The sequence below is a fragment of the Pseudomonas sp. HMSC08G10 genome (assembly GCF_001808425.1).
In the GTDB taxonomy this organism is placed as follows: domain Bacteria; phylum Pseudomonadota; class Gammaproteobacteria; order Pseudomonadales; family Pseudomonadaceae; genus Aquipseudomonas; species Aquipseudomonas guariconensis.
Map to the genome: position 1 here is coordinate 168,458 of NZ_KV793311.1, position 56,861 is coordinate 225,318.

Consider the following 56,861-nt stretch of genomic DNA (forward strand, 5'->3'; position numbering starts at 1 on the left):
ACCATCGGCCACGTCCACGCCGGCGCCCTCGGTTGGGTCGCGATGATCTCCATCGGTGCCGTGTATCACATGATCCCGCGCCTCTACGGTCGCCAGCAGATGCACAGCGTCGGCCTGATCAACGCCCACTTCTGGCTGGCGACCATCGGCACCGTGCTGTACATCGCCTCGATGTGGGTCAACGGCATCACTCAGGGCCTGATGTGGCGCGCCATCAACGACGACGGCACCCTAACCTATTCCTTCGTCGAAGCCCTCCAGGCCAGCCATCCGGGCTACATCGTCCGCGCCCTGGGCGGTGCGTTCTTCGCCTCCGGCATGCTGCTGATGGCCTACAACGTCTACCGCACTGTCCGCGCCGCGAAGCCGGCCGAGGCTGAGGAAGCCGCCAAGATCGTCGTCGTGGGAGCTCACTGATGAAGCACGAAGCAGTCGAGAAGAATATCGGCCTATTGGCCTTCTTCATGGTCATCGCCGTCAGCATCGGCGGCCTGACCCAGATCGTCCCGCTGTTCTTCCAGGACGTCACCAACAAGCCGGTCGAGGGCATGAAGCCGCGTACCGCGCTGGAGCTCGAGGGTCGCGACATCTATATCCGCGAAGGCTGCGTTGGCTGCCACTCGCAGATGATCCGTCCGTTCCGCGCCGAGACAGAGCGCTACGGCCATTACTCGGTGGCCGGCGAAAGTGTCTGGGACCACCCGTTCCTGTGGGGCTCCAAGCGCACCGGACCGGACCTGGCACGTGTGGGCGGGCGCTACTCCGATGACTGGCACCGCGCGCACCTGTACAACCCGCGCAACGTCGTGCCCGAGTCGAAGATGCCCTCCTACCCCTGGCTGGTGGAAAACAAGCTCGATGGCAAGGACACGCCGAAGAAAATGGAAGTCCTGCGCACCCTGGGCGTGCCCTACACCGACGAAGACATCGCCGGTGCCCGCGACGCGGTCAAGGGCAAGACCGAGATGGACGCCCTCGTGGCGTACCTGCAAGGCCTCGGCACCATCATCAAGAGCAAGCGGTGACACTGATGGATATCGGGATGATTCGTGGCCTGGGCACCGTCGTGGTGATGGTCGCCTTCGTAGGCTTGGCGCTGTGGGTGTTCAACCCACGGCGCAAGAAAGAGTTCGACGAGGCAACCCAGTTGCCGTTCGCCGATGATCCCGAAGCCAGCCGGCACGTCGAGCAAGCGCAAGCGAAAGCTTCTAGGAGCAAAGAACAATGACAACCTTCTGGAGTCTGTACGTCACCGTCCTGACCCTGGGCACCATCTTTTCCCTGACCTGGCTGTTGCTCTCCACCCGCAAGGGCCAGCGCGAGGAAATCACCGACGAGACCGTCGGCCATGCCTTCGACGGTATCGAGGAATACGACAACCCGCTGCCCAAGTGGTGGTTCTGGCTGTTCGTCGGCACCATCGTGTTCGCCTTGGGCTATCTGGTGCTGTACCCAGGCCTGGGTAACTGGAAAGGCGTCCTGCCTGGCTACCAGTACCTGGATACCGAAAAGCAGATCGAGTTCTCCAACGGCCAGGCCGGCTGGACCGGCGTGCACGAATGGGAAAAGGAAATGGCCAAGGCCGATGCCCGCTTCGGGCCGATCTTCGCCAAGTTCGCCGCCATGCCAGTCGAGGAAGTCGCCAAGGATCCGCAGGCGCTGAAGATGGGAGGTCGCCTGTTCGCCTCCAACTGCTCGGTGTGCCACGGCTCCGATGCCAAGGGCGCCTACGGCTTCCCCAACCTGACCGACAACGACTGGCGTTGGGGCGGCGAGCCGGAGACCATCAAGACCACCATCATGAACGGTCGTCACGGCGTCATGCCGGCCTGGGCTGAAGTGCTGGGCGAGCAAGGCGTGGCCGATGTCGCAGCCTTCGTCCTCACCAATCTTGACGGCCGCACCTTGCCCGAGGGCGCCAAAGCCGATCCGGCCAATGGCCAGAAGCTCTTCGCCGCTAACTGCGTGGCCTGCCATGGCCCCGAAGGCAAAGGCACCCCAGCGATGGGCGCGCCTAACCTGACCCACCCGCAGGCGTTCATCTACGGCTCGAGCTTCGCTCAGCTGCAACAGACCATCCGCTACGGTCGTCAAGGCCAGATGCCGGCTCAGGCGCAGATGCAGGGCAACGACAAGGTCCACCTGCTGGCGGCCTATGTCTATAGCCTGTCGCATCAAGACGCTGCGCAGCAGAAAGCAGAGTAACCACAGCGAGCGGCCCCGGCGATTACCACCGGGGCCGTTTTTTCTGGGCTGGCAGGATTGATAGGAGGAATCGCTACCGGATTCCGAAGGACAGGACACTAGGAAATTCTCTGGTGGACAGGCATCGAGCCTGACTTACCCAGAGGATTTAAGAAATGGCCTACCCCACCTATCCCGTAGCCCTACCCCCAAAACAGCCTGGCCGCTATGGCAACCGCCCGACACCCAGAGCGTTCGTGTTCGCATCCGATCCACAGTACCCATGGACGCCCGCTTCCGACTATGGCGAATATGAAAGCGACGCTGAACGCAACAAAGAATCGAAAGCCTTGATCAACGAGCAGTACGCCAGCATTGCGAGCTACCGCAACAGCTTGGGTGGCACGGACGTTCCGGTGATGATCAATGGCGACATGACGGCATACGGGCACGGCTGGCAACGCAAAGTCCTCTACCCGATCATCGAGCGCCACCTGCACAAGAACTACTACTTTGGCCTGGGCAATCATGATTACAAGAACAACATCACCGATGAATTCGGAGGCTCATTCAACAACGGCGGGCCTCGGGACAGCGTGATGGATCTGCTCAATCACCACCGAGATGTGGTGGACACGATGGATGTCGCGACCTCGAGCAGCTACAGGCTGACCAGCTACAGCGGCAGCCTGGCGTACAGCATCAGTTTCGGCAGGGTTCGCCTGATCCAGCTGAACAACGAGCCCACCTACCGTGTGGATTTCGACAGTGGCTGGGCATGGCCTTTCGAGCCCCGCGATAAGTTCAGGATCAATGACGCACTGGGCTGGCTGGAGGGGCAATTGAAAGAGGCCTATGAGAACGGCCAGATCGTCCTGCTCAACCTGCATCAGCCAGACGATTGGGACGGCACCGAGGAGGACCTGATGCATTTCAGGGACATGATCAACCACTTCCAGGTCAACGCGGTGTTCGGTGGCCACTATCACACCGAAGCCGGAGGCTGGCATCGCTCCAACCGGCAATATGGCGCGGTCCCGGTTTTCCTGAGTGGTTCGGCCTCCCAGCGCACCTACCTACTGGCCGAACTGGACGACGATGCCCAAGGGTTGGCCATCAAACGCGTAAGGAACAATGACTGGACCCAGGCCGAAACACTAAGGCACCTGAGGCTGTATCGGGCATAGGCACCTGCCTGCGGCGGGCACGCCTTGTCAATTGACCTGCGTCAAGGCGAGCCCCAATACACGATAATCAAATGCAACCCAATGCGACTTAACGCCGCAGCCACACTCCAGGTGCCATGACGGGCGTATCATGCACGGACACCTGATGGGTCACAAACGCGGTCGGCATGCACTGGCCGCAGCGTTTTTCCACTGCCGTGGGACATGATGATGAGCAAGCAAATTCCGGTACATGACGTCACCCCGCCCGCCAAGAAAGGCAAGGAATCCGTCGACCTCTACGCCTCACGGGAAAAAATCTACACCCGGGCCTTCACCGGCGTGTTCCGCAGGCTGCGCATGGTCGGCGGGGCCATCCTGTTCCTGCTCTACTTCGGCACGGTGTGGCTGAACTGGGGCGAGCATCAGGCTGTGTGGTGGAACCTGCCCGAGCGTAAGTTCTACATCTTCGGCGCCACCATCTGGCCGCAGGACTTCATCCTGCTCTCGGGCCTGCTGATCGTGGCGGCCTTCGGCTTGTTCTTCATCACGGTGTTCGCCGGGCGTGTGTGGTGCGGTTATACCTGTCCGCAGAGCGTCTGGACCTGGATTTTCATGTGGTGCGAGAAGGTCACCGAGGGTGACCGCAACCAGCGCATGAAGCTCGACAAGGCGCCAATGAGCGCCAACAAGTTTTTGCGCAAGGCCGCCAAGCACAGCCTGTGGCTGCTGATCGGCTTCGTCACTGGCATGACCTTCGTCGGCTACTTCTCGCCCATTCGCGAACTGGTCACCGAGTTCTTCACCGGCCAAGCCGATGGCTGGGCCTATTTCTGGGTCGCGTTCTTCACCCTCGCCACCTACGGCAATGCCGGCTGGCTGCGTGAGCAGGTGTGCGTGTACATGTGCCCTTACGCCCGCTTCCAGAGCGTAATGTTCGACAAAGACACCCTGATCGTCTCCTATGACCCACGCCGCGGCGAGACCCGAGGCCCACGCAAGAAAGACATCGACTACAAGGCCAAAGGCCTGGGCGACTGCATCGACTGCACCATGTGCGTGCAGGTCTGCCCCACCGGCATCGACATCCGCGACGGTCTGCAGATCGAGTGCATCGGCTGCGCGGCCTGCATCGACGCCTGCGACAACATCATGGAGAAAATGGACTATCCCAAAGGGCTGATCAGCTACACCACCGAGCACAACCTGTCCGGGCAGAAGACCCACATGCTGCGTCCACGCCTGATCGGCTACGCCGTGGTGCTACTGGTGATGATCGGTCTGCTTGCCACCGCCTTCGCCACCCGCTCGCTGGTGGGCTTCGATGTCAGCAAGGACCGAGTGCTGTATCGCGAAAACGCCCAAGGACGGATCGAGAACGTGTACAGCCTCAAGGTCATGAACAAGGACCAGCGCGACCACGTCTACGTGCTCGACGCCACCGGCCTGCCGGGCCTGCAGCTCGAAGGCCATCGCGAGATCCGCGTCGCTGCCGGCGATATCGTCAGCCTGCCGGTGCAGTTGTCGGTCGCGCCCGAGCAATTGCCCTCGACCACCAACGAAATCACCTTCATCCTCAAGGACGCTGATCAAAGCGCCACCCAGGTTGAAGCCAAGAGCCGCTTCATCGGCCCGCAACTACGCTGAGAGAGAATTCGACAATGCCTGCCGCAACCGCCGACAGCCCCTGGTACAAACACCTTTGGCCGTGGATCATCATCGGCATCCTGACCACCTCGGTATGCCTGAGCCTGACCATGGTCAGCATCGCCGTGCGCAACCCCGACAACTTGGTGAACGACAACTACTACGAGGCCGGCAAAGGCATCAATCGCTCCCTGGATCGTGAACTGCTGGCCCAGACCCTCAACCTCAAGGCCAGTGTGCACCTGGACGAACTGACCGGCGAAGTCGATGTACGCCTGACCGGCAACAGCGCCCCTCAGACGCTGGAACTGAATCTGATCTCGCCCACCCAGCCAGACAAGGACCGCAAGGTACAGCTAGCCCGTAGCGAACCCGGTCGTTACCTCGGCCAGCTCGACGACCGGGTCGAAGGCCGGCGCTTCGTCGAACTGCTGGGCAGCGAAGACGGCCACGTCTGGCGTCTGTTCGAGGAGGAGAAAGTTGCCCATGGCGTGACCCTGGCGCTGGGCGACGAGGCCCTGCAGGGCGCCGAGCACCAAGAGTAAACGATTCCCCGTTAGAGCAGGTTTACCGCACGATGGCGCCCGACCTGGCGATGAGACAGGCAGTCCGGCGCCATTGCGCGGTGAACCCGCCCCACAGGGTTGCGCTGCAGCCAGAAGACATCACATGACCCAACCCACCCCCTGCTACCACTGCGCCCTCCCCATCCCCGCCGGCAGTCGTTTCACCGCGGTAGTCCTTGGCGAGCCGCGTCAGTTCTGCTGCCCGGGCTGCCAGGCAGTGGCTGCGTCCATCGTCGCAGGTGGCCTGGAGCACTACTATCAGCATCGCAGCGACACCAGCGCTAACCCCGAAGCCCTGCCTCGCCAATTGCAGGACGAACTGGCGCTCTACGATCGCGCCGATGTGCAGCAGGCGTTCGTACGTCACCAAGGCGAGCTGTCCGAAGCCACACTGATGATCGAAGGCATCAGTTGCGCCGCCTGCGGCTGGCTGATCGAAAAGCATCTGCGTAACGTGGCCGGCGTCGCCGAAGCACGACTGAACCTGTCCAATCACCGCTTGCTGGTGAGCTGGGACGACCGCCAATTGCCCCTTTCCCAGCTGCTGGCCGAACTGCGCCAGATCGGTTACGCCGCCCACCCCTATCAACCGGACCAAGCCGCCGAATGCCTGGCCCAGGAGAACCGCAGTGCCCTGCGCCGCCTGGGCGTGGCAGGCCTGCTGTGGTTCCAGGCGATGATGGCGACCATGGCCACCTGGCCGGAATTCAACATCGACCTGAGCCCGGAACTGCACACTATCCTGCGTTGGGTCGCGCTGTTTCTGACTACCCCAATCGTGTTCTACAGCTGCGCACCGTTCTTCAAAGGTGCCGCCCGCGACGTGCGTACACGCCACCTGACCATGGACGTCTCGGTGTCTCTGGCCATTGCCCTGGCTTATGGCGCCGGCATCTGGACTGCCATCACCGGCAGCGGCGAGCTGTACTTCGACACCGTCGGTATGTTCGCGCTGTTCCTGCTCACCGGCCGTTATCTGGAACGCCGAGCGCGGGAGCGCACAGCAGCGGCCACCGCCCAACTGGTCAACCTACTCCCCGCCTCCTGCCTGCGCCTGGACAGCGTCGGAAACGCTGAGCGCATCCTGCTCGGCGAGCTCAACCAGGGTGATCGGGTCCAGGTGCTGCCTGGCTCGGTGATCCCCGCCGACGGGCGTATTGTCGATGGCCGCTCCAGCGTGGACGAATCGCTGCTCACCGGTGAATACCTGCCTCTGGCACGGCAGGTCGGCGACCGGGTCACCGGCGGCACCCTGAATGTCGAGAGCACGTTGACCGTGGCGGTCGAAGCCATTGGCCAGGACTCGCGCCTCTCAGCCATCGTCCGCCTGCTGGAGCGGGCCCAGTCGGAAAAACCGCGCCTGGCCGAGATTGCCGACCGCGCCTCTCAGTGGTTCCTGCTGTTCACGCTGGTGGCCAGCGCAGCCATTGGCCTGCTGTGGTGGCAACTCGATGCGACGCGAGCCTTCTGGATCGTCCTGGCCATGTTGGTGGCGACCTGTCCCTGCGCACTGTCCCTGGCCACTCCGACCGCCCTCACCGCCGCCACCGGCACCCTGCACAAACTGGGCCTGCTGGTGACGCGAGGCCATGTGTTGGAAGGGCTGAACCAGGTCGATACGGTAATCTTCGACAAGACCGGCACCCTCACCGAAGGGCGCTTGGCGCTACGCAGCATCCTCCCCTTGGGGGCGCTGCCTGCCGATCGTTGCCTGGCGCTGGCCGCCGCCTTGGAGAACCGCTCCGAGCACCCCATCGCTCGCGCCTTCGGTCGTACCGCCGAGCCAGCCGAGGACGTGCAGACCGTGCCCGGGCTGGGGCTGGAGGGGCGCTTCAACGGGCAGCAACTGCGCATCGGCCAGGCCACGTTCGTTTGCGCGTTGAGTGGCGCCCAGATCCCGCCAGTACCAGAGGCCCGTGGCCAATGGTTGCTGCTGGGCGATTGCCGAGGTCCGCTGGCCTGGTTCGGCCTGGATGATCGGCTGCGTGATGACGCACCTGCCCTGCTGGCCGCCTGTAAAGCCCGTGGCTGGCACACCCTGCTGCTATCGGGCGACAACTCGCCGATGGTCGCTGAAGTCGCCACACAGCTGGGCATCGACCAGGCCATTGGCGGCCTGCGCCCGGACGACAAACTGGAACGCCTCAAGGCGCTGCAGGCCGAGGGCCGCAAGGTGCTGATGCTGGGAGACGGGGTCAACGACGTGCCGGTGCTGGCCGCCGCCGACATAAGCATCGCCATGGGCTCGGCCACTGATCTTGCCAAGACCTGCGCCGACGCGGTGCTGTTGTCCAACCGCCTGGACGCTCTGGTGCAGGCCTTCGACCTGGCCCGACGCACTCGCCGCAATATCATCGAGAACCTGCTCTGGGCGACCTTGTATAATGGCCTCATGTTGCCGTTCGCCGCCCTCGGCTGGATCACCCCGGTCTGGGCAGCCATCGGCATGTCGGTCAGTTCGCTGATCGTGGTGCTCAATGCCCTGCGCCTGACCCGGCCGACAGGCGCGAGCCTGCCTGCGAGCCAGACGCCCGCGACCGAAAGGAAACCGCTATGCCCGCCCTCTACGTCATGATCCCCGCGGCTCTGCTGATCGTCGGCGTGGCCGTGTACATCTTCTTCTGGGCAGTGGACAGCGGCCAATACGACGACCTCGACAGCCCTGCCCACAGCATCCTGTTCGACGATCAGGACCCACGCCACCAGGCCGCTGTCAAACCCGACGAAAACCAGCCAGACGACAAGGAACCGCCCACCCGTGCCTGACCTGCTTCCCCTGCTCGGCTCGGCACTGGTCCTGGGCCTGCTTGGCGGTGGGCACTGCCTGGGCATGTGCGGCGGCCTGATGGGCGCCCTGACGCTGGCCATCCCTCCTGAGCAACGCAGCCGTCGCCTGCACCTACTGCTGGCCTATAACTTAGGGCGCGTACTGAGCTATGCCACCGCAGGCCTGTTGCTCGGCCTGGCCGGCGTGGCACTGGCCAGCAGCCCACTGGCCCAAGGCCTGCGCGTGGTCGCTGCACTGCTGTTGATCGCCATGGGCCTGTACCTGGCGGGGTGGTGGAGCGGCCTGACCCGCATCGAAGCACTTGGCCGCGGCTTGTGGCGCCACATCCAGCCCCTGGCCACGCGCCTGCTGCCAGTCTCCAGCCTGCCCCGGGCGCTGCTGCTCGGAGCCCTGTGGGGCTGGCTGCCGTGCGGCTTGGTGTACAGCACGCTGCTATGGGCTGCCAGCCAGGGCAATGCCGCTCATAGCGCGGCCTTGATGCTGGCGTTCGGCATCGGGACCTGGCCGGTGCTGGTTGCCACGGGGCTGGCCGCCGAACGCATCGGCGCCTTGCTGCGCCGGCGCGGCGTACGTATGGCCGGGGGACTGCTGGTGATCCTGTTCGGCCTGTGGACCCTGCCAGGGCCGCACCAGCATTGGTTGATGGGACACTGACAGGGCGTCAGCCCCTGCTACGCGCTCCCATCCAGACCCCGTTGATGCAAATCAAGACGAGCCCCGGCGGGCCGCCCTAGACTCCGGACACTGCCGCTCTCTCCGGGGACCACCATGCTCGACGACCTACGCTGGGACTGCGACCTGATCCGCCGCTACGATCTGGCCGGCCCACGCTACACCTCTTATCCGACCGCCATGCAACTGCACGGCGAAGTGGGTTCGTTCGACCTGCTCCACGCCCTGCGCGAGAGCCGTCGCGCGGTCCGCCCACTGTCGCTTTACGTACACGTGCCGTTCTGCGCCAACATCTGCTACTACTGCGCCTGCAACAAGGTCATCACCAAAGATCGCGCCAGGGCCCAGCCTTATTTGCAACGCCTGGAGCAGGAGATCCAGCTGATCGCCTGCCATCTGGATGCCAAACAGCGGGTCGAGCAACTGCATTTCGGTGGAGGCACGCCCACCTTCCTCAGTCATGTCGAACTGCGCCAGTTGATGGCCACCTTGCGCCAGCACTTCCACCTGCTGGACGACGACTCCGGCGACTACGGTATCGAAATCGACCCACGCGAAGCCGACTGGTCGACCATGGGCCTTTTGCGCGAGCTGGGCTTCAACCGCGTCAGCCTGGGCGTGCAGGATCTCGACCCGGCCGTGCAGCGCGCGATCAACCGCCTGCAAAGCCTGGAGCAGACCCGCACCTTGATCGAGGCCGCACGCACCTTGCAGTTCCGCTCGGTCAACCTCGATCTGATCTATGGCCTGCCCCGCCAGACCCCGGAAGGCTTCGCCCGCACCGTCGAGGAAGTGATCCGCCTGCAGCCGGACCGCCTTTCGGTATTCAACTACGCCCACCTGCCCGAGCGCTTCATGCCCCAGCGACGCATCGACAGCGCTGAGCTGCCAACGCCTTCGGCCAAGCTGGAAATGCTCCAGGGCACCATCGAGCAATTGACGTGCGCCGGCTATCGTTACATCGGCATGGACCACTTCGCCTTGCCCGATGACGAGCTGGCGATCGCCCAAGAAGAGGGCACCCTGCAACGCAACTTCCAGGGCTATACCACCCACGGCCACTGCGACCTGATTGGCCTGGGCGTATCGGCCATCAGCCAGATCGGCGATCTCTACTGTCAGAACAGCAGCGACCTGGCCACCTACCAAGACACCCTTTCCAGCGCCCAGCTGGCCACCCAGCGCGGGCTGCTGTGCAACCCGGATGACCGCCTGCGGCGCGCGGTGATCCAGCAATTGATCTGCCATTTCGAGCTGGACTTCGACAGCATCGAGCAAGCTTTCACCATCGACTTTCGAGGTTACTTCAAGGACCAATGGCCACAATTGCAGGCCATGCAGCGTGATGGCCTGATCAGCCTGGATGCCAAGGGTATTCGGGTACTGCCTGCCGGGCGACTGCTGGTACGTTCGGTGTGCATGGTGTTCGACGCCTATTTGGCCATGCACAACCAGCAACGCTTCTCTCGGGTGATATGAACAAACCGAGTCGATCAACCGCATGGACAGAACGCCTTGTCAGGCACACTATGGACAGTTAACAGGCCTTGGCATACTCCCGCCAAAGCCCTGGCCAGGTCGCACCAAAATAGCGCACGCTGGCCTACTGCCTATGCTGTGAGTTACCCTTACAGCTTATGTGTGCTTTCCCACAAGGATCGATAGAAATGTCCGAGCCAGTCAAACTGCGCCCACACAACCAGGCCCATTGCAAGGACTGCAGCCTGGCCCCCCTGTGCCTGCCCCTGTCACTCAATCTGGAGGACATGGATGCACTGGATGAAATCGTCAAGCGTGGCCGTCCCCTGAAAAAGGGTGAGTTCCTGTTCCGCCAGGGTGACAATTTCGGCTCGGTCTACGCCGTACGTTCCGGCGCCCTGAAAACGTTCAGCCTCAGTGATGGTGGCGAAGAGCAAATCACCGGCTTCCATCTGCCAAGCGAACTGGTCGGGCTGTCCGGGATGGACACCGAGACCTACCCGGTGTCGGCCCAAGCCCAGGAAACCACCTCGGTCTGCGAGATCCCCTTCGAGCGGCTGGATGAGCTGTCGGTCCAGCTGCCCCAGTTGCGTCGCCAGTTGATGCGGGTCATGAGCCGGGAGATTCGCGATGACCAGCAGATGATGCTGCTGCTGTCGAAAAAAACCGCTGACGAACGCATCGCCACCTTCCTGGTAAACCTGTCCGCCCGCTTCCGCGCCCGGGGCTATTCGGCCAACCAGTTCCGCCTGAGCATGTCGCGCAACGAAATCGGCAACTATCTGGGCCTGGCGGTGGAAACCGTGTCCCGGGTGTTTACCCGCTTCCAGCAGAACGGCCTGATCAAGGCCGAGGGCAAGGAAGTTCATATCCTCGACCCGATCCAGCTGTGCGCGCTGGCCGGCGGCGCGATAGAAGCCTGAAGCCGCACCGGCAAGGTATACTGGCGCATCCGTTTTCCAGGAAAGCCACATGCACAGCGATACCTTCGACCTCAAAGCCCTGATCCGCCCGGTCCCGGACTTTCCCAAGCCGGGCGTGATCTTCCGCGACATTACCCCTCTGTTCCAGTCGCCGCGCGGGCTGCGCTATGTGGCCGACCAGTTCATCGAGCGTTATGTCGAAGCCGAGTTCAGTCACATTGGTGCCATGGATGCCCGGGGTTTTCTGATCGGCTCGATCATTGCCCACCAGCTGAACAAGCCACTGATCCTGTTCCGCAAGCAAGGCAAGCTGCCGGCCGACGTGCTGTCGGAGGCTTACCAGACCGAGTACGGCGAAGCGTTTCTCGAAGTGCATGCCGACAGTCTCTGCGAGGGTGATTCGGTACTGATCTTCGACGACCTGATCGCCACCGGCGGTACCCTGCTGGCGGCCGCCAATCTGATCCGTCGCACCGGTGCCGAGGTGTTCGAGGCTGCGGCCATCATCGACCTGCCTGAGCTGGACGGCTCGCGCCGCCTGCAGGCTGCGGGCGTACCCACTTTCTGCCTGACCGAGTTTTCGCTGAGCGAGTTTTGATTTTTGTCAGAGCCCTGCGCCTACAGGCGACTGCAGGCGCGGTTCTGTTCATGATTCAGAGCGAGATCGGCTTACGCCCGGCGAAGGCATGAGCCAAGGTACCGCCATCGACCAGCTCCAGCTCCCCACCCAACGGCACGCCATGGGCGATTCGCGAGGCGATCAGGCCTTTCTCGGTCAGCAACTGGGCGATGTAGTGGGCGGTTGCCTCCCCTTCCACGGTAGGGTTGGTCGCCAGAATCACTTCGGTGAAGCTGCCTTGCTCCTCGATCCGTGCCATCAATTGCGGAATACCGATCGCATCCGGGCCAAGCCCGTCCAACGGTGACAGATGCCCCTTCAGGACGAAGTAGCGGCCTCGGTACCCTGTCTGCTCCACTGCATACACATCCATCGGACCTTCCACCACACAAAGTTGTGTGTCGTCACGGCGCGTGTCGGCGCATTGCGGGCACAATTCCTGCTCGGTCAGGGTCCGGCATTGACGGCAGTGGCCGACGCCTTCCATGGCCTGGCTCAGGGCCTGGGCCAGACGCAGACCGCCACTGCGGTCGCGCTCGAGCAACTGCAGGGCCATACGCTGGGCGGTTTTCTGGCCAACACCGGGCAGCGTGCGCAAGGCGTCGATCAGTTGGCGGATCAGGGGGCTGAAGCTCATGGGAAAGGCCTGACAGATCAATAGGAGGCGGTTTATACCGGCCGGGGTCATATACGTCAAATACACCCCCTTCAAGCGGCCACAAGTAACGATCTCACTTCCCGCCGCCCTTGCTCTTGCTCTTCATGCGCGATAGTCCAGACACCATTAATCGCGTATGAAGAGCAAAAGCTACGGGCATGGGCAGCGAACCGGTTGTCGCTGATGTGCTGGATCAGCATGGCTTTTCACAGCCAAATAAAAAAGCCGCCCCGATCATCGGTAGCGGCTTTTCGATGCGCAGCCAGTCTTTGCCTGGCCAGGCAACAGTCAGAACGGCATCTTGAAGCCCGGTGGCAGCTGCATGCCTGCAGTCATGCTACCCATCTTCTCCTGGCTGTTCTGCTCGACCTTGCGCACTGCATCGTTCACAGCAGCAGCGATCAAGTCTTCCAGCACTTCTTTGTCCTCTTGCATCAGGCTGTCATCGATGCTGATGCGCTTGACGTCATGACGACCGGTCATCACCACGCTGACCAAGCCGGCACCGGATTGGCCAGTCACTTCAGCATTGGCCAGCTCTTCCTGCATCTTGGCCATTTTTTCCTGCATCTGCTGGGCCTGCTTCATCAGGCCGGCCATGCCACCTTTCATCATGGGGGTACACCTCGATTGGGTCATGTGATGCGCCCCGGCTCGCTACCGGGCGCATGGTTATCCGTTCATTCGCCCTGGCTGACCAGGGCTTGCACAGGCTCAATAGTATCCTGTCGTACCGTCGCACCGAACTGCCGGATCATCTGCTGGATGAGTGGGTCCTGCTCGATCGATACCTCAGCCTCACGCTGGCGCTCTGCACGCTTGCGCGCAGCAGCCTGGGCCGGAGTTTCCTGCTCGGGGCGGATCAGTTCGATCTTCAGTCGCAGGGTTCGTCCCAAGTGCTGATTCAGCGCATCGTTCAACCGGCGCTGCTGGGTCGTATTGAACAGCGCGCCCTGCCCCGGGTCCAGATGCAGCAGCCAATCGTCACCATCAGCGGCAATCAGCGTACAGTTTGCGGCGATGTTGCCTGTCATACCGGAGACAGGCAACTGTGGGAATAATTCCAGCCATTGCAGAGCCAAGCCCGTGGCCGGCTTGGCCGCTGGCAGAGGCTCCGGCGCCTTCGCCGGCTCGGCTTCGTGCACATGCTCGGCCAATTCGTCCAGGTAGCTGAAACCTGCCGGATCGCTGTCAGGCGTGTAGTAATCCTCATCGAGCGGCGGCTCGTCGTCGCGGTCCATGCCGGCCGAGCCGTAGGCTGACGGATCGAAAGGCGGCTCGTCATAGCTTGGGCTCTGACTGGACACCGGAACAGGCTGAGCCTGCGGCGCTGGCGAGACGTCGGGCGCAGGTGGCGCGACGGGGTCTTCCCACGGCAGGTCGATGACGTCCTCCACCACCACATCCGGCTCCGGCGCAGCTACCTCGACCTGTCGCTCGGGCTCGGGCGCAGGTACCGGGTCGACAAGCGCTGGCGGTGGTTCGACCGGCGGCACAACCGCTGGCTCAGCTGCAACAGCTGCCTGGGCCGGCGTCTCGGATTGCTCGGGAACACTCGCGACAGGCGGCTCGACGACAGGCGTCGCGGTTGCCACCGGTATTGCCGGATCAGCTGTGGCCTGGCTGATCCCCACCGGCTTTAGTACCGGCTTCGGCGCATCTTCGGCATCCGCCGGGCGGAAAGCCAGCATGCGTAACAGGACCATCTCGAATCCGCCCCGCGGATCCGGCGCCAACGGCAGGTCCCGTCGACCGATCAGGCCCATCTGGTAATAGAACTGCACATCCTCGGCCGGCAATGCCGAGGCCAGGGCCAGCACGCGGTCACGATCGCCCTGGCCGTTGTCCACGGCCTCTGGCAGCGCCTGGGCGATCGCGACCCGGTGAAGCACATTGAGCATCTCGGCCAGCACGCCGTTCCAGTCCGGCCCCTGTTCGGCGAGATTGCGCACGGCCTCCAGTAGCGCCCGCGCATCGCCCTCCAGCAGCGCCTGGAGTACGCCGTACACCTGACCATGGTCGAGGGTTCCGAGCATTGCCCGGACATCGGCGGCCAGCACCTTGCCCTCACCGAAAGCGATGGCCTGGTCGGTCAGGCTCATGGCGTCGCGCATGGAGCCATCAGCCGCACGGCCGAGCAGCCACAGGGCATCCTCCTCGAACGGTACGTTTTCGGCAGCCAGAACATGGCTCAGATGCTCCACCACCCGCTCCGGGCTCATGTTCTTCAACGAGAACTGCAGGCAACGCGACAGGATGGTCGCCGGAAGCTTCTGCGGATCGGTGGTCGCGAGGATGAACTTGACGTAAGGCGGAGGCTCTTCCAGCGTCTTCAACAGGGCGTTGAACGAGTGGGTGGAAAGCATGTGCACTTCGTCGATCAGATAGACCTTGAAACGCCCACGGCTCGGCGCGTACTGCACGTTGTCGAGCAGTTCACGGGTATCCTCGACCTTGGTCCGGCTCGCGGCGTCGATCTCGATCAGGTCGACGAAGCGCCCCTCGTCGATCTCTCGGCAGACCGAACAGGTACCGCAGGGTGTTGAGGTAATACCGGTTTCGCAGTTCAGGCACTTGGCGATGATCCGCGCGATCGTGGTCTTGCCCACGCCGCGCGTACCGGTGAATAGATAGGCATGGTGCAGGCGCTGGTTGTCCAGGGCGTTGATCAAAGCCTTGAGCACATGGGCCTGGCCGACCATTTCGCGGAACGAGCGCGGGCGCCATTTACGTGCAAGAACCTGATAACTCATCAAAAAACCATCGCAACCTGAACAAGCGGAAGATCGCTAATGCTAGCGGAGCGGGGGCAAAATTGCACCCTGCCGAACTCGTCTAAGCTAAGGACAAACGCACGCATTGGCAGCGATCAAGGAGGATTGACGTGCACAAAGCCCTGCTCATCCTCATGCTCTGGGCCGGCAACGCCCTGGCCGAGCAGCCAGTGCTGCGATTCTCCGTCGCCGAAAGCTGGAGCATGCCGCTGATCCGCATCGAACAGGACCAGCCGGTGGAGGGCATTCTGTTCGATCTGATGCAGACACTGGCCCGGGAGACAGGCACACGGGCGGAATATCACGTCATGGCACGCCTGCGGGTGCAACAAGCGATGGACGCGGACGAAGTCGATGTACGCTGCCATGTGACCCCGGCGTGGTTCGACAACCGCTTCGACAAGTTCCTGTGGAGTGTCCCTCTCCTTCACCAGCGTGACCTGCTGGTCGGGAGCCCCGGCCAGTACGCCCCTACCCGCCTTGAACAACTGCCGACTCAGGCCGTCGGCACAGTCCTAGGCTATCGCTACCCCGCACTGGACGCATTATTTGACCAAGGCCGGTTACGTCGCGAAGACAGCCGCAATCAGGTTCTCGTCTTGCAAAAGCTCCAGGCAGGCCGCTACCGCCATGCCGTGAGCAATGAATTCTCACTGCTATGGTTCAATCGCACACTGCCCCCGGCGCAACAATTACAGGCCCTTGCCGTACTGGAGGAGCAGGACTTGCGTTGTATCGTGCGCAATGACCCGACAGTCCCCACCCAGGCGGTGCTCAACGCCCTGGCACACATGAAGCAGTCAGGGCAGATCGAGCGGATTCTGCAGCGCTACAGCACCCCGCCCACACGGCCGGTCAGCGCGCAGACAGTGACATCGTCCCAGATTCTCGATCGCTGACCCTCACCACGGGCCCGCCTGCACCAGCATCGCACTCAAGAACAACCCCACCCCGAACACCATATGCGTCGCGACGCTGCGCAGGCAACTGACCAGCGGCTTGGCCGTACGCGACGCAAAGAAGCCTGCCCCCAAGGCAGGCTGCATGAAACAAAGCGGCGCCACGACCGAGCACAAGCCGAAAGCCAGGGCCGGCCAGAGCGTTGGCGAGCTCAGCCACGCCTCCCCTGCCAAACTCACCAGCAGTGCTGCAAAGGCGAGGCCGGTGGTGTAGTGCATGAGCCAGCCCAGTGCGCGTTCGTGCCTAATGGGCGCGGCCTTGGCGATTGCTTCATGGCGCAGATGCCCATGTACCATATGGCCTACCCAACGTCCGACCATCGCATAGTTCAAGGTGGAAACGCCTATACGCTTGAGCATCAACGTCCACAGGTCCATGACCAGCGTGGCGCCGATACCGATCGACAAAGTACTTAGGAAAGCAGTTGTGGCAGACATACGAACGCCCTCTGGCATTGACGGAAAATTCCATGCCGCGCAGCATAGAAGTTGAAGTCAACTTCAAGTCAAGGGATGCACAAATGGACATCGCCGATGTGGCCAGGCGCACAGGGGTACCGGCCTCGACACTGCGCTACTACGCCAAGAAAGGTCTGATCAGGTCGCTGTCCAGGCAGGGCGAGCGACGACAATTCCCTGCCGATATCGCCCAGCGGCTGGGGTTGATCGCCCTTGGCCAGGCTGCGGGATTTTCACTGGATGAAGTGGGGGCGATGTTGGTGGAGCAGCAAGTGGATCGACAGATGCTGCGAGACAAGGCCGACGAGCTGGATCAACGAATCAAGCGCCTGCAAGCGATGAGCAAAGGCCTGCGCCATGCGGCGGCATGTCCTGAAGAGGATCACCTGAACTGCCCGACGTTTCAGCGACTGCTGAAGCTTGCCGCCGCCAGTACACGAGCGAAAAAGCAGGCCAAGCCTCAGTAACCGTGTGATTCCCGGAACGGTTGGCTCTTATGGTAGGCCACCCATTCCTCTACCTCGTAAGGCAGGTAAAGCTGACGCCGCGCCCGCGAAAGTGCGATGTACACTGCACAGACCCGAGCATCGAACGCATAGGCGTCCTTGAAGGGGTCGGTGCTCATCAGCTCCGGCGTCAACAGCACGCACTCGAACTCCAACCCTCCCGCGTCCTGGGCCAGCATCAACAGAACGCTGCCGGGCTGGCCGGTCACCCGAGCCTTGACCTTGTTCAGCTCAGCGATACGGAAGCCTTCCTGCAGCCTGGCCTCGACCCAGACGAATGCAGCATCGTGCTGATGGATTTCGCGAACCTGCCGCCAATCCGTGGAGTGAGCGAAGGATGGATGCGACTCGTCGCTATCCTGCTCCCCCCTGAACAACCTGATCGCGGTTTCCATGAAGCCCTGCAGGTTCATCTGCTCGGCAAAGGCGATTGCGTAATGCTTGCCGGCCAGTTCCATCGCCCATTTCATCGCGTCCCAGTGGGATGCGGTCAACACCACGCAGCCCTCCGGCGGCACAAAGCCTTCTGGATAGAACTCCACGCCGACCTCGGCGCTACCCGCGCCCTCGAATGCCAGCTTGGACTTTTGCGAATGCACGCTGATCAGCGGGTTGATCAAGCGCTCGACCTGAGGACCGCTACGCACGGAGAAGGCGATATCGCGCTGACGCACCTCGCGCTGCCTGCGCAGTCCCGGCCCCCAAGCGCGCTGGTACTCATCGCCAAGGGTAATAAGGACCTGACGGCCACGCTCGATGATCTGCAATAAGGACGCCGGCACGTCCTGGCTCTCGTCGATGATCACGTGGCTATAGCGGGCCGGCACACTGCAACCGGCAAGGCTTGCACGCTTTATCAGCAACAGTGCCAGGAATCCCGTGTGGCTGTCCCAGGCAGGATTAGCCTGGAGGTAGGTCCACAGCCGGCTTGAGTATTCCAGCAGTACCCGACTGTCGAGGTTGGACAGCGGGTGTTCGAAATAGGGCAGGTGTCGGGCAGTGATGCTGTAGTCCCAGGACTCGCAGTAGTTCTTCAGCAGCTCAAGGCAGATCTCCAGCGTTTTCTCCGGTCCGTACTGGCGAAAACCGAGAATGCCCAGCTCCTCGGCCAAGGCACGTTTGCGCGGAACCCTCACGGCCTTGGCAGGAGCGCGTCGCGAGCCCTGCAACAACTCATGGGCGAATTCGCCAAACGTCTTGCCTCGCTTGCTATCGGCAGCGACACCCAGGCGCCGCCGCAGGGCATGCAATTTGCCCGAGGTACGCGCCAGCGGCAGCACACTCCCCGCTGGCAAGCAGTCCATCAATGCCCCGAGCAAGTAGCTCTTGCCAATCCCCGCATAGCCTTGAACGTGCAGGTCCTCGTCCGGATTGGCCCGCACTATCCTGACCAGCTTGTCCTGCTCGGCGGTGAGCCAGCGCTCCCTGTCGAACCTGGTGATCGCTTGCTGACGAAACGGATTGTTGCGCTGGTGGCGGCGGATCTTGAACTCGAAATCCCACTTGCCATCAGGTAACAGGTACTCGCCGGCCGCCACTTCGTCAGCCACCAGCAAATGCAGCTTCGAGCCTTTGATGAGCTCCAGCCCGAAGTACAGTTTTCGCGCATCGAACAACCGCCGCGCTTCCGACAACAGCCCCATCCCAGGTGAATGGCGAACATCGACCGACCAGGCCAACAGCCTGGCAAGTACCTTTTCGGCTGCAGAGGGATCGAGCACCTGCCCCTTGGCCTCGACAAGATTCTGGATAACCAATACCGCTGCCAACTGCGCATCGCCCAGCGCATCGAGCGCGCTGTGATCCTGGGCATCGAGCAATCCCTGGCAGGTCTCCAGGGAGACCGGCAGGAACACGGGGTTGGTGAAATCGTAATGTTCAGGTTGCATACGCGCTCACGGGAAAATCATTCAACGCGGCAAGGCCCGTCGGCCTCGGCCACTGTCAGGGTGTACTCGTACGTCCCAAGGCTGCCCGACATGCCGCCCGGATAGCTTCGTGCTTCTGGGAGGCCGGCTTCCAGCATGCCGTCGAGTTCATAGATTGCCATTTCCAGCAGCTTGCGTAGGTCCCGGGCGCTACCAGCCGAAACCTTGAGCTCAAAACCCAAAGCCCCTTGAGCGACGACGCCCTGTTCAGTGTTTGCAATGACTTCGGCCTCGCCGAGGATGCGCTCATGCTCCTCTTCCATCTGGTCGAGCACCTTCGACAGCTCCAGAACCCGCTCGGGATGGGCAGCCATCAGGTCCTTGATTTCCAGGCGACGGATTTGCCAATCACGGATCTTGTGGCGGGTCTGGTCATCTAGGTGATCCATGGGCGTACCTCAGGAGGTGAAACAGCGAACGGAATGCCTTGCATGATAAGGCGCTCGCAGGGGCGGGAGAAAGACGCGCGGTATTACCAGACATTGAATACTGGCGCAGGGAGAGAGGTAGGAGAGACAGGTGAGTCGCTTGGCGGACGCCAGAAATGGAGGCGGCCCCACCAGCCACACCCCGGCACACGATGTTCCCGCTATGGCTGCTCCCTTCCGGGCCTGACCAGGTTAACGGGTAATCGTTGCGGGGGGACCGATGGGGCCACCACGACGGCTCGCCATGTGACGAGCCGCGCCATTGTACCGGTCTGGGGCGAAGTTACAACCTCTGCATCGAGAAAAAACCATCATTTCTCAATGACTTGTCCCCTCCGCTGATCAGACGGCGATGCCGTGACCCTCAAGGAAGGCGACAAACGCTTCCTCATCCAGCACCTTGACACCTAGCTCGCTGGCCTTGGCGAGCTTGGAGCCCGCACCGGGCCCGGCGACGACGCAATGGGTCTTGCTGGAAACCGATCCTGCCACCTTGGCACCGAGGCTTTCCAGCTTGTCCTTGGCGATGTCACGGCTCATGCGTTCCAGGGTGCCGGTCAGCACCCAGGTCTGCCCGGCCAGGGGCAGCCCTTGCGCTACCCTCTTCTCGCTGGCCCAGTGCATGCCGAAGTCGAGCAGTTGCGCTTCAATGGCACGGGCCAACTGCTGGTTGGCCTCGACTCTGAAGAACTCCCGCACCGCCTCGGCCTGCTTGGTGTTCAGAGCCTGGCGCAGGTCAATACCATCGGCTTCGATGATCTTGTCCAGGGTACCCAGCTTGTCCACCAGTTTTTCCGCGCCCGTCGGCCCGACCGAGGGGATATCGAGCTTGGCGATCATGCCCGCCAAGGTAGTACTGGCGGCGAACTCGGCCGCCAGTTCGCCCTCATCCTGCAGCTGCATACCACTGTCGAGCAACTGCTGGATGACCTCACGGTTGTGGTCATCCTCGAAGAAGTTATGGATCTCGTAAGCGACTTCCAGGCCAATGTCAGGCAGATAGGTCAGCACCTGCGGCAGCGCCTTTTGCACCCGCGCCAGGCTGCCCAAGGAGCGGGCCAGGACTTTGGCAGTCTCCTCGCCGACATCCGGAATCCCCAAGGCGAAGATGAAGCGCGCAAGGCTGGGCTGCTTGCTGGCCTGGATCGCCTCCAGCAACTTTTTGCTGGACACTTCGGCAAAGCCCTCGAGCTCGACGATTTGCTCGAACTTCAGGTCGTACAGGTCGGCCGGAGAGCGGATCAATCCTTCGTCAACCAATTGCTCGACGCTCTTTTCGCCCAGGCCGTCGATATCCATGGCTCGGCGCGAAACGTAATGGATGATCGCCTGCTTGAGCTGGGCGGCACAGGCTAGGCGCCCTACGCAGCGGTAAACCGCGCCTTCACTGGTGGTCTCCTTGCCTTTGCTGCGCTTGACCAACTGGGTGCGCTCGACTTGCGAGCCACAGACCGGGCACTGACTGGGCACAGCCACCGGCCGGGCGTTGTCGGGACGGCGCTCGGTCACCACCTGCATCACTTGCGGAATGACGTCACCGGCCCGACGGATGATCACGGTATCGCCAATCATCAGACCCAGGCGGGCGATTTCATCCATGTTGTGCAGCGTGGCGTTGGAGACCGTGACACCGGCCACCTTCACCGGCTTGAGCCGCGCCACGGGGGTGACGGCGCCAGTGCGGCCGACCTGGAACTCGACGTCGAGCACTTCGGTGAGTTCTTCCATGGCCGGGAACTTGTGGGCGATGGCCCAACGCGGCTCCCGGGCTCGAAAGCCCAGCTCGCGCTGGGCAGCCAGGCTGTTGACCTTGAACACCACACCGTCGATCTCGTAAGGCAGATCGTTGCGGCGGGCGCCAATGTCGCGGTAGTACGCCAGGCATTGCTCCACGCCTGCGGCATGGCGTAGCTCGCGACTGATGGGCAGGCCCCAGGTCTTGAGCTTCTCCAGGATGCCGATATGGCTGTCGGCGATGGCCTCGGAGACCTGGCCCAGGCCGTAGCAGCAGAATTCCAGGGGGCGGCTGGCGGTAATCTTGGAGTCCAGCTGGCGCAAACTGCCAGCAGCGGCGTTGCGCGGATTGGCGAAGGTCTTGCCGCCGCTCTCGGCCTGGGCGGCGTTCAGGCGCTCGAAGCCGGCCTTGCTCATATACACCTCGCCGCGCACTTCAAGCACCGCCGGCCAGCCTTCGCCGTGCAGCTTGAGCGGGATGTTGCGAACAGTACGCACGTTAGCGCTGATGTCCTCGCCCGTGGTGCCATCCCCCCGTGTGGCGCCCTGCACCAGTTGCCCGTCGCGATACAGCAGGCTGACTGCCAGGCCATCGAGCTTGGGCTCACAGCTGTAGTCGACCGCGGCCTGCTCGGCGAACAGATCGCCGGTCGGCAGGTCCAGCCCCTCCACCACACGCCGATCGAAGTCGCGCAGGTCGTCTTCCTCAAAGGCATTGCCCAGGCTGAGCATGGGAATTTCGTGACGCACCTGGCTAAACGCCGCCAGCGCCGCGCCGCCGACACGCTGGGTTGGCGAATCGGGGGTCACAAGGTGCGGATACTCGGCTTCCAGCGCCTTGAGCTCGTTGAACAGGCGGTCGTATTCGGCGTCCGGCACGCTCGGCTCGTCCAGCACGTAATAGCGGTAGTTGTGCTGTTCGAGTTGGGCACGCAGTTCATGGATACGGTTTTCGGCGTTCATCGTTCATCTTCTCTTGCAACGCAAAAGAGCAGCACAGGGCTGCTCTTTTTGCTCAAATCGGGCGGGCAGGATCAAGGCAGGTCCGCCCGCTAGGGGGCCATCAACGCTTCTGGGTCAGCGCGCGACGCTCGAACTCGACAATGCGCTGGCGGTAGTGTTCGATGGTCTGGGCGGTCAGTACGCTGCGCTGGTCATCCTTGAGCTCGCCGTTGAGTTCATGGGCCAGCTTGCGGGCGGCAGCGACCATCACGTCGAAGGCCTGCTTGGGGTGACGCGGGCCTGGCAGGCCCAGGAAGAAGCTCACCGCGCGAGTGCTGAAATGGTCGATGTCGTCCAGGTCGAACACACCTGGCTTGACTGCGTTGGCCATGGAGAACAGCACTTCGCCGTGACCGGCCATGCTCTCGTGGCGATGGAAGATGTCCATCTCGCCGAAACGCAGGCCGCTTTCGAGGATGTTCTGCAGCAGGGCCGGCCCCTTGAACCCCCCCTCGTCGCGGGAGATCACGCTGATCACCAGTACTTCCTCGGCCGGAGGCAGTTCTTTGACTGTATTGCCCGCGCCTGCACCGTTGTGGCGGCTGTGTTCGGCAGGACGATCATCATCGGCGTCGGCAAACAGGTCCGGCTCACGCGGCTCGGCAGCCAGGTTCAGGTCGCCCTGCTGTGGCTCGCTGGCGCGCTTGCCACGTTTGTTGGTTTTGGCTGGCTTGGGCTCACGCTCACGCGCCGGTGCGCTGACCGAAGGCAGATCGCTTTCGTCCAACTCGGGTTCTTTCTGGGTTTCCAGTACGCGTGCAGGGCCCAGTACCTCGGCGCTGCCCTCGTCGTCCGGCAGATTGGAGTAGCTGCGATCCAGACGGAATTTCAACTTGCCCTTGCCGCCGCGCATGCGGCGCCAGCCGTCGAAAAGAATACCGGCGATGACAATGACGCCGATGACGATCAGCCATTCGCGCAGACCGATTTCCATGTAATCCCGTGCCTCTAAAAAATATGCTTGAAAACAAAGGCTTCAAAGCCCTTTAACACGTGGCGCCAACTCTATGTTCTGACAGGCGTTTTACCCACGCAAAAAATAAGTGACATAAAGCTAGCACGACCAAAGGCAACTTTACACCGTCTGTCGCACATGTCGGGGGGATTTCCCCACGTATCCTGCCTTATCTTCGCTCATCAGGCATCGACCATGGCCAACGCTTCCTCCACATCAACTGCAACAAGACGTGAGCAGCCTGGCTCGTGCATGGTCACCCCCATTAATTGATCGGCCATTTCCATGGCAATCTTGTTATGGGTGATGTAGATGAATTGCACGCTTTCGCTCATTTCCTTCACCAACCTGGCGTAACGTCCGACGTTGGCATCGTCCAGCGGCGCATCGACCTCGTCGAGCATGCAGAACGGTGCCGGGTTCAGCTTGAAGATGGCGAACACCAGTGCGAGGGCGGTCAACGCCTTCTCGCCACCGGACAGCAGATGGATGGTGCTGTTCTTCTTGCCCGGCGGGCGCGCCATGATCGTCACCCCAGTATCGAGTAGATCTTCGCCCGTCAGTTCCAGGTAAGCACTGCCGCCACCGAAAACTTTTGGAAAAAGTGCCTGCAAACCGGCATTTATCTGATCAAAGGTATCCTTGAAGCGATTACGGGTTTCCTTGTCGATCTTGCGGATGACGCTTTCCAGTGTCTCCAGTGCTTCCACCAGATCAGCATCCTGGGCGTCCAGGTAACGCTTGCGTTCGGACTGCTGCTGGTATTCCTCGATAGCCGCCAGGTTGATCGCGCCCAGGCGCTGAATGCGCCCGTCCAGTTGCTCGAGCTCTTGCTCGGTGCCCTGCTCGCTCGCCTCGGGCTCGAGGGTGGCGAGCACACCCTGCAAGTCATAGCCATCGGCCAGCAGTTGCTCCTGCAGCGTCTTGCGACGCACATCCAGGCCCTGGGACTCCAGGCGGGACTGCTCGAGCTGACCGCGCAGCAACTGAGCCTGTTGTTCGGCCTGGGTTCGACGGCGCTCGGCATCGCGCAGTTCACGGTCGGCTTCATCCATATGCAGACGAGCCTGGCGCATTTCCTCATCGACGCTCATTCGCCGCTCCAGCAGCTCTTCGAGCTTCAGGCGCTGTTCTTCCAGCGGCGCTTCGCCCTCCTCCAGATTGAGGCTCAGTTGCTCCTGGCGCTCGCTCAGGCGTGCCGCCTGGAGCTCCAGACGCTCCAGGGCCTGACGGGTAGAGTCGTGCTGGGCTCGCAACGAGCCCAGGCGTACCGCCAACTGGTGAGCATGATCCTTGTGCTGACGGGCCTCCTGACGGATACGATCGAGCCCTTCGCGCAGGGTGTCGCGACGGGCCATCAGTTGCTCGCGCTGCTCGGTGTCCTGAGCCATCCGCTCCAGGGCTTCCTGTAACAGCAGACGGGCCTCGCCCAGTTGCTCATGCTCCATGGCCCGCTGCTCTTGCAGCTCGGCCAATTCTTCTTGCAGCCGGCGGCAGCGCAGCTGCACCTGCTCGGCGCGGGCTCGCCCGGCCGAAAGCCGCGCCTTGAGTTCGCCGAGCTGGCGGTTTTCGTCCTGACTGCGCCGGCGCAGCTGTTCACGCTGCGCTTCCAGGTCGCGCTGTTGTCCGCGCAGGTCCTGAAGGTGTTGCTCCAGTTGCTCCAGACGCGACTGAAGTTCGAGCTGCTCATGCCCCAGGCGTTCGATTTCCTGGCCACGGGCCAGTACCCCGCCTTGGGACTCCCCACCCCGGCTGATCCGCAAAAAGTGCCGACCGATCCAATATCCGTCTCGACTGACCAGGCTCTGACCTTCCATCAGCCCGGCTCGCAAGGCCAAGGCCTGTTCGAGACTCTCCACGGGACGTACCTGACCGAGCCAGGGCGCAAGATCCGTACGGCCCTCGACTTTGTCCAGCAGGCTGCCCGGCAATCGAGCCCCCTGCGTGCTAGCCAGCAGCAGCCGCAGTTCGCCCTGCTCCAGGGCAGTGAAATCCAGTGAGGCGAAGTCTTCAACCAACACTGCTTGCAGATCGGCACCCAGCACGGTCTCGACCGCCAGCTCCCAGCCTGGCTCGACCCGCAGCCCTTCAGCCAGCCGCGGCCTATGTTCCAGCCCTTGGCCGCGCAGCCAGTCACTGGCACCCGCACCGGGCTCCAGGGCCGCCTGCTGCAATGCCTCCAGGGATGCCAGGCGCCCGCCTAAACGTTGCTGTTCGCCTTGGGACTGCTGATGAGTCTCAGTAGCCTGTTGCAACTGCTCGCGTACCGCGTCGAGTTGCTCGACCACCTGTTGCTCGCTCATCTGAAGCGTTTCGAGCTCCAGTTCGCTACCGGCCACTTGCTCGGTCAACTCGAACAACGCGGCGTCTTCGGGTTCGGCCGCGAGCTGCTCGCGCTCTTCCTCCAGCTTGCGTTGACGCTCGGCCAAACGCTCCAGGCCAGCCTCCAACTGCTGCAAACGGGACTGTTGCACTTCGGCCTGGCGCCGCGGCTCGGCGGACTGGGTATTGAAACTGTCCCATTGCTCCTGCCAGGCGTGCATGCCCAGCTCGGCCTCCTCGAGGGTGGCGGTCGCCTCTTCGGCGCTGGCCAAGGTCAGTTCCTGCTCGGGTTCGAGCATCGCCAGCTCTTCACCCAGGGTCGCCAGCAACGTGCGGTCATGCCCTAGGTGCGACTCGGTTTCCAGGCGGGTGCGCTCGGCTTCCTTGAGGTCGTCTTGCAATTGGCGCAAGCGTTGCTGGCCATGCTGGATGCTCTGCTCCACACGGGCGATGTCACCGGCGACGGAATAGAAGCGACCCTGGACCTGATTGAAGCGCTCTGACAGCTCATGATGGCCGTCACGCAGGCGCTCGATACTCGCATCGGCATTGCGCTGCTCGGCCACTAAAGCTTCAAAAGCCACCTCCTGATCGCCGATGACCGCTTCGCGCTGGCGCACGCGCTCATCCAGCTCACGCCAACGCAGGGCTGACAGGCGCGCCTTGAGTTGGCGCTCCTGGGCCTTGTACTCCCGGTATTTCTCGGCGGCCTGGGCCTGGCGGTGCAGGCGTTCAAGCTGGCGTTCGAGCTCCTCGCGAAGGTCGGTCAGGCGCGCCAGGTTCTCCTGGGTACGACGAATGCGGCTCTCGGTTTCGCGGCGACGCTCTTTGTATTTGGAGATGCCTGCGGCTTCTTCGATGAAATTACGCAGCTCCTCTGGCTTGGCCTCGATGAGCTTGGAGATCATCCCTTGCTCGATGATCGAATAGCTGCGCGGCCCGAGGCCGGTGCCGAGGAAGATGTCCGTGATATCACGCCGCCGGCATTTGGTGCCGTTCAGGTAATAGGTGTTTTGCCCGTCGCGGGTGACCTTGCGGCGGATGGAAATCTCGGCGTAGGCGGCGTACTCGCCCAGCAACGTAGTCTCGCTGTTGTCGAATACCAGCTCAATGCTGGCCTGGCTCACCGGCTTGCGGCCGGATGAGCCATTGAAGATCACGTCGGTCATCGACTCGCCGCGCAGGTTCTTGGCCGAGCTTTCGCCCATCACCCAGCGCACCGCATCGATGATATTGGATTTTCCGCAGCCATTGGGGCCTACCACGGCGGCCATGTTGCTGGGGAAATTGACCGTGGTCGGATCGACGAACGACTTGAACCCGGCCAGTCGAATGCACTTCAGGCGCATCGATCAGACCTGCGCCAGGGCCGCCAACACCAGCTCGCAACTACGCTGGCTGTAGGCGACCAAGACCTCGCGGATACGTGCCTGGTCGCGGGCGACCACGGCTTCGAGCAGGCGTGCGAACAGTTCGAGGTAGTCGACCATGTTGGCCTGGCGCTGGTCCAGGGCCAGGTAATAGGCGCGGCTCATGGCCGGCTGCAGGTTTTCGACGGTTTCCTGCAGATAGGGATTGTCGGCGAACGGATAGGCTGCGCGCATCACCGCGAAGCTCTCGGCGACGAAGGTCTCGATGTCCTGGTTGGCATGGGCCCGCTGCAAGCGCTGCTGGATTTCGAGGAACGGCTCCAGATCACGCTCATGGCGCCAGCTGCTGGCCACCGCGTTGCCCAGCAGAATGTAGAACTCGCCCATCAGAGTGCACAGGCTGCGCACGCCACGTTCGTCCAGTTCGGTGACGTGGGCGCCGCGGCGCGCCAGGATCGCCACCAAATGTCGGCGTTCGAGGATCAACAGCGCCTCGCGCACAGAGCCGCGGCTGACGTTGAGCGCCTGGGTGACCTTCAGTTCCTGGATCCGTTCGCCCGGCTTGAGTTCGCCGCGAATGATCCGTTCGGCCAGGTAATGGGCAATCTGCTCGGAGAGGCTGTCCGGCGCCTTGAACGTCATGGTTTTCCTTCAGAATCTTGAACGGGGCACAAGGAGGCGATTGTAGCCTACTTGCCTGGCCGTCGCGCAGGGGTTCGCTGCGCTTTAATTCGACCTGTGGACGTGCTGCGAAACCGGCGCGTTCTATGCTTTGAATATGACGATCTTGTCCCGTCGGGACGTGGCGCACGCAATTTCTTGACCTTTGAGTCAGAAAATTATTGACCAAATGATCAAGCGTGCTTAGAGTCCGACCGAACAACAATAAAACCATTGCGAGGCCTTCCCCGTGATCCAGTTTCTCGTCAACCAGGAGCTGCGTAGTGAGCACGCCCTGGACCCGAACATGACGGTGCTGCAATACCTGCGTGAGCACCTGGGCAAACCCGGCACCAAGGAAGGCTGCGCCAGTGGCGACTGCGGCGCTTGCACGGTGGTGGTCGGCGAGCTGACCCAGGATGACCAGGGCCGTGACACCCTGCGCTACCGCAGTCTCAACTCATGCCTGACGTTCGTCTCGTCGTTGCACGGCAAGCAGCTGATCAGCGTCGAAGGCCTGAAACACCAGGGTGAACTGCACAGCGTGCAGCGAGCCATGGCCGATTGCCATGGTTCCCAGTGCGGCTTCTGCACCCCTGGCTTCGTCATGTCCCTGTTCGCCCTGCAAAAGAACAGCGACGGCCACGATCTGCACCAAGCCCAGGAGGCCCTGGCAGGCAACCTGTGCCGCTGCACCGGCTACCGCCCGATCCTTGCCGCGGCCGAGCAGAGCTGCGCCCAGCCTTGCCGCGACCAGTTCGACGAGCAACAAGCCCAGACCATCGCCCGCCTCAAGGCGATCGCCCCGACCGAAACCGGTGAGCTCAACAGCGGCGACAAGCGCTGCCTGGTGCCACTGACCGTGGCCGACCTTGCCGACCTGTACAGCTCGCACCCAGAGGCGCGTCTGCTGGCCGGCGGCACCGACCTGGCCCTGGAAGTCACCCAGTTCCACAAGTCGCTGCCGGTGATGATCTATGTCGGTCACGTGGCCGAACTCAAGCGCATCGAAAAAACCGAGACCCACCTGGAAATCGGCGCCGCCACCCCGTTGACCGATTGCTACGGCGTACTCAACGAGGAGTACCCCGATTTCGGCGCCCTGCTGCACCGCTTCGCCTCGCTGCAGATCCGCAACCAGGGCACGCTGGGCGGCAACATCGGCAACGCGTCGCCGATCGGTGATTCGCCACCCCTGCTGATCGCCCTCGACGCCCAGGTGGTTCTGCGCCAGGGCGAGACCCAGCGCACCCTGGCGCTGGAAGACTACTTCATCGACTACCGCATCACTGCGCGCCAGGACAGCGAGTTCATCGAGAAGATCATCGTCCCGCGTGCCAGCGCAGACTGGACGTTCCGCGCCTACAAGGTTTCCAAGCGCCTGGACGACGACATCTCGGCGGTGTGCGCGGCGTTCAACCTGCGTATCGAGGACGGTGTGGTGCGCGAGGCGCGGATCGCCTTCGGCGGCATGGCGGCCATTCCCAAGCGCGCCCGCGCCTGCGAGGCCGCACTGGTGGGCAAGGCCTGGGACCAGGCCAGCATCGAGCAGGCCTGCCTAGCCCTGGACGAAGACTTCACCCCACTCTCGGACTTCCGCGCCAGCAAGCAATACCGCCTACTGACCGCACAGAACCTGCTGCGCAAGTACTTCATCGAACTGCAATCGCCGTACATCGAAACCCGGGTGACCGCTTATGTCTAACCATCACGTAGCCAAAAGCCAGGCCGAGATGGCCGAACTGTTCAGCCAGGACCTGACCACCGGGGTCGGCCGCAGCATCAAGCATGACAGCGCCGACAAGCACGTCAGCGGCGAGGCGGTGTACATCGATGACCGCCTGGAATTCCCCAATCAGCTGCATGTCTATGCGCGCACAGCCGACCGCGCCCATGCGCGCATCCTGCGCATCGACACCACGCCGTGCTACGCCTTCGAAGGCGTGCGCATCGCAATCACCCATGAAGACATCCCGGGCCTGAAGGACATCGGCCCAGTGGTCGCCGGCGACCCGCTGCTGGCCATCGACAAGGTCGAGTTCTTCGGTCAGCCAGTGCTTGCTGTCGCCGCCCGAGACCTGGACACCGCACGCCGCGCCGCCATGGCGGCGATCATCGAGTACGAAGACCTGGAGCCGGTGCTGGACGTGGTCGAGGCCCTGCGCAAGAAGCATTTCGTGCTGGACAGCCACACCCACCAGCGCGGCGACTCGGACAGCGCCCTGGCCACCGCCCCCCACCGCCTGCAAGGCACCCTGCACATCGGCGGCCAGGAGCACTTCTACCTGGAAACCCAAATCTCCTCGGTGATGCCCACCGAGGACGGCGGCATGATCGTCTTCTGCTCCACCCAGAACCCCACCGAAGTGCAGAAACTGGTGGCCGAGGTGCTGGACGTGCCGATGAACAAGATCGTCGTCGACATGCGCCGCATGGGTGGCGGCTTTGGCGGCAAGGAGACCCAGGCCGCCAGCCCGGCCTGCCTGTGCGCGGTGATCGCACGTCTGACCGGTCAGCCGACCAAGATGCGCCTGCCGCGCGTCGAAGACATGATGATGACCGGCAAGCGTCACCCGTTCTATGTCGAATACGACGTAGGCTTCGACGACACCGGCCGCCTGCACGGCATCAACCTGGATCTGGCCGGCAACTGCGGTTACTCGCCTGACCTGTCCGGCTCGATCGTCGACCGCGCCATGTTCCACTCCGACAACGCCTACTACCTGGGCGATGCCACCGTGCATGGTCACCGCTGCAAGACCAACACCGCATCCAACACCGCCTATCGCGGCTTCGGCGGCCCACAGGGCATGGTCGCCATCGAACAGGTGATGGACCATATCGCCCGTTACTTGGCGCTCGACCCGCTGGCCGTGCGCAAGGCCAACTACTACGGCAAGACCGAACGCAACGTCACCCACTACTACCAGACCGTTGAGCACAACATGCTCGAGGAGATGACCGCCGAACTCGAGGCCAGTGCCGACTACGCCGAGCGCCGCGAGTCGATCCGTCGCTTCAACGAGCACAGCCCGGTGCTCAAGAAAGGCCTGGCACTGACCCCGGTGAAGTTCGGAATTTCCTTCACCGCGACCTTCCTCAACCAGGCCGGCGCGCTGATCCACATCTACACCGACGGCAGCATCCACCTGAACCACGGCGGCACCGAGATGGGCCAGGGCCTGAACACCAAGGTCGCACAGGTGGTGGCGCAGGTGTTCCAGGTCGATTTCGAACGCATCCAGATCACCGCCACCAACACCGACAAGGTACCCAACACTTCGCCGACCGCCGCCTCCAGTGGCGCGGACCTCAACGGCAAGGCCGCGCAGAACGCCGCTGAAATCCTCAAGAAGCGCCTGACCGAGTTCGCCGCGCGGCATTACAAGGTCACCGAAGAGGATGTGGAGTTCCGCAACGGCCACGTGCGGGTGCGCGACCAGATCGTCAGTTTCGAGCAGTTGGTGCAACAGGCCTACTTCGCCCAAGTATCGCTGTCGAGCACCGGTTTCTATCGCACGCCGAAGATCTACTACGACCGCGACCAGGCCCGCGGCCGCCCGTTCTACTACTTTGCGTTCGGCGCTGCCTGTGTCGAGGTGGTCGTCGATACCCTGACCGGCGAATACAAGATGCTGCGGGCCGACATCCTGCACGACGTTGGCGCCTCGCTGAACCCAGCCATCGACATCGGCCAGGTCGAAGGTGGCTTCATCCAGGGCATGGGCTGGCTGACAACCGAAGAGCTGGTGTGGAACGCCAAGGGCAAGTTGATGACCAACGGCCCGGCGAGCTACAAGATCCCGGCGGTGGCGGACATGCCGCTGGACCTGCGCGTGAAGCTGGTGGAAAACCGTAAGAACCCGGAGGACACGGTGTTCCACTCCAAGGCCGTAGGTGAGCCGCCGTTCATGCTCGGCATCGCCGCCTGGTGCGCCATCAAGGATGCCGTGGCGAGCATCGCCGACTACCGCGTGCAACCGCAGATCGATGCACCGGCGACGCCTGAGCGGGTGCTGTGGGGCTGCGAGCAGATGCGCAAGGCGGTAGCCGCCGAGCAGCCTGCCGAGCAGGAACTGGAAACCGTGACTCACTGACAACGCGAATCCCTGTGGGAGCCGGTTCATCCGCTTCCACAGGGGCCGTGGCGCAACTTAGAGAGGTTGCATCATGCACCAATGGATCAACGCCCTCGCCGACCACCAGGCCCGCGGTGAAGCTTGCGTTCTGGTGACCATCATCGAGGAGCGCGGCTCAACGCCACGCAACGCTGGCTCGAAGATGGTGGTCAGTGCCGCGGGTCTGTTCGACACCATCGGCGGCGGACATCTGGAATACAAGGCGCTACATATCGCCCGGCAGATGCTCGAGGAGCAGCGCACCACCCCGCATCTGGAGCGTTTCAGCCTGGGCGCGAGCCTCGGCCAATGCTGCGGCGGCGTCACGGTGCTGCTGTTCGAACCGATGGCCGCAGTGCAGGCGCAGATCGCAGTGTTCGGCGCGGGCCATGTCGGCCGTGCTCTGGTACCCTTGCTCGCCGCGCTGCCCTGCCGGATACGCTGGATCGATTCGCGCGAGCATGAGTTTCCCGAGGTCATCCCCAATGGCGTGACCAAGGTCGTCAGCGAGGAACCGGTCGACGAAGTCGCCGAGCTGCCAGCAGGCAGCTATTGCATCGTCATGACCCACAATCACCAGCTCGACCTGGAACTGACCGCTGCCATCCTCAAGCGCAATGATTTCACCTGGTTCGGCCTGATCGGCTCGAAGACCAAACGGGTCAAGTTCGAGCACCGCCTGCGCGAACGCGGCTACGACGCCGCCGTCGTGGCGCGGATGCGTTGCCCTATGGGCCTGGCCGAGGTCAAAGGCAAGCTGCCGATCGAGATCGCCGTGTCCATCGCCGCGGAAATCATCGCCACCTACAACGCCTGCTTCGGCCAGCACGACGCTGCCGCCAACTCAGGCCCAATCGCCCAACTGCTGCCGCCCTCCCGGCGCAGCCAAGCCAATTGACGAGACCGTTATGAGCGCAACCCGCAAAGCCTACCGAGCCGCCATTTTGCACAGCATCGCCGACCCGGCCGAGGTGGGCCTCGACGCTTCCCATGAATATTACGAAGACGGCCTGCTGGTGGTCGAAGAAGGCCGCATCAGTGCACTGGGTCACGCCAGCGACTTGCTGCCCAGGCTCGGCAACGACGTCGAAGTGATCCATCACCCGCACGCTCTGATCACTCCAGGCTTCATCGATACCCATATTCATTTCCCACAGACCGGCATGATCGGCTCCTACGGCGAGCAGTTGCTGGACTGGCTGAACACCTACACCTTCCCTTGCGAAAAGCAGTTCGCCGACAAGGCCCATGCCGACCAAGTGGCCAAGATCTTCCTCAAGGAACTGCTGCGCAACGGCACCACCAGCGCCCTGGTGTTCGGCAGCGTCCACCCCGAGTCGGTCGATGCCTTGTTCGAAGAAGCCCAGCGCCTTGACCTGCGCCTGATCGCCGGCAAGGTGATGATGGATCGCAACGCCCCGGACTACCTGACCGACACCGCCGAGTCCAGCTATGCGCAAAGCAAGGCGCTGATCGAGCGTTGGCACGGCAAGGGCCGCCTGCACTATGCGGTGACCCCGCGTTTCGCGCCCACCAGTACCCCCGAACAACTGACCCTGGCCGGCCAGTTGCTCAAGGAATACCCAGGGCTGTACATGCACACCCACCTGTCGGAGAACGTCAAGGAAATCGACTGGGTCAAGGCACTGTTCCCTGAGCGCAAGGGCTACCTGGACGTCTATGACCACTACGAGCTACTGGGCGAACGCTCGGTGTTCGCCCACGGCGTGCACCTGTGCGACGAAGAATGTCAGCGCCTGGCCGACACCGGTTCGGCTGTGGCCTTCTGCCCCACCTCCAACCTGTTCCTGGGCAGCGGACTGTTCAACCTGCCCCAGGCCGAGCGCTTCAAGGTCAATGTGGGCCTGGGCACCGACGTGGGCGCCGGCACCAGCTTCTCGCTGCTCAACACCTTGAACGAGGCCTACAAGGTCATGCAGCTGCAGGGCGCGCGCCTGCACCCGTACAAGTCCCTGTACCTGGCGACCCTCGGCGGTGCCCGCGCCCTGCGCCTGGACGACCGCATCGGTAGCCTGCGCCCAGGCAACGATGCCGACTTCGTGGTGCTTGACTACAAGGCCACCCCACTTCTGGACTACCGCATCCAACAGTCCAACAGCATCGAAGAAACCCTGTTCGTGCTCACCACCTTGGGCGACGACCGCACCGTGCGTGAAACCTACGCTGCCGGTCGCTGCGTGCACCAGCGCTAAGGCTCCCGCCCCAGCGCCCGGTAAAGCGCGCCGCCGATCGCCGCACCGATCAGCGGCGCGACCCAGAACAACCACAACTGCTGCAACGCCCAGCCCCCGACGAACAGAGCTGGGCCGGTGCTGCGCGCGGGGTTGACTGAGGTGTTGGTCACCGGGATGGAAATCAGGTGAATCAGCGTCAGCGCCAGGCCTATGGCGATGGGCGCCAGCCCCGCTGGCGCGCGCGTGTCGGTGGCCCCCATGATGATCACCAGGAACATCGCCGTCATCACCACCTCACTGACAAAGCCCGCCGCGAGCGAGTATCCCCCCGGTGAATGATCGGCGTAACCGTTGGAGGCCAACCCCGACGACAATTCAAAACCCGCCTTGCCACTGGCTATGAAGTAGATCACCGCTGCTGCCAGGATCGCCCCGATCACTTGGGCAATCACGTAAGGCACGAACTCCTTGGCCGGGAACCGCCCGCCCACCACGAGCCCGAGCGATACCGCAGGGTTGAGGTGGCAGCCGGAGATGTGACCGATGGCAAACGCCATGGTCAATACAGTCAGGCCGAATGCGAAGGCGACGCCCAGGATACCGATGCCGGTCGGAAAGCTCGCGGCCAGCACCGCGCTACCGCACCCGCCAAGGACCAACCAGAAAGTGCCGACCAGCTCGGCACCCATGCGCTTGCCCAGGGACATACTCATGAACCAATCCTCAAGTAGTGAGTGCACTGGATGCGCAAGCCCAACTGCTTGATGAAGGTTTGCAAAAAACAATCTAGCAGAGCCTTGGCTAATGGCCAGCAGCCCTCGTACACCGCATCAGCTCTGGCTTCCCGCCCCATTAGCGATCATTGCGGGGCTGAAATGAAAAACGCCACCGCTCCGGGTGGGGAACGATGGCGTTGGTAGCAGCGGTCTGCCCGCAGACCGGGCAAACGATCAACCTTTGACCGATACCTTCGGCTTTTTCAGCAAATGCGAGAACACAGCATGCAGGTCGTCGGAGGCGCCCTCTTCGTCCAGGTTCAGCTTGGTGTCGATGTGATCCATGTGATGCATCATCAGATTCACCGCCAGCTCTGCGTCACGAGCCTCGATGGCGTCGATCAGCTGCATGTGCTCGTCATAGGAGCAATGCGAACGGTTGCCGCTTTCGTACTGTGCGATGATCAGCGAGGTTTGCGAAACCAGGCTGCGCTGGAAACTGATCAAGGGGGCATTGCCGGCCGCTTCGGCCAGCTTGAGGTGGAACTCGCCGGAAAGGCGGATACCCGCGCCCCGGTCGCCGCGAGAGAAGCTGTCGCGCTCCTCGCGCACCATCTGGCGCAGTTCATTCAGTTGCTCGATCGTGGCGTGCTGCACGGCAAGCTCGGTGATCGCGCGCTCGACCATGCGCCGAGAGAAGAACACCTGGCGCGCCTCTTCCACCGTGGGGCTCGCCACCACTGCACCGCGATTGGGCCGCAGTAGCACCACGCTTTCGTGAGCCAGGCGCGACAAGGCACGACGGATAATGGTGCGGCTGACGCCGAAGATCTCGCCCAGCGCTTCCTCGCTCAACTTGGTGCCCGGTGCCAGACGCTGCTCGAGGATCGCCTCGAAAATATGCGCATAGACGATGTCGTCCTGGGTACCGCTGCGGCCGGCCTTGCCATTGCGCGCAGGTTTCTTCAGAGGTTGCAGCTGTTCGTTCATGGGTTCTCGAGCACGAGGATCCGCCAGTCGGGACCTTGACTGTAATACCTGTCAGAGGGTGGCTGGCAAGTCCTGGATAGAAAATAAAGGGACCAAGGTATCGGTCTATTGTACACAGGCCATTCGATTTCTGCAGGTGGCCTTTTCCCATATAGCCACTACGCGACAGATCGCGCACACAAAAAATAAAACATTATTTGCATTATTTGTACACAACAGCATAATCCAGCGAGCAACTTTCTGACTCGAAAGTCAACAAATCGATCAGACGTCTGCCAATCCCCTCGCGGAACCGCCCAAGTGCATTGGCGCAGGACCAAGGTTCCGAAACAACAAGAAAGACTTGAGGAGTACTCGCTGTGGAAAGCCGCAAATCCGAAGCCCCTACGCTGGATCTCGCTCCACCGCTCGAAACGAGTTGGCTGGAACGGATTTTCAAACTCAAGCGACACGGCAGCACCGTCAGGACCGAGCTGATCGCCGGGGTGACCACCTTCATCACCATGGCCTACATCATTTTCGTCAACCCCAACATCATGGCCGATGCCGGTATCGACCATGGTGCGGCCTTCGTTGCCACCTGTATCGCCGCGGCCTTGGGCTGCCTGTTGATGGGCCTCTATGCCAACTGGCCGGTGGGCCTGGCCCCCGGCATGGGGCTCAACGCCTTCTTCACCTACACCGTGGTCGGCACCATGGGCTACACCTGGGAGGCGGCATTGGGTGCAGTGTTCGTGTCCGGTGTGCTGTTCATGGCCCTGACTCTCTCGCGCGTGCGCGAATGGTTGCTCAATAGTATTCCGGTCAGCCTGCGCCACGCCATGGGCGCGGGGGTCGGCCTGTTCCTCGGGCTGATCGGCCTTAAAACCGCCGGTATCGTCGTTGACAGCCCTGCCACGCTGATCAAGCTGGGTTCTCTGCACGAGCCTGGCCCACTGCTGGCGGCGGTATGCTTCCTGATGATCGCGGTACTGAGCTACCACCGCGTGTTCGGCGCGATCCTCATCAGCATCATCACCGTCACGCTGGCAGGCTGGGGCCTGGGACTGGTCCAGTATGGCGGGGTGTTCTCCCTGCCACCGAGCCTGGCACCGACCTGGATGGCCATGGATGTAGCGGGCGTATTCAATGTCAGCATGATCAGCGTGGTGCTGGCGTTCCTGTTCGTGCATATGTTCGATACCGCCGGCACCTTGATGGGTGTGGCCCAACGCGCCAACCTGGTCGGTGAAGATGGTCGCATCGAGAACCTGTCCCGTGCACTGAAGGCCGACAGCGCCTCCAGCGTGTTCGGTGCTGCCGTCGGCGTACCACCTGTGACCAGCTATGTGGAAAGCGCCGCAGGCGTCGCCGCCGGGGGGCGTACCGGCCTGACGGCCGTGGTGGTTGGCCTGCTGTTCGTCGCCGCCATGTTCTTCGCACCGCTGGCCGGCATGATCCCCGCCTACGCCACCGCAGGGGCCCTGATCTATGTGGCCATGCTGATGATGGGCAGCATGGCGCACATCCACTGGGACGAGGCGACCGACAGCATTCCTGCGATCGTCACCGTGATCATGATGCCGCTCACGTTCTCGGTCGCCGACGGCATCGCCCTGGGCTTCATCAGCTACGTGGCGCTCAAGGCCGGGACCGGCAAGTTCAAGGATATTTCTGCCAGCCTGTGGGTGCTCTGCGTGATCTTCATCGCCAAGTTCGTGTTCCTCTGAGAGCCTGGCGCTGCCGAGGGCGCCTCGAGCCCTCCCTCGCACAATCAAAAAACCCGATGGCAGTTCCCTGCCATCGGGTTTTTTAGTGGGTAACCGCTTTACTTGGCGACGGACCCGGCGGCGCCGGAGGCCTGCCCAGTACGCTTGCTCTTGAGCATGTAGAAGGCATACATCACCACCAGCCAGACCGGAATCGCATACACCGAGACCTGGATACCAGGGATCTGCAGCATGATGCCCAGGATCAGCACCACGAAGGCCAGGCACAGGTAGTTGCCATACGGGTACCAGAGGGCCTTGAACAGCGCCTTCTGCCCGGTGCGGTCCAGGTGCTGACGGAATTTGAGGTGCGAGTAGCTGATCATCGCCCAGTTGATCACCAGCGCAGCCACCACCAACGACATCAACAGCTCCAGCGCATGTTGCGGCATGAAGTAGTTCAGCAGCACCGCCACCAGCGTCACGCCGGCCGAGGCCAGGATCGAACGGACCGGTACGCCGCGCTTGTCGATCTTGGCCAGGCTTGCCGGGGCGTCGCCTTGCTCGGCCATGCCGTAGAGCATGCGAGCGTTGCAGTAGGTCCCGCTGTTATAGACCGACAGCGCCGCAGTCAGGACCACGAAGTTCAGCAGGTGCGCCGCCACGTCGCTACCGAGCAGCGAGAACACCTGGACGAACGGGCTGCTGCCATAGCTGCCGCCGGAGGCATCGATGCTCGCGACCAGGCTGTTCCACGGGGTCAGCGACAGCAGGATCACCAGCGCGCCGATATAGAAAATCAGGATGCGGTAGATGACCTGGTTGATCGCCTTCGGAATCACGGTCTTTGGCTTGTCGGCCTCGGCGGCGGTGAAGCCCAGCATTTCCAGGCCACCGAAGGAGAACATGATGATCGCCAGAGCCATCACCAGGCCACTCACGCCATTGGGGAAGAAACCGCCATGGGCCCACAGGTTGGTCACCGAGGCCTCAGGACCACCGCTGCCGCTGGTGAGCAGATAGGCACCCAGGCCGATCATGCCGACGATGGCGAGTACCTTGATGATGGCGAACCAGAACTCGGCCTCGCCGAACACTTTCACGTTCATCAGGTTGATCGCGTTGATCAGGATGAAGAAGCCCGCCGCAGTGACCCAGGTCGGGATCTCCGGCCACCAGTAGTGTATGTACTTACCGACCGCGGACAGCTCCGACATGCCGACCAGGATATACAGCACCCAGCAGTTCCAACCGGACAGGAAGCCCGCGAAACCGCCCCAGTACTTGTGGGCAAAGTGGCTGAAGGAGCCGGCAACCGGCTCTTCGACGATCATTTCGCCCAGTTGGCGCATGATCATGAAGGCGATGAAGCCGCAGATGGCGTAGCCGAGAATCATCGACGGACCGGCGGACTTCATCACGCCGGCAGAGCCCAGGAACAATCCGGTACCAATTGCGCCACCCAGGGCAATCAGCTGGATATGGCGGTTCTTCAGGCCACGCTTGAGCTCGCCTGAAGGCATGTTTTGTCCACTCATGAACGAAGTCACCTGCTTGTTTTTATCTGTGACGGAATCGGACCCACCGCGCTCGTGGCGCAGCGGAATGGGCAAGGTGGTTACCTTGGGTTTCTTGGACGGGGGTGATGACACCGAGGGGCAGGCCCCGGGCGACTCAACCAGGCGTCAGCAAGAGTGCGCGGTACGCATTGGGGTCACAGGTAAAACGCGGCGCATTGTATACCCCTGCGTACGCGCAGGCGTCAACGCGTTGCGTCATTTCCTGATGAAAAAACGCAGCGATCCTGGCGGGAAGGCCTGAAAAGGCAAGATGATCGGCGTACATGGCGCCTCCATTTGTTGTTTTCGATGCCCAGCTCTACGGCCAGGCCCTGCACACGGCATGGGCGCTATATCAGCGTGCGGCGACGGGTTGAACAAGGGGGCGAGTGGCAAAGAAAGAGCTCTGGAACGCGGCACTTGGCAGAATTTATTTACATGCGCAGGTGTACCGGCAAAAACTGTCGAAATTCGTAAAGATTTTGTTACAAGCCGGTCGATAGGGTTTCCAGACCCCATGAAAAATCGCGTCGGATCAAGATGTTAGATTTCTAGAGGCGCAAAAAAGGGGCCACGAGGCCCCTTTCCTATGACGCTGAGCAATCAGCCGCGCGGCTTGCCGCGGCCACGGCCTGCAGGCTTGTCGGCCTCCGGCTTGGCCGGACGCTTGCGCATCTCGCTGGGGCGTTCGGCAACCGTGCTGCTGCGACCGCCCTTGCGTGGCGCCTCTTCACGGGTCGGACGTTCACGCGCAGGACGCTCGGCCTGGCCATCCTGGGCGGGACGCAGGGTACGCACACGTTCGCCACGACCGAGCGGCCGGGTGGACTTGCGCTGCATGCGCTCGAGCTTGTCCTTGGCCTTGAGGTTCAACGCTGGCAACGCCACCGGCTGCAGGCCGACTTCCGCTGCCAGGATGTCGATCTCGCCCTGGGTCATTTCGCGCCAACGCCCCATCGGCAGGTCGGAATTGAGGAACACCGGACCGAAGCGCACGCGCTTGAGGCGGCTGACCACCACACCCTGGGATTCCCACAGGCGACGCACCTCACGGTTGCGACCTTCCATCACCACGCAGTGGTACCAGTGGTTGAAGCCTTCGCCGCCTGGAGCTTTCTGGATGTCGGTGAACTTCGCCGGACCATCTTCGAGCATCACACCCGCCTTGAGGCGATCGACCATGTCGTCGTCCACCTCACCGCGCACACGCACCGCATACTCACGGTCCATTTCGTAGGAGGGGTGCATCAGGCGGTTGGCCAGTTCACCGTCGGTGGTGAACAGCAGCAGGCCGGTGGTGTTGATGTCCAGACGGCCGATATTGATCCAACGCCCTTCTTTCGGACGCGGCAGGCGATCGAACACAGTCGGACGACCTTCCGGATCGTCACGGGTGCAGATCTCGCCGTCAGGCTTGTTGTACATGATCACGCGGCGGGTGGCCTCGGCGGCCTCCACACGCTTGATCAGCTTGCCGTCGACGGCAATGGCATCGTGCAGGTCGACACGCTGGCCAAGGGTGGCCTCGACGCCATTGACCTTGATACGGCCCTGGCTGATCCACGCCTCGACATCACGACGCGAACCGACGCCGATACGCGCCAGCACCTTCTGCAGCTTTTCGCCGGACGGAGGGGTGGATTGGGTTTCTTGCAGGTCTTGGTCACTCATCTGGGCACCTCCCGGTGTAGTAGTGAAAGCGTTTTTTTTGGCGAAGGATGCGCCAAAGGGGCGCGCATCATACGCGGTTCGGTGCACGAACGCACTGGAGAGTAACGGTTTATCGCGATTGGGCTGTGAGTTTCCGCCCGAAGGTGCTGCAGCCTCACCCGCAGCCCCGCTGCACCTGTGATCGCGGGTTCATCCGCGAATGGGCCAGAGCGGTCTATGGCTCAGGCTCATCCTCGACGTTGGCAGCCTCATCCCGCAGATCATCGAAATCGGTCTTGAGCCCATCTTCCATCGCATCGAGCTCCACCAGCAGCGTCCGGAAGCTGGTCTCCTCCCGCGGCGGCGCCTCGCCCTCCTCGTCCTCACCCAGGCTCGCATCGGCCAGCGCCTGCAGATGCGCAGGCACGGGGGCGTCATCCGGATCCAACAACGGCTCGGTGTCCATTTCGCGCAGTTCGGCCAGGGCCGGCAGTTCGTCAAGGCTCTTGAGGTTGAAATGATCGAGCAATGCCTTGGTGGTGGCGAACATCGCCGGTCGGCCGGGCACCTCACGATAACCGACGATACGGATCCATTCACGTTCCATCAGGGTCTTGATGATGTTGCTGTTGACCGCCACACCGCGCACATCCTCGATTTCGCCGCGGGTGATCGGTTGGCGATAGGCAATCAGCGCCAAAGTCTCCAGCAGCGCCCGGGAGTAGCGCTGCGGACGCTCTTCCCACAGCCGGCCGACCCAGGGCGCAAAGTCCTCGCGGATTTGCAGGCGATAGCCGGTCGCCACTTCCTTGAGCTCGAAGGCGCGGCCATTGCAGGACTTGGCCAGGATTTCCAAAGCCTTCTTGAAGACAGCAGGCGCGGGGCGCTCGGCCTCTTCGAGCAACTCGTACAGGCGCTCGAGCGATTGCGGCTTGCCAGAGGCAAGGAGGAAGGCTTCGATCAGCGAGGCCAGGTCACGGGGTTCGTTAAGGTTCATCGGTAGGAAAGGCTTGCTCGTGGTCACTCGGCCCGGGCACGGACATGGATCGGGGCAAAGGGGTCATTCTGCACCAGTTCGATGAGCGATTCCTTCACCAGTTCGAGAATCGCCATGAAGGTGACCACCACCCCCAACTTGCCTTCCTCGGCGGTAAAGAGCTCGATGAACGGCACGAAGCCGCCACCTTTGAGGCGTTCGAGCACTTCACTCATGCGCTCGCGGGTCGACAAGGTCTCGCGGGTGATCTGATGGCTTTCGAACAGATCGTTGCGCCGCATCACCTGAGCCATGGACAGCAGGATTTCTTCCAGGGAAACATTGGGCAACAGCTTGCGGACCTTGGCCTGAGGCGCCTCCAGGCGCGGCACGACAATCTCCCGGCCTACCCGCGGCAGCTCATCGAGGCCTTCGGCGGCGGCCTTGAAGCGCTCGTATTCCTGCAGCCTGCGGATCAGCTCGGCACGTGGATCGCCCTCTTCCTCCTCGACCTCGCTGGAGCGCGGCAGCAGCATGCGCGATTTGATCTCGGCAAGCATGGCAGCCATCACCAAGTATTCTGCGGCCAACTCCAGGCGCACGCTCTTCATCAGCTCGACGTAGGACATGTACTGGCGGGTGATCTCCGCCACGGGGATGTCGAGGATGTCGATGTTCTGCTTGCGGATCAGATACAGCAACAAGTCCAGCGGGCCCTCGAAGGCTTCAAGGAACACTTCCAGGGCGTCAGGCGGGATGTACAGGTCCAGCGGCAGTTCGGTGAGTGCCTCGCCATAAACCAGCGCCAGTTGCAGCTGTTGCGGCGCCTCGCTGTCAGCGACCGGGGCCGGGGCCACTTGCACCGTGCTCACGCAGGCGCCAGGAACGGCGCAGGGTCGCCACAGCCAACACGGATGACTTCCGGCTCGTCACCTTCCAGGCTGATCACGGTGGAAGCTTTGAGGTCACCGAAGCCGCCATCGATGATCAGGTCCACATGATGCTCAAGGCGCGCACGGATCTCGTAGGGGTCGGTCATCGGCTCTTCATCACCGGGCAGGATGAGGCTCACGCTCATCAAGGGTTCGCCCAATTCCTCGAGCAGTGCCCGGGCAATGGGGTTGGAAGGAACCCGCAGGCCGATGGTCCGACGCTTTTCATGCAACAACAGCCTGGGCACTTCCCGCGTGGCATTGAGGATGAAAGTATAGGGACCGGGAATGTGCGCTTTGAGCAGACGGAAGGTCGCTGTGTCGATCTTGGCGAACAACCCCATTTGCGAAAGGTCGCAACACAGCAGTGTGAAGTTGTGGTTCTTGTCCAGCTGGCGCAGTCGTCGGACCCGCTCCACGGCAGTCTTGTCGCCGATCTGACAGCCCATCGCGTAGGCCGAGTCGGTCGGATAGACCACGACACCGCCCTTGCGGATGATCTCGACGGCCTGTTTGATCAGGCGCGCCTGCGGGTTTTCCGCATGAATCTGGAAAAATTGGCTCACGTAGTCGTCCTGTTCATACCGCCAAAGGCTGTTCATGGCTGAATCGGCGCCACAAAGGTGGCAGATCCTCGGGCAATGGCCGGTAGGCACCGATCTCGCCCCAGGTGCCGGGGCCGTGGAAGTCACTGCCAGCACTTGCCAGCAGGCCGAACTCACGGGTGAGGATGGACATCGTGCCCACCTGCTCGGCCGGCATCATCCCGTTGACCACCTCCAACGCCTGCCCGCCTGCCTGAATATAGTCTGCAATCAGCCGTCTGCGCTTACTGCGAGTCAACTCGTAATGCATCGGATGGGCCAGACTCACCCAAGCGTTGGACCGACGCAGCGTGGCGACGGTTTCCTCCAGGGTCGGCCAATGCAGCTTGACGTCGCCCAGCTTGCCGGCGCCCAGCCACTTGCGAAACGCCTCGCCGCGGTCTTTGACGTGGCCGGCACGCACCAGGAACTCGGCAAAGTGCGGACGCGCCGGGGCATTGCCGCTGTCGCCCAGCTCCTGCTGCACCGCCCTGGCGCCTTCGAGCGTGCCGGGCATGCCCTTGGCCGCGAGCCGTCGGTCGATTTCCTCGGAGCGCAGCCAACGGCCACGGTGCAAGGCCTCGATAGCCTCGAGCAGCGGCGGTGCGTCGAGCGGGAAGTCATAGCCCAGCACATGGATCGTGGCGCCCCCCCAGGTACAGGACAGCTCCACTCCACTGACCCAGCGCATGCCGTTGGCGTGGCAGGCCTGACGCGCCTCGGCCAGGCCTTCTATGGTGTCGTGGTCGGTCAGTGCCAACGTCTGCACCCCGTGCTCGTGGGCCCGGGCGACCAGGGCCGAAGGCGACAAGGCGCCGTCGGAGGCCGTGCTGTGACAGTGCAGATCAACATTCATGGAGGAGCGCTTTCGCTGGAATCGATGTTTGTTATTATGCCGTCACATCCCGCTTCTGGCTGCCACTGTGAAACAATTCATCGATTTCATCCCGCTGTTGTTGTTCTTCATCGTCTACAAACTCGACCCGCGCGCGGTCGAAATCGCTGGTCACAGCGTCGAGTTCGGCGGCATCTACAGCGCCACGGCGGTGCTGATTCTCAGCTCCCTGGTGGTCTACGGCGCGCTGTTCCTGCGCCACGGCAAGCTCGAGAAGGGGCAGCTGCTGACCCTGGTCGCCTGCCTGGTGTTCGGCGGCCTTACCCTGGCCTTCCACAGCGAAACCTTCCTCAAGTGGAAAGCACCGGTGGTGAACTGGCTGTTCGCCCTGGCCTTCGCCGGCAGCCACTTCGTCGGTGACCGGGTCCTGATCAAGCGCATCATGGGCCACGCCCTGAGCCTGCCCGAGGCAATCTGGACGCGCCTGAACCTGGCCTGGATCGGCTTCTTCCTGGTGTGCGGTGCGGCCAACCTGTTCGTCGCATTCACCTTCCAGGACTTCTGGGTCGACTTCAAGGTGTTCGGCAGCCTGGGTATGACCGTGATCTTCCTGGTGGCCCAGGGCGTGTACCTGTCGCGCCACCTGCATGACAGCGACCCCTCCACTTCCAAACCTAAGGATTGACATGCTCTACGCCATCATCGCAAGCGACGTCGAAGGTTCCCTGGAAAAACGCCTGGCTGCCCGCCCGGCGCACATCGAGCGCCTGCAGCAGCTCAAGGCCGAGGGACGTGTGATCCTGGCCGGCCCGCACCCGGCGATCGACAGCAACGACCCAGGCGCCGCAGGCTTCACCGGCAGCCTCATCGTCGCCGAATTCGACTCCCTGACCGCCGCCCAAGCCTGGGCCGATGCCGACCCGTACATCGCCGCCGGCGTGTACGACAAGGTCGTGGTCAAGCCATTCAAGCAAGTCCTGCCTTGATCGGACCGGGCCTCATGACAGGTTCATGAGGCCCGCGCTCATCTATTACGACCTGCGGCCGACAACCTTCTGAACCGATAGGAATCAGGAGTTCCAATGCGCCGAGGTCCGATGTCACTGCTGCTTTGCCTGCTGTCGCTGTCCCCTTTTGCCATTGCCGAAGAACCACTGTCGTTGACTGCCGCTGCGCAGATCACCGAGCTGCAGCAACGTCTGCAGGACAGTGAACAGCAACGCGCCGCGCTCAACCAGCAATTGCAAGACACCCAAAACGGGCAAGACAATGCCCAGCTCGCACGCCTGCGCCAGGAAAACCAGCGCCTTAAGCTTTCGCTCAAGGAGCTGCAGGCCAGCGCCCCGGTACCGCTGCTCAGCGACCAGCAGTTATGGTTCGTGATCGGCTCGGCCGTTGCACTGTTTTCGGCTGTCTGCGGTATCTTAGCCAGTGGCGGACACAGAAGACGCCGTCAATGGTTGAATTGAGTGAGTCATGAGCGAGCTGTTACTGATTGATGATGACCAGGAACTCTGCGAGCTGCTCGGCAGTTGGCTGAGCCAGGAAGGGTTCGACGTACGTGCCTGCCACGATGGCCAGAGCGCGCGCCAGGCCTTGGCGGCCCATGCGCCGGCGGCCGTGGTGCTGGACGTGATGCTGCCTGATGGCAGTGGCCTTGAGCTGCTCAAGCAACTACGCACCGAGCATGCGGAGTTGCCAGTGCTGATGCTGTCGGCCCGCGGCGAACCCCTGGACCGTATCCTGGGCCTGGAGTTGGGCGCCGACGACTACCTGGCCAAGCCCTGCGACCCACGCGAGCTCACCGCCCGCCTGCGCGCGGTGCTGCGTCGCAGCCACCCGGCAGCCACCAGCACCCAGCTCGAAGTCGGCGACCTGACCTTCAGCCCTGCGCGGGGCGTGGTCAGTGTCGATGCTCGCGAAATGACCCTCACGCTTTCCGAAAGCCGTATTCTCGAGGCATTGCTGCGCCAGCCTGGCGACCCACTGGACAAACAGGAACTGGCGCAGATCGCCCTGGGCCGCAAGCTGACCCTCTATGACCGCAGCCTGGATATGCACGTCAGCAACTTGCGCAAGAAAGTCGGCCCGCACCCTGATGGCCGACCTCGCATCGTTGCCCTGCGTAGCCGCGGCTACTACTACAGCCTCTAGCGGCAAGCGATGAGCTGCAAGAAGGCAGCCCCCCTCACGGATCTGTCTTGTAGTTTGCAGCTTGCAGCCCAAGCCTTTACCAAGTCTTTACGCTCACCTGACCGCCCTTGACCTTGCTTTCCCTAGACTGGGCTCATCCGGTAACCACCGGCCCATGAAAGGAGAAACACCATGCGCAAGACCCTTATCGCTCTGATGTTCGCCGCCACCCTGCCGACCGTGGCCATGGCCATGCCCGAAGGCGGTCCGCACCACGGTGGCTGGCATCATCGCGGTGACGCGCCTTTCGCCCAACTGGACCTGAGCCGCGACCAGCGCCAGCAGATCGGCAAGCTGATGGGCGAGCAAATGAAGCACCGCCGCGACATCACCGAACGTTACATCGCCAAGCTGCCGGCTGCCGACCAGAAGGCCATGAAAGACGAGATCAAGGCCAGCCACGACAAGACCCAGGCCGATATCCGCGCCTTGCTCAAGCCCGACCAGCAGAAGAAGTTCGACGAGCTGCAAAAGGAACGCGCCGCCCGCAAGGCCGAGTGGCAGGAGTTCCAGGCCTGGAAAGCTGAAAAAGGCACCAAGGCCCAGTAAGCTGTCAGCCCTGCGCCCGACCCGCCTCCCGGCGGGCCGGGTTTTTCTTGCTTTCAGGAGGTGCTCTTGCGGTCATTGTTCTGGCGCATCCTGGCCAGCTTCTGGCTGGCCATCGCCCTGGTCGCCGGCCTGTCGATCCTGCTTGGCCACATGCTCAACCAGGATGCCTGGATCCTTAGTCGCCATCCGGGCCTCAATACCCTGGCCAGCCGCTGGACCCAGCACTATGAGCAGGAAGGCCTGGAGTCTGCCCAGCGCTTTCTGGAACGGCGCAAGCACCGCTTTGGCATCGACGTGCAAGTGCTCAACGACAGTGGCGAGGCCGTGGTCCCGGGCACTTTCCCACGTCGCGCGGCCGCCTTCGAGGCCCGTCAGCACAATGACCAGCGCCGTCTGCCCTGGCGTCGCCTGACCCAGGAATACACCAGTCCAGACAGTGGCGAGACCTACCTGCTGATCTACCGCATTCCACACCCGGCGCTCAACGCCTGGCACCGCGAGAGCCTGCTGTGGCCGCTCAGCGCCTTGGGGATCGCCTTGGTGGTGCTGACGCTGTTCAGCCTGTTCGTCACGCTGTCGATCACCCGCCCGCTCAGCCGGCTGCGCGGGGCGGTACACGATCTGGGACAAACCAGCTACCAGCAGAACAGCCTGGCGCGACTGGCGGCCCGGCGTGACGAGTTCGGTGTACTGGCCAATGACTTCAACAAGATGGGCGCGCGCTTGCAAAGCCTGATCGGCAGCCAGCGGCAACTGCTGCGCGATGTCTCCCACGAGCTGCGCTCACCCTTGGCGCGGCTGCGCATCGCCCTGGCCTTGGCCGAACGTGCCGAGCCTGAGCAGCGCCAGGCCCTATGGCCGCGACTGACCCGTGAGTGTGATCGCCTGGAAGACCTGATCAGCGAAATCCTCGCCCTGGCCAGGGTCGACGCCGAGCAGTCCCATGCCGAGCCAGTGGACCTCAACGCCCTGCTGGGCAGCGTGCGCAAGGACGCCCAGCTCAGCGTCCCGGAGCAGGAAATACGCCTGGAGGCCACCCCGGGGCTCACCCTGCAAGGCTGGCCGACACTGATCGAGCGTGCCGTGGACAACCTGGTGCGCAATGCCTTGCGCTTCAACCCGCCAGGTCAGCCGATCGAGATCCATGCCGTTCGCGAGGCTGGGCGGATCGTACTGAGCGTACGTGACCATGGGCCCGGGGTGGCCGATGAGCACCTGGCGCAGTTGGGGGAGCCATTCTTCCGCGCTCCTGGGCAGGAAGCACCTGGGCACGGCCTGGGACTGGCCATCGCCCGACGGGCGGCGGAACGCCACGGCGGGAACCTAGTGCTAGGCAATCACCCGCAAGGCGGGTTTGTCGCGACGCTGGAGCTGCCCTGCGAGATGATTACCGACTGAAAGGACCCAGGGCCGTGCAACGGCCCTGGTGAATCACTCGCCCCAGGCGTTGACAAAGTCGGCGGTAGCCAGCACCGGAGCGGTCCGTGGCTCAGCCATGGGCGTGCCGACATACAGATAGCCGATCAGCTCCTCGTTGTCGGCAAGCCCCAGGCCTTGGTGCACATGAGCATCGAACGCCATGTCGCCGGTACGCCACACAGCGCCGATCCCCTGGGCATGAGCTGCGATGAGAATGCCATGGGCAGCGCAACCGGCTGCAAGGCGTTGCTCGGACTTAGGCACCTTGAAGTGGTCCTGCAGGCGAGCCACCACCACGATCAGCAAAGGCGCACGCAGCGGCATGGCCCGCGCCTTGTCCAGCGCGGCCTGGCTGGCGTCGCCCTTCTTCTGTACCGCTTCGGCGAACAGCTCACCGAGCTTTTCACGAGCCGCACCCTCGATGGTCAGGAAGCGCCATGGGCGCAGCTGGCCATGGTCCGGGGCGCGCAAGGCCGACTGGAACAGCGCTTCGCGCTGGGCGGCATTGGGCGCCGGGTCGGTCAGGCGTGGCACGGAAACACGGTTGAGCAATGCGTCGAGAGCCTCCATGGGCTACCCTCCTGGCAGATTGAAAAAGTGCGGCCATTCTCAAGCTGCACGCCACAAGCTGCAAGCCGCAAGAAAAACGTCCTCTCACGCTTACCGCTTGCAGCTTGCAGCCTGCCGCTTAAAATGGCGCCCTTTCCGTTTCGAGTCAGAGCAGATCACATGGCGTTGCCGACCTTAAGGATCATTGGTTTCATCATCGGCATCTTCCTGATCACCCTGGCGGTCAGCATGGTCGTGCCCATGACGACCCTGGTGGTCTTCGAACGCACCAGCGACATGCCTTCGTTCCTCTGGTCGAGCCTGATCACCTTCATCGCCGGCCTGGCGCTGGTCGTTCAGGGGCGGCCCGAGCACGTCCACCTGCGCCCACGCGACATGTACCTGCTGACGGTCAGCAGTTGGTTGGTCGTGTGCGTGTTCGCCGCCCTGCCGTTCCTGTTGACCCAGCACATCAGTTACACCGACGCTTTTTTCGAAAGCATGTCCGGCATCACCGCCACTGGCGCCACGGTGCTCAGCGGGCTCGACAACATGTCCCCAGGCATCCTGATGTGGCGCTCGATGCTGCACTGGCTCGGCGGCATCGGCTTCATCGGCATGGCGGTAGCGATCCTGCCGCTGCTGCGAATCGGTGGCATGCGCCTGTTCCAGACCGAATCCTCCGACCGCTCTGAAAAGGTCATGCCGCGCTCGCACATGGTCGCCAAGTCGATCGTGGCGGTGTATGTCGGCATCACCGTGTTCGGCAGCCTGGCGTTCTGGTGGGCAGGCATGCGGCCGTTCGATGCCATCAACCATGCCATGTCGGCGATTTCCACCGGCGGGTTCTCCACCTCCGATCAGTCCCTGGCCAAGTGGGACATCCCAGCCGTGCACTGGGTGGCGGTGGTGGTGATGATCCTGGGCAGCGTGCCGTTTACCCTGTACGTGGCCACCTTGCGCGGCAACCGCAAAGCCTTGATCCGCGACCAGCAGGTCCAGGGCCTGCTCGGTTTGCTGGTGGCCACCTGGCTGGTGCTGGGCACTTGGTACTGGGCCACCACCAATCTGCACTGGCTCGACGCCTTGCGCCATGTGGCGCTGAACGTCACGTCGGTGGTCACCACCACTGGGTTCGCCCTGGGCGACTACAGCTTGTGGGGCAACTTCTCGCTGATGCTGTTCTTCTACCTGGGCTTCATCGGGGGCTGCTCCGGCTCCACCGCCGGTGGCATCAAGATCTTCCGCTTCCAGGTCGCCTACATCCTGCTCAAGGCGAGCCTCAACCAGTTGATCCACCCCCGCGCGGTGATCAAACAAAAATACAACGGCCACCGTCTCGACGAAGAGATCGTGCGCTCGATCCTGACCTTCTCGTTCTTCTTCGCCGTCACCATCTGTGTCATCGCCCTGCTGCTGTCGTTGCTGGGCGTGGACTGGATGACCGCGCTGACCGGCGCCGCGGGCACCGTCTCCGGCGTCGGGCCGGGCCTGGGCGAGGTGATTGGCCCTGCGGGCAACTATGCGCCCCTGCCGGATGCGGCCAAGTGGATTCTTTCAGGCGGCATGCTGCTCGGTCGTCTGGAAATCATTACGGTGCTGGTGTTGTGCATGCCGGCGTTCTGGCGTCACTGACCGACTCTGCCTCAAGGCGGGCGCGATACTCGCTTGGGGTGACATCGAACCAGCGGCGGAACGCCCGATAAAAGTTGCTCGGGTCGGCAAACCCTAGCAAGTAGGCGGTTTCCAGCAAAGTCATGCCGGGCTGGGCCAGGTACTGTTCGGCGAGTTCCCGGCGGGTGTCGTCGAGCAAGGTCTGGAAGCTGGTGCCCTCCTCCTGCAAGCGGCGCTGCAGGGTACGCTGGGACAGGTGCAACGCCTGGGCGAGCGTTTCGCGCTTGGGCTCACCCTGGGGCAGGACGCGACACAACACCTGGCGCACCCGATGGGTCACCCGGCTTTCCGAAAAGCGTGCCAGGTACTCCCCAGCGAAACGGTCGTGCAGCACGGCCATGGCCTCGTTGGCCGTCGGCAGCGGGGCCTCCATGTCCGCCCGCTCGAACACCAGCGCATCATGGGGCGCACCGAACACCAAAGGGGCATGGAACGCCGTCTTGTAGGGCTCGACGTTCTTCGGCTGTGGCCCCTGGATCAACACCCGGCGCGGCTGGATGGCACGCCCACTGAGCCAGGTGCACAAGGACAACGCGCAAGCCAGCGACGCCTCGGCGCTATGGCGGGTGGGAGGCAGGTGGTCGCCATGCACAGTCAGCACCAGCGCGTAACCCTCCGGCTCCAGGCGAAAGCTCAGATCGGCGCTCTCGGCGATGATTCTCTGATAACGCACCAGGCGTTCGAATCCCTCGGCCAGGGTGCGGCTGGACATCAGCGCATAACCCACCACATGGAACGATGCCGGACGCACCACCCGGGCCATGTTCAGGCCAATCGCCTCATTGCCCGAAAGCTCCACCGCCAGCTGCCACAGGCGGGTCATGGCGTCCTGGGGAAAGCGCGCGTCAGGATCGTCCAGGGCCGCAAAATCCAGCCCGAGCTGCTTGAACATGGCCTGGCAGTCGAGCCCTTCCAACTCGAGCGCTTTGACAATCCCTGATGCCCAGCTGGCTGACGTGGTTCTCTCGCTCATGGCAGGCTTCTTGTGCTGACCGCTTCATGCGGCGAATCGAAAAGATACTCAATTGGCGCCTTTGGTCACTGGCCGGCTCCGACAATCACTCTAGACTCGATTCAGGCTCCGCGCCGTGTATCTGTTCACAACGCGAACCTGACGGGAGTACTGCCATGACCCCTACCGCACATTTTCGAAGTTTTGCCGAGTTCTACCCCTATTACCTGGGCGAACACAGCAACCCCACTTGCCGCCGCCTGCACTTCGTCGGCACCAGCCTGGTCATCGCCCTGCTCGCCTACACCTTCGCCAGCGGGCGCTGGCAACTACTGCTGGCCGTGCCATTTGCCGGGTATGGCTTTGCCTGGATCGGTCATTTCTTTTTCGAGAAGAACCGCCCGGCCACTTTCAGCCATCCGCTGTACAGCCTGCTGGGCGACTTCGCCATGTTCCGCGATATCCTGCGCGGCAAGATCAGCCTCTAAGGCAGCTAGGCCGTCTCACGCAGAGCGGCCAAGCGCTCGGCCTCGCGGGCCTGGGCATCGGCCAGGCGATAGAGTTCGATCTGCCCATCCCAGTGCTCGATCAGCGCTGTGCACGACTCCACCCAGTCGCCGCAATTGAGGTATTGCACCTCTCCTACCTGGCGAATCTCGGCGTGATGGATATGACCGCAGACAACGCCGTGCAAGCCCCGCCGGATGCATTCGTGGGCGATGGCATCTTCGAAGTCACTGATGAAGTTCACCGCCCCCTTGACCTTGTGCTTGAGGTACGCCGACAGCGACCAATAGCCGTAGCCATAGCGGGCCCGCCACTGGTTGAGCCAACGGTTGAGCACCAGGGTGAATTCATAGGCCCGATCACCTAGGAACGCCAGCCAGCGATGGTAGCGGGTAATCACATCGAACTGGTCGCCATGGATCACCAACAGGCGCCGGCCATCGGCGGTCAAGTGTTCGGCCTCGTCCACCAATTGGATGTTACCCAGGATCAGCTTGGAGTAGCGCCGCAAGAATTCGTCGTGATTACCAGTGACATAGATGACCTCGGTGCCGCGTTTGCTCAGGGTGAGCAACCGACGGATGACATTGGTATGGGCCTGGGGCCAGTAGATGCCACCGCGCAGCTTCCAGCCATCGATGATGTCACCGACCAGGTAGATGCGGTCGGCCTGGTACCCCTTGAGAAACTGCGACAAGTGTTCGGCCTGGCAATCGCGTGTACCTAAGTGCACATCGGAAATCCACAAGGTGCGCACGCGTTGCTTGCGCGTCGGGCGGGCGAGTTCGGCATGGGTCATGGGCAGGCTCCTGCGCTGTTTGCTGGAGACTGGCAGTTGCGGATGACAGGTTGGTGGCAGCGGCGTGATGGATTCCCCGGGCAACAGCCCGGTGTGTACACTAGGGCCCGAATGCACTGTGTTCACGAAACGGAGCGGGCAAGCGCAGCGTATTAGCGTATACGAGCATTCCAAACCCCGTTTCAACGCAGTGTGGGCGAGTGCGGATACATTTCGCACAGAGCCTAGCGCCCTGCCCCGCGAGGAAGCTCCCATGACCATCGGCCCGATCCTCTCCCTGCGCCACTACCGCCACGACCTGATTGCCCACAGTCACGACCATTCACAACTGGTGTTTGGCCTGGGCGGCCGCCTGGATTTCGAGGTTCAGGGCCATGGCGCGCTAGTCCAGCGCCAGGGCCTGATGGTGGTACCAGCCGGCGCACATCACACCTGCGGCAGTCCATCTGGCAGCGACTGCCTGGTGCTGGACGTTCCTGATGAACACTGGTTGTACGAGCAATTGGGCCGCCATGCCGATGCCAGCCGCCGCCTGCTCGATCGTCCAGGCCCTCTGAGCCTGGACAGCCGGCAGCAACAGTTGGTCGACTGGCTCGCCAGCAGCCCGGTGGATGACCCCTTGATCGCCCAGCAGGGCGCAGTCCTGCTGCTGGCTACCCTCAATGCGCACACCCTGCCGGCGAGCGTCCAGCGGCGCCTGCCCTACGCGGCATTCGATGCGCACATCGAGCAGCACGCGGCCCACCCGCTGCAGGTGGCCGACCTGGCACGCCTGGCCGGTTTGTCCAGCGCCCGCCTGCATGCGCGCTTCGCCAGCGAATGCGCCATGACGCCGATGGACTACATCCGCCAGCGGCGATTGCTCAAGGCGCGACGTTTGCTGCAGCAGACCTGCCTGCCGATCGGCGAAATTGCCGCGCAGGTCGGTTACAGTTCCCAGAGTGCGTTTTCTGCCGCCATGCTGCGCGACTTCGGCCGCTCACCCATGGCCTTGCGCCGCGAGCCTGGCGACAACTGACGCGAGGATCGCGACAGACAGCACGCGGCTGCCCTCGTAGACTGGCCCTGGAATATCGAGCCAGCGGGTTGTTCGCTGGCCGCCTGCCCCATCGCCGGATACACCCGCTCCACCGCGCTTGGGCCACTGTCATCACAAGGACTACCATGAACCACCGCACCGCCCTTGGCGCCCTGCACATCGGCGCCCTTTTCTTCGGCCTTACCGGCGTCTTCGGCAAGCTGGCAGCCAGTGCCAGCCCCACGATCATTGTCTTTGGCCGCGCCGCCTTCGCCGTGCTCGCTCTGGCACTGTTCGCCAGCCTCGCCGGCCCCGGTTGGCAACGCCTCAGCGCCCAGGATGCGCGCCGGCTTCTGCTCGGCGGCGTGCTGCTGGCCGGGCATTGGGTCAGTTTCTTCATTGCCGTCAAGGTCGGCGGCGTGGCCATCGCCACCCTCGGCTTCGCCAGTTTCCCCGCCTTCACAGTGATTCTCGAAGGCGTGTTGTTCCGCGAGCGTATACGCCGCAACGAGGCCGTGCTGGTGGTGCTGGTGAGCATCGGCTTGGTCCTGGTCACCCCTGCCTTCGACCTGCAAAGCGAAGCGACAGGCGGGCTGCTGTGGGCGTTGCTCTCGGGATTGCTGTTCTCGCTGCTGTCGCTGACCAATCGCGCCGGTTCCGGGCGTCTGCCGGCAGTACAGGCCGCGCTGTGGCAGAACCTGGTGGTCGGCCTGTGCCTGCTGCCCTTCGCCGGCCCAGGCCTGAATCAGGTAGCGACCATGGACTGGCTGTGGATCGCCCTGCTCGGCATCTTCTGCACAGGCGTAGCCCACAGCCTGTTCGTCGCCAGCCTGGCAGTGATCAAGGCACGCACCGCCGCCGTGGTGTTCGGCATGGAGCCGGTCTATGGCATCGCCGTCGCCTGGGTGGTGTTCGCCGAAACGCCGACCGTGCGCATGCTGGTGGGCGGCGTGCTGATCATCTTCGCCATCGTGCTCTCCAGTCGCATGGCCGCCGAGCAATCACCCAGGCAGCGCTCACTGGCCGAAAGCGCCTGATCAGCGATCGTTATGGCCCAGGTCGCGCTGCGGGTCGATCTGGTCGCGCAGTCGCTGCTTGAGCACCTTGGCCTCGGGGAAGCCACCATCGGCCTTACGCTCCCAGAGCTGGATGCCATCGCAGGTTATGCGGAACACCCCACCGGTACCCGGCTCCAGGGCCACGCGGCCCAGGTCGTCGGCAAAGGTGCTGAGCAACTCCTGAGCCAGCCAGGCCGCGCGCAGCAGCCATTGGCATTGGGTGCAATAAGTGATGACGATTTCGGGCTTGGGCTGCGCCATGACAACGCGTCTCCTTCGGGGATGAGCCGCTTATACTAGCGGTCTTTGACCACGGTTTTGAGACTCACGATGCGCCGCCTGCTGTTCTGCCTTTTGCTGATAGTCACCAGTTTTACCACCCTGGCCGCTGAAGTCGCCCGGCCCAAGGTCGGCCTGGTGTTGTCAGGTGGCGCGGCCCGGGGCATTGCCCATATCGGCGTGCTCAAGGCTTTGGAGGAGCAAGGTGTACGCATCGACGCCATCGCCGGCACCAGCATGGGGGCGGTGATCGGCGGGCTGTATGCCTCCGGCTACAGCGTCGAGGAGCTCGAGAAACTCGCCACCACCCTCGACTGGCAGCAGGCGCTGTCCGATGCCCCGCCACGCAAGGACGTACCGTTCCGGCGCAAACAGGACGACCGCGATTTCCTGGTCAAGCAGAAGCTCAGCTTTCGCGACGATGGCAGTCTTGGCCTGCCCCTGGGCGTGATCCAGGGCCAGAACCTCTCCCTGCTGCTGGAAAGCAAGCTGGCCCACACCGCCGACACCCGTGATTTCGACAAGCTGCCGATCCCTTTTCGCGCCGTAGCCACCGACATCGCCAGTGGCGAAAAGGTGGTGTTCAGCCGCGGTCACCTGCCCCAGGTGATCCGCGCTAGCATGTCGATCCCGGCCGTGTTCGCCCCGGTCGAACTCGACGGCCGCCTGTTGGTGGATGGTGGCATGGTCGACAACATTCCCGTCGATGTGGCGCGGGACATGGGGGTGGACCTGGCCATCGTGGTCGACATCGGCACCCCCTTGCGTGACCGCAAGCAACTGGCCACGGTGGTCGACGTGCTCAACCAGTCGATCACCTTGATGACCCGACGCAACTCCGAGGAGCAGCTGGCCAGCCTGCACCAGGACGATGTCCTCATCCAGCCCTCGCTCGCCGCCTTCGGCGTGACCGATTTCGGCCGCGCCCAAGACATGATCGATGCCGGCTATCGCGCCGCCCGAGCCTTGGACAACCGCCTGGCCAGCCTGCGCCGCGCCGAGGGCGATACCGGGCTGGCCGTGGCCCGCTCGCCACGCCAGCGCCGGCCGATCATCACCGCGATCAAGGTGGAGAACGATTCGAAGGTCAGCGACGATGTGATCCGTTACTACATCCGCCAACCCTTGGGCGAGCCCTTGGAGCTGGATCGTCTGCAAACAGACATGGGCACCCTGTACGGCCTGGACTACTTCGACCGGGTGCAGTACCGCGTGGTGCACAAAGGCGATGACAACACTCTGGTGATCAATGCCCGCGGCAGGCGTGGCGGCACCGATTACCTGCGCCTGGGCCTGAATCTTTCGGACGATATGCGCGGCGACAGCGCCTTCAACCTCGGCGCCAGCTACCGGGTCAACGGTATCAACCGGCTGGGCGCCGAGTGGCTGACCCGTGCCCAGATCGGCGACCAGCAGGAGCTCTACAGCGAGTTCTACCAACCCCTGGATGTGGGCTCGCGCTATTTCATCGCGCCCTATCTGGACTTCGGCTCGCAGAACATCGAGGCGACCCTGGACAACGACCCAATCGCCGAATACCGCCTTGAGCGCTACGGCTTCGGCCTCAACCTCGGTCGACAGATCGGTACCTATGGCGAAGTGCGCGTGGGGGTGGGCAAGGCCTGGGGCGAGGCCGAGGTACGCATCGGCGACCAGGACCTGCCTTCGGTCAGCTTCAACGAAGGTTTCTACGAGTTGAAGTACTCCTTCGACACGTTTGACAACGTGTACTTCCCCCACAGTGGCGAAGACATCGGGCTGGCCGTGCGCCAATACGACAAGTCGCTGGATTCGGACGAGCAGTACCGCCAGTGGGAGTTCA

53 protein-coding genes and 1 other RNA gene (1 of these 54 cut by a window edge) are annotated in these 56,861 nt (G+C 62.8%); 31 read left to right on the plus strand and 23 right to left on the minus strand.

Features of this window, described 5'->3' with window-relative positions; genetic code table 11:
* The 13 genes from HMPREF3173_RS25060 to HMPREF3173_RS15175 all read left to right on the plus strand — a co-directional run.
* Positions 1–417: cbb3-type cytochrome c oxidase subunit I (locus tag HMPREF3173_RS25060; RefSeq protein WP_256544509.1), on the plus strand; the 417-nt coding region annotated here is incomplete at its 5' end.
* Positions 417–1,025, plus strand: a complete 609-nt coding sequence (gene ccoO / locus HMPREF3173_RS15120; RefSeq protein ID WP_043212301.1) for a cytochrome-c oxidase, cbb3-type subunit II — start codon at positions 417–419, stop codon at positions 1,023–1,025. The genes HMPREF3173_RS25060 and ccoO, both read left to right, overlap by 1 nt.
* A gap of 5 nt (positions 1,026–1,030) precedes the next feature.
* Complete coding sequence (locus HMPREF3173_RS15125) at positions 1,031–1,228, plus strand: CcoQ/FixQ family Cbb3-type cytochrome c oxidase assembly chaperone (protein ID WP_070092136.1); 198 nt, start codon at positions 1,031–1,033, stop codon at positions 1,226–1,228.
* Positions 1,225–2,205, plus strand: coding sequence for a cytochrome-c oxidase, cbb3-type subunit III (gene ccoP, locus HMPREF3173_RS15130; RefSeq protein WP_070574244.1), 981 nt, complete (start codon positions 1,225–1,227; stop codon positions 2,203–2,205). The genes HMPREF3173_RS15125 and ccoP overlap by 4 nt, the downstream gene beginning before the upstream one ends.
* A 155-nt stretch (positions 2,206–2,360) precedes the next feature.
* Positions 2,361–3,371 carry a metallophosphoesterase family protein gene (locus HMPREF3173_RS15135; RefSeq protein WP_070574246.1) on the plus strand — a complete coding sequence of 337 codons (1,011 nt, stop codon included), beginning with the start codon at positions 2,361–2,363 and terminating at the stop codon, positions 3,369–3,371.
* A gap of 210 nt (positions 3,372–3,581) precedes the next feature.
* Positions 3,582–4,997 carry a cytochrome c oxidase accessory protein CcoG gene (gene ccoG / locus HMPREF3173_RS15140; protein ID WP_070574327.1) on the plus strand — a complete coding sequence of 472 codons (1,416 nt, stop codon included), beginning with the start codon at positions 3,582–3,584 and terminating at the stop codon, positions 4,995–4,997.
* A 14-nt stretch (positions 4,998–5,011) separates the two neighbouring features.
* Positions 5,012–5,542 (plus strand): FixH family protein, encoded by a 531-nt coding sequence (locus HMPREF3173_RS15145; RefSeq protein WP_070574248.1) that lies wholly within the window; start codon positions 5,012–5,014, stop codon positions 5,540–5,542.
* A 124-nt stretch (positions 5,543–5,666) separates the two neighbouring features.
* Positions 5,667–8,138 carry a heavy metal translocating P-type ATPase gene (locus tag HMPREF3173_RS15150; RefSeq protein ID WP_070574250.1) on the plus strand — a complete coding sequence of 824 codons (2,472 nt, stop codon included), beginning with the start codon at positions 5,667–5,669 and terminating at the stop codon, positions 8,136–8,138.
* Positions 8,117–8,329 carry a cbb3-type cytochrome oxidase assembly protein CcoS gene (gene ccoS, locus HMPREF3173_RS15155; protein WP_070574252.1) on the plus strand — a complete coding sequence of 71 codons (213 nt, stop codon included), beginning with the start codon at positions 8,117–8,119 and terminating at the stop codon, positions 8,327–8,329. The genes HMPREF3173_RS15150 and ccoS overlap by 22 nt, the downstream gene beginning before the upstream one ends.
* Positions 8,322–9,005, plus strand: coding sequence for a sulfite exporter TauE/SafE family protein (locus HMPREF3173_RS15160; protein WP_070574254.1), 684 nt, complete (start codon positions 8,322–8,324; stop codon positions 9,003–9,005). Before ccoS ends, HMPREF3173_RS15160 begins: the two co-directional genes overlap by 8 nt.
* Before the next feature lie 114 nt (positions 9,006–9,119).
* Positions 9,120–10,502: an oxygen-independent coproporphyrinogen III oxidase gene (gene hemN / locus HMPREF3173_RS15165; protein ID WP_043212285.1), complete on the plus strand. Its 1,383-nt coding sequence runs from the start codon at positions 9,120–9,122 to the stop codon at positions 10,500–10,502.
* A gap of 188 nt (positions 10,503–10,690) precedes the next feature.
* Positions 10,691–11,425: a Crp/Fnr family transcriptional regulator FnrA gene (fnrA, locus tag HMPREF3173_RS15170; RefSeq protein ID WP_070574256.1), complete on the plus strand. Its 735-nt coding sequence runs from the start codon at positions 10,691–10,693 to the stop codon at positions 11,423–11,425.
* A gap of 49 nt (positions 11,426–11,474) precedes the next feature.
* Positions 11,475–12,023: an adenine phosphoribosyltransferase gene (locus HMPREF3173_RS15175; protein ID WP_043212282.1), complete on the plus strand. Its 549-nt coding sequence runs from the start codon at positions 11,475–11,477 to the stop codon at positions 12,021–12,023.
* Between the two features lie 55 nt (positions 12,024–12,078).
* Here the strand turns inward: HMPREF3173_RS15175 and recR are convergent, their stop codons facing one another.
* From recR to dnaX, 3 genes are all read right to left on the minus strand, one after another.
* Complete coding sequence (recR, locus tag HMPREF3173_RS15180; RefSeq protein ID WP_070574258.1) at positions 12,079–12,681, minus strand: recombination mediator RecR; 603 nt, start codon at positions 12,679–12,681, stop codon at positions 12,079–12,081.
* A gap of 309 nt (positions 12,682–12,990) precedes the next feature.
* On the minus strand, positions 12,991–13,317 hold the full coding sequence (locus tag HMPREF3173_RS15185) for a YbaB/EbfC family nucleoid-associated protein (RefSeq protein ID WP_043212277.1): 327 nt from the start codon (positions 13,315–13,317) through the stop codon (positions 12,991–12,993).
* A 65-nt stretch (positions 13,318–13,382) separates the two neighbouring features.
* Entirely contained in the window at positions 13,383–15,455 is a 2,073-nt protein-coding gene (gene dnaX / locus HMPREF3173_RS15190) for a DNA polymerase III subunit gamma/tau (RefSeq protein WP_070574260.1), read from the minus strand.
* Positions 15,456–15,610: 155 nt separating this feature from the next.
* Here dnaX and HMPREF3173_RS15195 point away from each other — a divergent pair, with 155 nt between their 5' ends.
* A complete protein-coding gene (locus HMPREF3173_RS15195) occupies positions 15,611–16,375 on the plus strand; it encodes a substrate-binding periplasmic protein (protein WP_070574329.1) in 765 nt (254 codons plus the stop codon).
* Positions 16,376–16,378: 3 nt separating this feature from the next.
* On the opposite strand, the gene HMPREF3173_RS15200 is transcribed toward HMPREF3173_RS15195, so the two are convergent.
* Entirely contained in the window at positions 16,379–16,873 is a 495-nt protein-coding gene (locus tag HMPREF3173_RS15200) for a DUF2938 domain-containing protein (RefSeq protein ID WP_070574332.1), read from the minus strand.
* An 83-nt stretch (positions 16,874–16,956) separates the two neighbouring features.
* Between HMPREF3173_RS15200 and HMPREF3173_RS15205 the strand changes: the two genes are divergently transcribed.
* Positions 16,957–17,361, plus strand: a complete 405-nt coding sequence (locus tag HMPREF3173_RS15205) for a helix-turn-helix domain-containing protein (protein ID WP_043215544.1) — start codon at positions 16,957–16,959, stop codon at positions 17,359–17,361.
* Here HMPREF3173_RS15205 and HMPREF3173_RS15210 read toward each other — a convergent pair.
* From HMPREF3173_RS15210 to HMPREF3173_RS15240, 7 genes are all read right to left on the minus strand, one after another.
* Positions 17,355–19,289 carry a hypothetical protein gene (locus tag HMPREF3173_RS15210; RefSeq protein WP_070574262.1) on the minus strand — a complete coding sequence of 645 codons (1,935 nt, stop codon included), beginning with the start codon at positions 19,287–19,289 and terminating at the stop codon, positions 17,355–17,357. The two genes, HMPREF3173_RS15205 and HMPREF3173_RS15210, sit on opposite strands and share 7 nt — an antisense overlap.
* A gap of 17 nt (positions 19,290–19,306) precedes the next feature.
* Positions 19,307–19,717 (minus strand): hypothetical protein, encoded by a 411-nt coding sequence (locus HMPREF3173_RS15215; protein WP_070574264.1) that lies wholly within the window; start codon positions 19,715–19,717, stop codon positions 19,307–19,309.
* Between the two features lie 165 nt (positions 19,718–19,882).
* An RNA gene (gene ffs, locus HMPREF3173_RS15220) (signal recognition particle sRNA small type) lies at positions 19,883–19,979 on the minus strand.
* Between the two features lie 119 nt (positions 19,980–20,098).
* Entirely contained in the window at positions 20,099–22,453 is a 2,355-nt protein-coding gene (gene ligA, locus HMPREF3173_RS15225) for an NAD-dependent DNA ligase LigA (RefSeq protein ID WP_070574266.1), read from the minus strand.
* A gap of 100 nt (positions 22,454–22,553) precedes the next feature.
* Positions 22,554–23,426: a cell division protein ZipA gene (zipA, locus tag HMPREF3173_RS15230; protein ID WP_043215536.1), complete on the minus strand. Its 873-nt coding sequence runs from the start codon at positions 23,424–23,426 to the stop codon at positions 22,554–22,556.
* Between the two features lie 203 nt (positions 23,427–23,629).
* Complete coding sequence (smc, locus tag HMPREF3173_RS15235) at positions 23,630–27,118, minus strand: chromosome segregation protein SMC (RefSeq protein WP_070574269.1); 3,489 nt, start codon at positions 27,116–27,118, stop codon at positions 23,630–23,632.
* 3 nt (positions 27,119–27,121) lie between these two features.
* Complete coding sequence (locus tag HMPREF3173_RS15240) at positions 27,122–27,781, minus strand: GntR family transcriptional regulator (protein ID WP_070574271.1); 660 nt, start codon at positions 27,779–27,781, stop codon at positions 27,122–27,124.
* 268 nt (positions 27,782–28,049) lie between these two features.
* Between HMPREF3173_RS15240 and xdhA the strand changes: the two genes are divergently transcribed.
* From xdhA to guaD, 4 genes are all read left to right on the plus strand, one after another.
* Positions 28,050–29,504 carry a xanthine dehydrogenase small subunit gene (gene xdhA, locus HMPREF3173_RS15245; protein ID WP_070574273.1) on the plus strand — a complete coding sequence of 485 codons (1,455 nt, stop codon included), beginning with the start codon at positions 28,050–28,052 and terminating at the stop codon, positions 29,502–29,504.
* Positions 29,497–31,896, plus strand: a complete 2,400-nt coding sequence (gene xdhB / locus HMPREF3173_RS15250; protein ID WP_070574275.1) for a xanthine dehydrogenase molybdopterin binding subunit — start codon at positions 29,497–29,499, stop codon at positions 31,894–31,896. Before xdhA ends, xdhB begins: the two co-directional genes overlap by 8 nt.
* Before the next feature lie 73 nt (positions 31,897–31,969).
* The gene (xdhC, locus tag HMPREF3173_RS15255; RefSeq protein ID WP_070574277.1) at positions 31,970–32,815 is read left to right on the plus strand and encodes a xanthine dehydrogenase accessory protein XdhC; all 846 of its coding nucleotides are present in this window, start codon (positions 31,970–31,972) and stop codon (positions 32,813–32,815) included.
* A gap of 10 nt (positions 32,816–32,825) precedes the next feature.
* The gene (guaD, locus tag HMPREF3173_RS15260; protein WP_070574279.1) at positions 32,826–34,130 is read left to right on the plus strand and encodes a guanine deaminase; all 1,305 of its coding nucleotides are present in this window, start codon (positions 32,826–32,828) and stop codon (positions 34,128–34,130) included.
* Here guaD and aqpZ read toward each other — a convergent pair.
* Positions 34,127–34,825 (minus strand): aquaporin Z, encoded by a 699-nt coding sequence (gene aqpZ / locus HMPREF3173_RS15265; RefSeq protein ID WP_070574281.1) that lies wholly within the window; start codon positions 34,823–34,825, stop codon positions 34,127–34,129. The two genes, guaD and aqpZ, sit on opposite strands and share 4 nt — an antisense overlap.
* A 237-nt stretch (positions 34,826–35,062) precedes the next feature.
* Positions 35,063–35,818, minus strand: coding sequence for a GntR family transcriptional regulator (locus tag HMPREF3173_RS15270; protein ID WP_043215798.1), 756 nt, complete (start codon positions 35,816–35,818; stop codon positions 35,063–35,065).
* Positions 35,819–36,177: 359 nt separating this feature from the next.
* Between HMPREF3173_RS15270 and HMPREF3173_RS15275 the strand changes: the two genes are divergently transcribed.
* Positions 36,178–37,527 (plus strand): NCS2 family permease, encoded by a 1,350-nt coding sequence (locus tag HMPREF3173_RS15275; RefSeq protein ID WP_070574284.1) that lies wholly within the window; start codon positions 36,178–36,180, stop codon positions 37,525–37,527.
* A gap of 98 nt (positions 37,528–37,625) precedes the next feature.
* Here HMPREF3173_RS15275 and HMPREF3173_RS15280 read toward each other — a convergent pair whose 3' ends face one another.
* From HMPREF3173_RS15280 to HMPREF3173_RS15310, 6 genes are all read right to left on the minus strand, one after another.
* The gene (locus tag HMPREF3173_RS15280; RefSeq protein ID WP_083300056.1) at positions 37,626–39,044 is read right to left on the minus strand and encodes an amino acid permease; all 1,419 of its coding nucleotides are present in this window, start codon (positions 39,042–39,044) and stop codon (positions 37,626–37,628) included.
* 624 nt (positions 39,045–39,668) lie between these two features.
* Complete coding sequence (rluB, locus tag HMPREF3173_RS15290; RefSeq protein ID WP_043214311.1) at positions 39,669–40,736, minus strand: 23S rRNA pseudouridine(2605) synthase RluB; 1,068 nt, start codon at positions 40,734–40,736, stop codon at positions 39,669–39,671.
* A gap of 214 nt (positions 40,737–40,950) precedes the next feature.
* Positions 40,951–41,712, minus strand: a complete 762-nt coding sequence (scpB, locus tag HMPREF3173_RS15295) for an SMC-Scp complex subunit ScpB (RefSeq protein WP_070574288.1) — start codon at positions 41,710–41,712, stop codon at positions 40,951–40,953.
* 23 nt (positions 41,713–41,735) lie between these two features.
* The gene (locus HMPREF3173_RS15300) at positions 41,736–42,434 is read right to left on the minus strand and encodes a segregation and condensation protein A (RefSeq protein ID WP_168166391.1); all 699 of its coding nucleotides are present in this window, start codon (positions 42,432–42,434) and stop codon (positions 41,736–41,738) included.
* A gap of 125 nt (positions 42,435–42,559) precedes the next feature.
* Positions 42,560–43,189: an L-threonylcarbamoyladenylate synthase gene (locus HMPREF3173_RS15305; protein WP_043214365.1), complete on the minus strand. Its 630-nt coding sequence runs from the start codon at positions 43,187–43,189 to the stop codon at positions 42,560–42,562.
* Positions 43,190–43,202: 13 nt separating this feature from the next.
* The gene (locus tag HMPREF3173_RS15310) at positions 43,203–44,063 is read right to left on the minus strand and encodes a PHP domain-containing protein (protein ID WP_043214317.1); all 861 of its coding nucleotides are present in this window, start codon (positions 44,061–44,063) and stop codon (positions 43,203–43,205) included.
* 67 nt (positions 44,064–44,130) lie between these two features.
* Here HMPREF3173_RS15310 and HMPREF3173_RS15315 point away from each other — a divergent pair, with 67 nt between their 5' ends.
* The 6 genes from HMPREF3173_RS15315 (at position 44,131) to HMPREF3173_RS15340 (ending at position 48,182) form a co-directional block, all read left to right on the plus strand.
* Entirely contained in the window at positions 44,131–44,727 is a 597-nt protein-coding gene (locus HMPREF3173_RS15315; protein ID WP_043214319.1) for a septation protein A, read from the plus strand.
* 1 nt (position 44,728) lies between these two features.
* Entirely contained in the window at positions 44,729–45,028 is a 300-nt protein-coding gene (locus tag HMPREF3173_RS15320) for a YciI family protein (protein ID WP_043214321.1), read from the plus strand.
* Between the two features lie 96 nt (positions 45,029–45,124).
* Entirely contained in the window at positions 45,125–45,511 is a 387-nt protein-coding gene (locus HMPREF3173_RS15325) for an SH3 domain-containing protein (protein WP_043214324.1), read from the plus strand.
* A gap of 7 nt (positions 45,512–45,518) precedes the next feature.
* Positions 45,519–46,196, plus strand: coding sequence for a response regulator transcription factor (locus tag HMPREF3173_RS15330; protein ID WP_043214326.1), 678 nt, complete (start codon positions 45,519–45,521; stop codon positions 46,194–46,196).
* A 171-nt stretch (positions 46,197–46,367) separates the two neighbouring features.
* Complete coding sequence (locus tag HMPREF3173_RS15335) at positions 46,368–46,784, plus strand: LTXXQ domain protein (RefSeq protein ID WP_043214328.1); 417 nt, start codon at positions 46,368–46,370, stop codon at positions 46,782–46,784.
* A 60-nt stretch (positions 46,785–46,844) separates the two neighbouring features.
* A complete protein-coding gene (locus HMPREF3173_RS15340) occupies positions 46,845–48,182 on the plus strand; it encodes a sensor histidine kinase (protein ID WP_043214329.1) in 1,338 nt (445 codons plus the stop codon).
* A 33-nt stretch (positions 48,183–48,215) separates the two neighbouring features.
* Here HMPREF3173_RS15340 and HMPREF3173_RS15345 read toward each other — a convergent pair whose 3' ends face one another.
* Positions 48,216–48,773 carry a nitroreductase family protein gene (locus tag HMPREF3173_RS15345; RefSeq protein ID WP_043214331.1) on the minus strand — a complete coding sequence of 186 codons (558 nt, stop codon included), beginning with the start codon at positions 48,771–48,773 and terminating at the stop codon, positions 48,216–48,218.
* 159 nt (positions 48,774–48,932) lie between these two features.
* Here HMPREF3173_RS15345 and HMPREF3173_RS15350 point away from each other — a divergent pair, with 159 nt between their 5' ends.
* Complete coding sequence (locus HMPREF3173_RS15350; protein WP_070574292.1) at positions 48,933–50,387, plus strand: TrkH family potassium uptake protein; 1,455 nt, start codon at positions 48,933–48,935, stop codon at positions 50,385–50,387.
* Here the strand turns inward: HMPREF3173_RS15350 and HMPREF3173_RS15355 are convergent.
* Entirely contained in the window at positions 50,344–51,399 is a 1,056-nt protein-coding gene (locus HMPREF3173_RS15355) for an AraC family transcriptional regulator (RefSeq protein ID WP_043214335.1), read from the minus strand. The genes HMPREF3173_RS15350 and HMPREF3173_RS15355 overlap by 44 nt on opposite strands.
* A gap of 155 nt (positions 51,400–51,554) precedes the next feature.
* Between HMPREF3173_RS15355 and HMPREF3173_RS15360 the strand changes: the two genes are divergently transcribed.
* Complete coding sequence (locus tag HMPREF3173_RS15360; protein WP_070574294.1) at positions 51,555–51,866, plus strand: Mpo1-like protein; 312 nt, start codon at positions 51,555–51,557, stop codon at positions 51,864–51,866.
* A gap of 5 nt (positions 51,867–51,871) precedes the next feature.
* Here HMPREF3173_RS15360 and HMPREF3173_RS15365 read toward each other — a convergent pair whose 3' ends face one another.
* Positions 51,872–52,684 (minus strand): UDP-2,3-diacylglucosamine diphosphatase, encoded by an 813-nt coding sequence (locus HMPREF3173_RS15365; RefSeq protein WP_070574296.1) that lies wholly within the window; start codon positions 52,682–52,684, stop codon positions 51,872–51,874.
* Positions 52,685–52,937: 253 nt separating this feature from the next.
* On the opposite strand from HMPREF3173_RS15365, the gene HMPREF3173_RS15370 reads away from it, so the two are divergent.
* A complete protein-coding gene (locus HMPREF3173_RS15370) occupies positions 52,938–53,702 on the plus strand; it encodes an AraC family transcriptional regulator (RefSeq protein ID WP_070574298.1) in 765 nt (254 codons plus the stop codon).
* 146 nt (positions 53,703–53,848) lie between these two features.
* Complete coding sequence (locus tag HMPREF3173_RS15375; RefSeq protein WP_070574300.1) at positions 53,849–54,739, plus strand: DMT family transporter; 891 nt, start codon at positions 53,849–53,851, stop codon at positions 54,737–54,739.
* On the opposite strand, the gene HMPREF3173_RS15380 is transcribed toward HMPREF3173_RS15375, so the two are convergent.
* Complete coding sequence (locus tag HMPREF3173_RS15380) at positions 54,740–55,021, minus strand: Rdx family protein (protein ID WP_070574302.1); 282 nt, start codon at positions 55,019–55,021, stop codon at positions 54,740–54,742.
* Positions 55,022–55,090: 69 nt separating this feature from the next.
* Here HMPREF3173_RS15380 and HMPREF3173_RS15385 point away from each other — a divergent pair, with 69 nt between their 5' ends.
* Positions 55,091–56,861: the 5' portion of a patatin-like phospholipase family protein gene (locus HMPREF3173_RS15385; protein ID WP_070574304.1), read on the plus strand. Its footprint extends 416 nt past the window's final position; only the first 1,771 of its 2,187 coding nucleotides appear in the window; the start codon lies at positions 55,091–55,093; its stop codon lies off the right edge, out of view.

Bases quoted from the DNA above. Each gene is read 5' to 3' on its own strand.
- HMPREF3173_RS15320 (WP_043214321.1), top strand. From the start codon at position 44,729: ATGCTCTACGCCATCATCGCAAGCGACGTCGAAGGTTCCCTGGAAAAA.
- scpB (WP_070574288.1), bottom strand. From the start codon at position 41,712: ATGAACCTTAACGAACCCCGTGACCTGGCCTCGCTGATCGAAGCCTTC.
- HMPREF3173_RS15310 (WP_043214317.1), bottom strand. From the start codon at position 44,063: ATGAATGTTGATCTGCACTGTCACAGCACGGCCTCCGACGGCGCCTTG.
- HMPREF3173_RS15205 (WP_043215544.1), top strand. From the start codon at position 16,957: ATGGACATCGCCGATGTGGCCAGGCGCACAGGGGTACCGGCCTCGACA.
- HMPREF3173_RS15350 (WP_070574292.1), top strand. From the start codon at position 48,933: ATGGCGTTGCCGACCTTAAGGATCATTGGTTTCATCATCGGCATCTTC.
- HMPREF3173_RS15325 (WP_043214324.1), top strand. From the start codon at position 45,125: ATGCGCCGAGGTCCGATGTCACTGCTGCTTTGCCTGCTGTCGCTGTCC.
- fnrA (WP_070574256.1), top strand. From the start codon at position 10,691: ATGTCCGAGCCAGTCAAACTGCGCCCACACAACCAGGCCCATTGCAAG.
- HMPREF3173_RS15240 (WP_070574271.1), bottom strand. From the start codon at position 27,781: ATGACGTTCAAGGCGCCGGACAGCCTCTCCGAGCAGATTGCCCATTAC.
- zipA (WP_043215536.1), bottom strand. From the start codon at position 23,426: ATGGAAATCGGTCTGCGCGAATGGCTGATCGTCATCGGCGTCATTGTC.
- guaD (WP_070574279.1), top strand. From the start codon at position 32,826: ATGAGCGCAACCCGCAAAGCCTACCGAGCCGCCATTTTGCACAGCATC.
- HMPREF3173_RS15360 (WP_070574294.1), top strand. From the start codon at position 51,555: ATGACCCCTACCGCACATTTTCGAAGTTTTGCCGAGTTCTACCCCTAT.
- HMPREF3173_RS15200 (WP_070574332.1), bottom strand. From the start codon at position 16,873: ATGTCTGCCACAACTGCTTTCCTAAGTACTTTGTCGATCGGTATCGGC.
- HMPREF3173_RS15215 (WP_070574264.1), bottom strand. From the start codon at position 19,717: ATGGATCACCTAGATGACCAGACCCGCCACAAGATCCGTGATTGGCAA.
- HMPREF3173_RS15175 (WP_043212282.1), top strand. From the start codon at position 11,475: ATGCACAGCGATACCTTCGACCTCAAAGCCCTGATCCGCCCGGTCCCG.
- ccoP (WP_070574244.1), top strand. From the start codon at position 1,225: ATGACAACCTTCTGGAGTCTGTACGTCACCGTCCTGACCCTGGGCACC.
- HMPREF3173_RS15365 (WP_070574296.1), bottom strand. From the start codon at position 52,684: ATGACCCATGCCGAACTCGCCCGCCCGACGCGCAAGCAACGCGTGCGC.
- HMPREF3173_RS15330 (WP_043214326.1), top strand. From the start codon at position 45,519: ATGAGCGAGCTGTTACTGATTGATGATGACCAGGAACTCTGCGAGCTG.
- HMPREF3173_RS15370 (WP_070574298.1), top strand. From the start codon at position 52,938: ATGACCATCGGCCCGATCCTCTCCCTGCGCCACTACCGCCACGACCTG.
- dnaX (WP_070574260.1), bottom strand. From the start codon at position 15,455: ATGAGTTATCAGGTTCTTGCACGTAAATGGCGCCCGCGCTCGTTCCGC.
- xdhC (WP_070574277.1), top strand. From the start codon at position 31,970: ATGCACCAATGGATCAACGCCCTCGCCGACCACCAGGCCCGCGGTGAA.
- HMPREF3173_RS15355 (WP_043214335.1), bottom strand. From the start codon at position 51,399: ATGAGCGAGAGAACCACGTCAGCCAGCTGGGCATCAGGGATTGTCAAA.
- ccoG (WP_070574327.1), top strand. From the start codon at position 3,582: ATGAGCAAGCAAATTCCGGTACATGACGTCACCCCGCCCGCCAAGAAA.
- smc (WP_070574269.1), bottom strand. From the start codon at position 27,118: ATGCGCCTGAAGTGCATTCGACTGGCCGGGTTCAAGTCGTTCGTCGAT.
- HMPREF3173_RS15145 (WP_070574248.1), top strand. From the start codon at position 5,012: ATGCCTGCCGCAACCGCCGACAGCCCCTGGTACAAACACCTTTGGCCG.
- xdhB (WP_070574275.1), top strand. From the start codon at position 29,497: ATGTCTAACCATCACGTAGCCAAAAGCCAGGCCGAGATGGCCGAACTG.
- HMPREF3173_RS15270 (WP_043215798.1), bottom strand. From the start codon at position 35,818: ATGAACGAACAGCTGCAACCTCTGAAGAAACCTGCGCGCAATGGCAAG.
- rluB (WP_043214311.1), bottom strand. From the start codon at position 40,736: ATGAGTGACCAAGACCTGCAAGAAACCCAATCCACCCCTCCGTCCGGC.
- HMPREF3173_RS15185 (WP_043212277.1), bottom strand. From the start codon at position 13,317: ATGATGAAAGGTGGCATGGCCGGCCTGATGAAGCAGGCCCAGCAGATG.
- HMPREF3173_RS15380 (WP_070574302.1), bottom strand. From the start codon at position 55,021: ATGGCGCAGCCCAAGCCCGAAATCGTCATCACTTATTGCACCCAATGC.
- ligA (WP_070574266.1), bottom strand. From the start codon at position 22,453: ATGAACGCCGAAAACCGTATCCATGAACTGCGTGCCCAACTCGAACAG.
- HMPREF3173_RS15335 (WP_043214328.1), top strand. From the start codon at position 46,368: ATGCGCAAGACCCTTATCGCTCTGATGTTCGCCGCCACCCTGCCGACC.
- HMPREF3173_RS15135 (WP_070574246.1), top strand. From the start codon at position 2,361: ATGGCCTACCCCACCTATCCCGTAGCCCTACCCCCAAAACAGCCTGGC.
- HMPREF3173_RS15280 (WP_083300056.1), bottom strand. From the start codon at position 39,044: ATGAGTGGACAAAACATGCCTTCAGGCGAGCTCAAGCGTGGCCTGAAG.
- aqpZ (WP_070574281.1), bottom strand. From the start codon at position 34,825: ATGAGTATGTCCCTGGGCAAGCGCATGGGTGCCGAGCTGGTCGGCACT.
- HMPREF3173_RS15375 (WP_070574300.1), top strand. From the start codon at position 53,849: ATGAACCACCGCACCGCCCTTGGCGCCCTGCACATCGGCGCCCTTTTC.
- ccoS (WP_070574252.1), top strand. From the start codon at position 8,117: ATGCCCGCCCTCTACGTCATGATCCCCGCGGCTCTGCTGATCGTCGGC.
- HMPREF3173_RS15195 (WP_070574329.1), top strand. From the start codon at position 15,611: ATGCTCTGGGCCGGCAACGCCCTGGCCGAGCAGCCAGTGCTGCGATTC.
- HMPREF3173_RS15150 (WP_070574250.1), top strand. From the start codon at position 5,667: ATGACCCAACCCACCCCCTGCTACCACTGCGCCCTCCCCATCCCCGCC.
- HMPREF3173_RS15125 (WP_070092136.1), top strand. From the start codon at position 1,031: ATGGATATCGGGATGATTCGTGGCCTGGGCACCGTCGTGGTGATGGTC.
- recR (WP_070574258.1), bottom strand. From the start codon at position 12,681: ATGAGCTTCAGCCCCCTGATCCGCCAACTGATCGACGCCTTGCGCACG.
- HMPREF3173_RS15210 (WP_070574262.1), bottom strand. From the start codon at position 19,289: ATGCAACCTGAACATTACGATTTCACCAACCCCGTGTTCCTGCCGGTC.
- hemN (WP_043212285.1), top strand. From the start codon at position 9,120: ATGCTCGACGACCTACGCTGGGACTGCGACCTGATCCGCCGCTACGAT.
- HMPREF3173_RS15345 (WP_043214331.1), bottom strand. From the start codon at position 48,773: ATGGAGGCTCTCGACGCATTGCTCAACCGTGTTTCCGTGCCACGCCTG.
- ccoO (WP_043212301.1), top strand. From the start codon at position 417: ATGAAGCACGAAGCAGTCGAGAAGAATATCGGCCTATTGGCCTTCTTC.